Below are 42,944 nucleotides of genomic sequence, written 5' to 3'. Positions count from 1 at the left end.
TTCCAGCAGCGTCTGGGGCACGCAGCCGATCTTCGGCGCAATCGATTCGACTGCCGCCCACAACGACGGGTATTCCCCCCGGTGCTCCTGCACCATCCTCACCGCGCGCTCACGCACCTCCGGCGAGAACTTGTTCGACTTGTTCATGGCTCAATCCTCTCAGATGGATGAGCCTCCTGGAAACCCGGGGCGATTCAGTTTCGGGAGGGACGGGGTTATTCATGCTGGGTGCGAGCGTCCACCTCGACGGAGCGCCCCCATAGCGACAGGGAGAAGCAGATCCGTGGTTTGGCCATCAAGCTGCTGGGGGTCAGTGATGGTGACGGGAGGCGATTCACTGACGACGAGCGCTCCAGCCAGGACTTCACCTTTCTCTCCCAGCGCTCCGTACCAGTTGGGACGCTGGAGCGGTTCGCAGCGATCACGCCGTCTGTCTTGAGATTCAGCACATTGGGTGGCTTGCTATGGCTTTTGCTTCATGGCCGCTTCGACATCATTCTTAAGATCGCGGGCAACGTGAGGCACGACACGAGTCCGCTGGACATCTCCTACTGGAGTTGCTTGGGATATCAATGCGGCGAGGGTCAGGTGGTCAAGTACAAGCTGCAGCCTGCCTCTGGATTCCGCAACCGCCTGCCGGCGACATTGACGGACGATTACCTCAAAGAAAATCTTGCGCAGCATCTCGCCGAACGCCCCGCCACATTCGACTTCCTGGTGCAGTGCTATCGGGATGATAAAAGCACACCCATCGAAGACGCGAGCATCGAGTGGCCTGAGGACGTGAGTCCCTTCGTCAAGGTGGCGACCCTGGAGCTTCCGGTCCAGGCCGTGAACGTGCCTTCACGAGAAGAACTGGCTGAACTGATCTCGTTTTCACCCGGCAACACGCTCATGGCCCACCAACCGGTGGGAGAACTCAATCTGGCGCGGGTGCAGATCTATCGCGAACTGGCCCGCTACCGCCAAGCCCGCAACGGGCAGACGCATGTCGAGCCAAAGTTGGAGGACTTCGACACGATCGACTGACGATGGCGGCCCCGCCGCGGCGCGTGCGCCGTGTTCTGCAGCCATTCGCTGGGGAGCCGGGGCACGGGTAAGCAAGCCGGCGGATCCATCGGGGTCGCCGTCAACCGCCTCACACAACGCGGAACCCCTCTTGCGAAACGCACTTAAGTCAGTAGTATGAATTCAAAGGTCTACACAGAGCAGCCATAACGCAAACGGTGCCGCCATGCCTCATCAGCTTCAGCCACTCCTGTGCTTCCGCACATCCCGGCCGGACAGCAAGGTCGCCTGGACGATAGACATCTCACCGATCGAGCCCGACAGCCTGGTTGAAGCCGCGCAGGCATCGATGCGGTGCCACCGTTTCAATGCCGCGGCCCGGGGCTTTTCAGTACGCGAGTTGGAACATTGGTCGACCCTGCCAGACCACCATGCGCTGTGCGTGCGCGTCACCAACGGCCGCACAGACCACGGCGTGGTCGGCCTGCTGGTGTGCCATGCTGATGAAGAAGACTTCATAGCCGACGCGTTCATGCTTGAAGAGGCGTTCCTGGGCCTGGGTATCGAGTTCGAAATGGTCGACGTGCTGGCCCGGCTGGCGTTCGCGAGCGGGTGCGGCGCGGTCGTTCTGCACCTGACGCATAGCGATAACAACCATCTCGTCCGCGCGTTCTATGCAGGCCTGGGGCAAGCCATGGAAACTCTCTCCAGCGGCGACGAAGAAGTTGCCTTTGCGTCATTGGCCGTCGATGACGTGTTGGCGGCGGCGAAGCGAACTTGGCGCAATAGCGCGCTCACCACGTCTCACGGCCTGGATGCAAGAATGCCGGTCGCACCGCCCCCGCTTTACGCCATCGTGTACACGCCCGCGGCGAGCTTGCACAGGGACAATGCTGCAGGCAGGTAGCCTGCAGGGTGACGCGCTCTGGTCAGTCCTGAGCATCGCTGGACATCAAATCCAGCGCCCGCATGTAGCGCGGCTCCGTCATCAACGCGTCCCACGACGGCGCCGGCCGCGTGGGCAACAAGTCCAGCCGCCGCTGCTCGCTGGCCTCGCTGGAACGCCACTCGCCGCGCGCCTGAGACTCGGACAATCCGTCGAGCAACTCATCGACCGCCGCCCCACTCTCGCTCTCGACGGACTGGTTGCACAGCAGCACCAGGTCGCACCCTGCGTTGAGCGCGGCGAGCGCCGCCTCGGTGTAGCTCACTTCGCGGCCATCGATGAGGCGCGCCCCGGCCATGCTCAGGTCGTCGCTGAAGATCGCGCCCTGGAAGCCGAGCTGTCCGCGCAGGATGTCCTGCAGCCAGCGCGCCGAGAAGCCGGCAGGCCGGGAGTCCACGCGCGGATAGATCACGTGGGCCGGCATGACGCTGGCCAACGCCGTGCTCAGCCAGGCATACGGCGCGGCGTCATCGGCCAGGATGGCGCTCAGCTCGCGCTCGTCCACGGGGATCTCGGTGTGCGAGTCGGCCTTGACGAACCCGTGCCCCGGGAAGTGCTTGCCGCAGTTGGCCATGCCGGCCAGCAGCAGCCCGTGCATGAGGCTTTTGGCGAGCACCGAGACCACGCGCGGGTCGCGATGGAAGGCGCGGTCGCCGATGACGCTGCTTTCGCCGAAGTCGAGGTCGAGCACGGGCGTGAAGCTCAGGTCCACCCCGCAGGCGCGCAGTTCGGCCGCGAGGATGTAGCCGCAGGCGGTGGCCGCCTCCTGTGCCTGCATGGCGCTGCCGCCCTGCCCTCCGTCACGCATCCACAGCTCGCCCAGCGTGCGCATGGGCGGCAGGTGCGTGAAGCCGTGGGTGCGAAACCGCTGCACGCGGCCGCCTTCGTGGTCCACGCAGATCAACAGGTCATCCCTCAGCTCGCGGATCTCCTGGCACAGCAGCGTGAGCTGCTCACGGTCGCGCCAGTTGCGCGCAAACAAAATGAGCCCGCCGCACAGCGGATGCGAGAGGCGCTCGCGGTCGGTGTCAGTGAGGGTGAGGCCGGCGATGTCCAGGATGACGGGCGCGTGATCGGTCATGGGGTGCTGGTTTCTTTCTTCTCGACCACCACGAAGCTGGCGGCGTAATCGGTTTCGTCGGTGACGCTGACGTGGGCGCTCAGGCCGCGGGCCTCGAACCATTCCTTCAAGGGGCCGTGCAGCACGATGACCGGCTGCCCACTGGGCAGGTTGCGCACTTCGCAGCGGCTCCAGGTCATGGGGCTGCGCAGGCCCAGGCCGATCGCCTTGCTGAAGGCCTCCTTGGCCGAGAAACGCGTGGCCAGGAACCGCAGACCGCGCTCGGGCCAGCGGGCACGGCGGGCCTGGAAGGTGGCGAACTCGGCATCAGACAGGATCTTGCGGGCGAAGCGCTCTCCATGCCGCTCCCACGATGCGCGGATGCGGCGCACGTCGCAGATGTCGGTGCCGATGCCGTAGATCATGCGGCGCGCATGGCCTGCGCGATGCAGGCGAGGTAGGCCCGCGTGGTGGCGGCGTAGCCCATCTCCAGCGCGTCGGCGATGAAGGCGTGGCCGATGGAGACCTCTTGCACGCGGGGCACCGCGCGCAAGAAGTCGGCGAGGTTGTCTCGATTGAGATCGTGGCCGGCGTTGATGCCCAGGCCGGCGGCGCGCGCGGCCTCGGCTGCCTTGGCAAATTCTGCGAGCACCGTAACCTGCTGCGGCGTGCCCCAGGCGCGGGCATAGGTCTCGGTGTAGAGCTCGATGCGATCAGCGCCGGCCTCCCGCACAGCGGCCATCATCTTGGGGCGCGGGTCCATGAACAGGCTGACCCGCACGCCCAGCGACCGGCACTCGGCGATGAGCGGCACCAGGCGCTGGGCGTCGGCCGGGAAGTCCCAACCATGGTCGCTGGTGAACTGGCCCTCGCTGTCGGGCACGAAGGTCGCCTGGTGCGGCCGCAGTTCGCGCACGAAGTCCATCAGGTTGTGGAAGGGGTTGCCCTCGATGTTGAACTCGACGCCGCCGGGGCGCTGCGAGACCAGCCGGTGCAAGGCACGCACGTCGTCGGCGCGAATGTGCCGGGCGTCCGGCCGCGGGTGCACCGTGATGCCGTGGGCGCCGGCGTCCAGGCACATCGTGGCCGCGCGCTCGACGCTGGGAACGCCGAGGTGGCGGGTGTTGCGCACCAGGGCCACCTTGTTCAGGTTGACGGAGAGTGCGGTAAGGAAGGTGTTCATAAGGACTGCAGGTCCATCATCAGCTGCCGGGTGCGCAGCGGCGCGCCCCCGCAATGGTAGTGGAGCAGGTTGCGCAGCTGCGGCTTCAAGGCGTTCAACGCGCCCGCCACCTGGCGCAGTACGGCGAAGAACGGCACGGGGTCTCTCAAAGCCGTTTCGAGCGCGATCCAATCGGCTCCCGGCAGGCTGGCGCGCTCGTCGGGTGACGACTGCACCAGCCCCGCTTCCGGCACCAGGCTGTAGGGCTCTTGCGAATCGAGCGGTGCAAGGGCCAAGGTCTGTACGTCGAGCGAGGGCAACAGGCCCAAGTCACGCAGCAGCAGCAGCTCGAAGGCGCGCAGCGCCGGCTGCAGCGCCTCGCCGTGCTCCGAAGCCAAGACCTGAACGGTGGACGCATAGTGGTCGAACAGCGGGGGGTGCGGATCATCCCGCGCCAGCAGGCGCAGCAGCAGTTCGTTGAGGTAGTAGCCCGAGAGCAGCGCATCGCCCACCGGCATGACCTGGCCGCCCACCCACTCGGCATCCTTGAGCGCGCGGATCTCGCCATCACGCCCGAAGGCCAGGCGCAGGGGCTGCAGCGGCAGCAGCACCGGGCGGAAGCTGGAGCTGGGTCGCTTGGCGCCCTTGGCGATCAGCGCGATGCGGCCGTGATGGCGGGTGAAGACTTCAAGGATGAGGCTGGATTCGCTCCAGTCGTAGCGGTGCAGCACATAGCCGGGTTCGTCGGAGATGCGGCGCGTGGCCATCTACTCGTAGCCGAAACTGCGCACCCGTGCGTCGTCATCGGCCCAGCCGGAGCGCACCTTGACCCAGATCTCCAGGAAGACCTTGGCCTGCATGAGCTTCTCCAGCTCTTGGCGGGCTTCGGTGCCGATGCGCTTGAGGCGTTCGCCCTTCTCGCCGATGACCATGGCCTTGTGGCCGTCACGCTCCACGACGATGCTGGCGGCGATGCGCAGCATGCGGCCATGCTTGGGGCTGGGCTCTTCGTCGAACTTGTCGATCACGACCGTGGAGGTGTAGGGCAGCTCGTCGCCGGTCAGGCGAAACAGCTTCTCGCGCACCGTTTCACTGGCCAGGAAGCGCTCGCTGCGATCGGTGAGTTCGTCCTCGGCGTACCACCAGGGCTGCTCGGGCAGGTACTTCTCGACGATGTCGAAGAGGCGCTCGATGTCCTTGGGGTTCTTGGCCGTCATGGGCACGAACTCGGCGAACTCGTGGCGCTGCTGCATGTCGCGCAGCCAGGGCGCGATCTCGGCGCGGCGGTGCACCTGGTCAAGCTTGTTCGCCAGCAGCAGCACCGGCACGCCGGGTTTGAGCAGTGACAGCACCTTGGCATCGGCCAGGGTGAAGCGGCCAGCCTCGACCACGAAGAGCACCACGTCCACGTCGGCCACGGCGCCGACGACCGTCTTGTTCAAAGAGCGGTTGAGCGCGGTGCCGTGGCGGGTCTGGAAGCCGGGGGTGTCGACGAAGACGAATTGCGCGGGCCCGCGGGTGCGGATGCCGGTGATGCGATGGCGCGTGGTCTGGGCCTTGCGCGAGGTGATGCTGATCTTCTGGCCCACCAGCGCATTGAGCAGCGTGGACTTGCCCACGTTGGGCTTGCCGACGATGGCAATGAGGCCGCAGCGCTGGCCAGACGCCGGCGCAAGGGCGCCTTCGTCGCCTGCGGGCGTGCCGGGTTCGGCCTCGGGCGGCTGCTGGGGTTCAGTGGGGTTCATCACGTGGGCTGGGCCTTGAGTTTGAGCAGCATGGCGGCTGCGGCGGCCTGCTCGGCGGCGCGTCGCGAGGCGCCGATGCCGCGCTCCTGCAGCCGCAAGTCTGGCACTTCGCACTCCACCTCGAAAGTCTGTTTGTGCTGGGCACCCAAGGTTCCGGCCACGCGGTACACCGGCAGCTTCATGCGCCGGCCTTGCAGCCACTCCTGCAGCTCCGTCTTGGGGTCCTTGGCGGCGGCCGGCATCTCGGGCTTGATGTCCAGGCCTTTGAACAAGCGCTCGACCAGCGCCTGGGCCGCATCGAAGCCGCCGTCGAGGTAGACGGCGCCGATCACGGCTTCCAGCGCGTCGGCCAGGATGGAGGGCCGGCGGTTTCCGCCCGAGCGGGCCTCCCCCTCCCCCAGGCGCAGCAGCGCGGAGAGGTCCAGGGTCAGCGCGATCTGGTGCAAGCTTTCCTGGCGCACCAGGTTGGCCCGCACGCGGGAAAGGTCACCCTCGGGCAGCTCACCGAGTTGGTCGTAGAGCAGGCGGGAGACGGCGAGGTTGAGCACCGAGTCACCCAGGAATTCCAGGCGCTCGTTGTGCTCGGCGCAGAAGCTGCGGTGCGTGAGGGCACGCAGCAGCAGGGCAGGCTCGGCGAAGCGGTGCTGCAGGCGCTGCTGCAGGCCCAGGATGCTGGCGTCGGGCGCTGCCGATGCGTGCTTCGTCACCTTCACGGGGCCATGCGGGCGCAGAGTCGAATCCGTGCTCAGTTGGATTTGCCGTTGTACTTCAACAGCAGGTAGGCTGGGCCGACCAGGCGAAACTGCCGGTCGTACGCGTAGGCCACTACCAGCTTGCCAGCATCGTTGCGTGTGACCTCCAGGTCTTTGCCGGAGATGGAGCGGATGCCTTCGACGTCGGCGGTGCGATCGAAGATCTGCCGGACCTCGTCGGGGCTGCGTCCGGTCTTGGACTTGTCCACGGCCGCCTGCACGGCGCGGTGCTCGATTTCAGCCGGCCCGACCTGCGCCGCCAGCACGCCCACCAAGGCCAGCACGATGATGAAGACCACCATGCCGAAAAACGTGACACCGCGCTGCCGCTTGAATACCTGACTCATTTCGTCCCCACGTTCTTCATTCGAATCCGCCGATGCGACCCAGGTCGGCAAAGTTCATCCAGATGAAGAAAGCCTTGCCGACGATATTGCGATCCGGAACGAAGCCCCAGTACCGCGAGTCGAGCGAATTATCACGGTTGTCGCCCATGACGAAATAGTGCCCCGGCGGCACCTTGCAGGTGACGCCTTCCACCGTGTAGCGGCAGGCATCCCGCGAGGGGAAATCCTCGGCGCCGGGGATGAAGGCCGGCCGCTGCGGGTCGATCAGAATGCGGAAGTCCTTGCCTCCGAGATGTTCCTCGAACTGCTTGCCATAACGCATGGACTCGCGGTCGAAGAAGTCGGCCACGGGCTGGCGCTCCACCGGCTGCCCGTTGATGAAGAGCCGCTTGTTCAGGTAGGACACCTCGTCGCCGGGCAGCGCGACCACGCGCTTGATGTAGTCGAGGCTGGGCTTGGGCGGGTAGCGGAATACAACGACGTCGCCGCGCTCAGGCGTGCGGCCTTCGGTGATCTTGGTGTTGAAGACCGGCATGCGAAGGCCGTACGTGAATTTGTTCACCAGGATCAGGTCGCCCACCAGCAGCGTGGGGATCATGGAGCCCGACGGAATCTTGAACGGCTCGAAGAGGAACGAGCGCAGCACGAAGACGACCAGGATCACCGGAAACAGGCCGGCGGTCCAGTCGAGCCACCAGGGCTGCATCAGCAGGCGCTCGCGGCCGATCGACACGTCGCCGGCATCGGACGACTGGATGCCCTGGGTCGCCAGGCGCTCGCGGCGTTCCGCGGCCTGCGCTTCCAGGCGCTGCGCGGCACGCCGGCGGCGGGGCAGGAACCACAGGCGCTCGGCGACCCAGTAGCAGCCCGTCACCACGGTGGCCGTGAACAGCAGCAACGCGAAGTTGCCCTCGATGTAACCGAGGTACCACGCACCCGCGTAGGCGACGAATGCCGCGAGGACGGCCGCCGTGAGGGCCGGCATCAGCGAACCCCCGCCGAGTGGCTGCGCAGGGCCGGAAGCGGTAGCGCCAAGGGATCCCTCGGGACGGGGCGTGGTCGGTCGCATGTCATTCCTCCACCTGCAAAATGGCCAGGAAGGCCTCTTGCGGTACTTCGACCGAACCGATCTGCTTCATTCTCTTCTTGCCTGCCTTTTGTTTTTCGAGGAGCTTGCGCTTGCGCGAGATGTCGCCGCCGTAGCATTTTGCCAGCACGTTCTTGCGCAATGCCTTGATGGTCTCGCGGGCGATCACGTTGCTGCCGATGGCCGCCTGGATGGCCACATCGAACATCTGCCGGCTGATGATCTCGCGCATCTTGGCCACCACGGCGCGGCCCCGGTACGGGGCCTGGGTTCGGTGGACGATGATGGACAGCGCATCGACCTTCTCGCCATTGAGCAGGATGTCGACCTTGACCACGTCCGAGGGGCGGTACTCCTTGAACTCGTAGTCCATGGAGGCGTAGCCGCGGCTGACCGACTTGAGCTTGTCGAAGAAGTCCAGGACGATCTCACCAAGCGGCAGTTCGTAGGTGAGCATGACCTGGCGGCCGTGATACGCCATGTTGATCTGCACGCCTCGCTTCTGGTTGGCCAGCGTCATCACCGGGCCCACGTACTCCTGCGGCATGTAGAGGTGCACGGTGACGATGGGTTCGCGCACTTCCTCCAGGCGCCCCTGGTCCGGCATCTTGGCGGGGTTTTCCACCATGACGACCTCGCCGTCACCCTTGACCACCTGGTAGACGACGCTGGGCGCCGTGGTGATCAGGTCTTGGTCGAACTCACGTTCGAGCCGCTCCTGCACGATCTCCATGTGCAGCAGGCCCAGGAAGCCACAGCGGAAACCGAAGCCCAGCGCCTGGCTGACCTCGGGTTCGTAATGCAGCGACGCATCATTGAGCTTGAGTTTTTCCAGGCTGTCGCGCAGCGAGTCGTACTGGTTGGCCTCGGTGGGATACAGGCCGGCGAAGACCTGCGGCTGGATTTCCTTGAAGCCGGGCAGAGGCTCTGTCGCGGTGAACGCGGCCCCACCGCTGCCCGACTTGATCAGGGTGACGGTGTCGCCCACCTTGGCGGCCTGCAACTCCTTGATGCCGGCAATGATGTAGCCGACCTCGCCCGCTTCCAGCGACTCACGCGGCTGGTTGCCCGGCGTGAACACACCGAGGTTGTCGGCGTTGTAGGTGGCGCCGGTGGCCATCAGCTTGATCCGCTCGCCCTTGGCCAAGCGACCATCCACCACCCGCACCAGCATCACCACGCCGACATAGGTGTCGAACCAGCTGTCGATGATCATGGCGCGCAGCGGGCCGTTGGCGTTGCCACGCGGAGCCGGCACCTTGGCGACGATGGCTTCGAGGATTTCGTCGATGCCCAAGCCAGTCTTGGCCGAGCACGGAATGGCGTCGGACGCATCGATGCCGATCACGTCTTCGATCTCGGACTTGGCGTTCTCCGGATCCGACTGCGGCAGGTCCATCTTGTTCAAGACTGGAAGCACCTCCACGCCCAGGTCGAGTGCGGTGTAGCAGTTGGCGACGGTCTGTGCTTCCACGCCCTGGCTCGCATCGACCACGAGCAGCGCGCCTTCGCAGGCGGAGAGCGAACGCGAGACCTCATACGAGAAGTCCACATGCCCCGGGGTGTCGATCAGATTGAGGTTGTAGACCTGGCCATCGCGCGCCTTGTAGGTGAGCGCCGCGGTCTGTGCCTTGATGGTTATCCCACGCTCCTTCTCGAGATCCATCGAGTCGAGGACCTGCTCCTGCATCTCCCGATCCGACAGTCCCCCGCAACGCTGGATCAGGCGGTCCGCGAGGGTGGACTTGCCATGATCGATGTGCGCGATGATCGAAAAGTTTCTGATGTGCTTCATCAACGGGAACGCTTAAGTGGTTGAATTCAAAGGAGCCCGGACAAGAAAAAAGGGCGCGTCGAGTGGCGACGCGCCCTGAACCAACAATCTATGGCAACTGCGATAGTTGGAGCTTCATTGTAGGCAAAAAGCCCGGGCCGTACAGCCACGGCCCAGCGGACCGGACCGAGTTGCAGTGCTGCAACGAGGATTTATTCACAGCTTTTCAACAGGAGCGGATCGGGGTGGCTTGGACAAGGTGTGGGTGAACTGTGGACGAGCTTGCCGGCCCAACTCCCCATCCCGCATCGTGAGGCAGCGAAGCATCCATATGCGAGATCGCGCGTCAAAGTCCGGCTGATTCTATCCAGAAGGCGTGAAGGATCTGCCTTGGTAAGTGCTCGCCAACCTAGCGGCCGGCATGCAGGCGGTTGCAAAAAAAGAGTCGGCAGCGCCATAAAAAGCCCCCAAACCTGAGCAGCGGCAGGGGGCATTGGGCGGCAAGTCCGGTTACTTGGCTGGCCCGGGCCGGATCAGGAGGTAGGTCGCCAGCTCGCCGCGGCGCAGCAAGACCGGGACCGGCTTGCTGCGGTCGAGCTTGGAAACGGCGCTGTCGAACTCGCGGATATTGCTGATCTCGGTGTTGCCGATGGCGACGATGACATCCCCCTCGCGGATGCCCGCACGAGCGGCGGCGTCGGTGGCGGCCTCCACACGCACGCCACCCTTGAGCTTGAGGTCCTTCTTCTGCGCCTCGGTCAGATCGGCCACCGCCAGGCCGATCGACTGCGAGATCGTCGTGCCTTTGGGCCTGGACTCGGCACCATTGGCCGACGCGCGGCGCTGCGCCTGTTCGGGCTCGATCTCGGCCACCTGCACCTGCAGGTCACGCGTGCTGCCACGGCGGAACACCTGCAGGCTCGACCGGGTGCCCGGCTTGGTGTTGCCCACCATGCGGGGCAGGTCCGTGGCTCGCTCGACCTGCTTGCCGTCGAATCGCAGGATGATGTCGCCCGCCTCCAGCCCGGCGCGCTCCGCGGGCGACCCGCTTTCGACGCTGCGGACCAGTGCACCTTGGGCCCGGCCCAGGCCGAGCGATTCGGCGACGTCCTTGCTGACCTGGTCGATCTGCACACCGATGCGACCGCGCGTGACCCGCCCGGTCGTGCGCAACTGGTCGGCCACGCGCATGGCTTCGTCGATGGGAATGGCGAAGGAGATACCCATGAAGCCGCCGGAGCGCGAATAGATCTGGCTGTTGATGCCGACCACCTCACCGCGCATGTTGATCAGCGGCCCCCCCGAGTTGCCGGGGTTGATGGCCACGTCGGTCTGGATGAAGGGCAGGTAGTCGCCCGTGTCCCGCTGCTTGGCGCTGACGATGCCGGCGGTCACGGTGTTGTCCAGCCCGAAGGGTGAGCCGATGGCCAGCACCCACTCGCCCACCTTGAGCTTGTTCGCATCACCCACCCGGACGAACGGCAGGCCGGTGGCGTCGACCTTCAGCACGGCGATGTCGGTGCGCTTGTCGGGTGTGCCGATCACCTTGGCCTTGAACTCGCGCTTGTCCGGCAGCGTGACGAGCACCTCGTCGGCGCCGTCGACCACGTGCGCATTCGTCATCACGAAGCCATCCGCGCTCAGGATGAAGCCCGAACCCACGCCACGGCGTTGCGGTTGCTGGGACTCGTCGCCGGGCGGCCCCTGGCGCGGACCACCGGGCAGCGGTTGGCCGAAAAAGCGACGGAAGAATTCCTGCATCTCCTCGTCGACGCCCGGGGGCAACTGGGCCGCACGCGCGCGTTCCATGGTGCGGATGTTCACGACCGCGGGGCCCACCTGCTCGACCAGCTGGGTCAGGTCGGGCAAGCCTCCACCCTGCGGAGCGGATTGCGCCCAACTCGTCTGCGCCGGCACGACGGCCACGGCCACAGCCAAGGAGACCGCGCCTGTCCAGGCGCGAAGACGCGATGGTTTGAAGTTGTCCAGCAGCATGTTCACCTCTTGTTCCGAAATTCGAACCTGCCCACACGCCAGGGCAGCCGCTCGCGACTGCCGACAGATGGGGCCTTACGGGCGACGCTCAAGGCTTTGGGCGAACGCCCGCAGCGTTTGTTGCGGGACTTCACCGACGGCCGTGATGGACCAGCCAGGAATTCGTCGCGTGAGCGTATGCGTGGCGCCAGCAGCCAGCGCGCCTTCGTGCTGGGCCGAAGGCTCAGGCGCCGGCTCGACAAAAAGAGAGACCGAGGCGAGCCCGTCTGAAAAGACACACTGCATGGCGCCGCTGGCACTGCCCCGGCGATAGCACGCCACGGGCTTGTAACCCGTCACCGCCGGCTTGAGATCCCAGCCTTCGTCGACTGCTGTGGTGCGCACGGCCTGGACCGTTTCCATGCGCCAGCCCGGCGGCGGCTGCATCTGCTTGAGCAAGCGATCGGGCCGCAGCGGCACATCCAGCTGCAGTTCGGAAAACGCGGTCTGCTCCAGCACCGCCCCGTCCGGGGCCAGCGTCTGCCGCTTGAGTACCAGGCCGGTGCGACGCTCGGTCCAGACGCGATGGGCGAAGCGCATGGCATCCCGCGGCGCCAGCAGCACGACATCGGTTTCGAAGCCAGCGATGCGGTCCGTGCCCGCAGGCCGCACCGTGTAGAGCTCCGCCACTGCGGCGGCACCGCCCGAGCGGAAGAGATCCGGAAAGCGGGAGAGCGACTCGTGATACTCGACGCGCACCAGCTTTTGCTCGGGCAGGAAAGTCATGACCCGGTTGTCCCGGCGAACCGACGATCGCGGCGGACCGCTGAGTGCCTCGATGCGCTCGACCTGGCGTTCGTCATCGTCACAGGCATGCCAGATGCGGGCGCTTGACATGGCGCCCGCATTGGAAGACACGACGATGGTGCCGATGTAGTTGTGGCGGCGAGGCGCGGCATGCACGCGGTCCAGCCATTCGGAGAGGCTGCGCTCGGTGGAGGCCGCCGGCTGAGCCTGCGCCTGCGCCAATGCGAAGCTGGCGACGCCGCACAGCCAACCCATCAAGAGACGGCGCCCGAGGCTATAGGCCCTTGCTCCCTGCAGCAGCTTCCGATCCATCGACGTTCAGCGCTTGGGCGGATCGAAGGTGACCTGGCGCACGAAGGCGGCCGGCATCTCGAGCGGGCCGGCGCCACCCATCTGCTGATGCGCGGCCAGCATCTCGTCGAGCTGCGCGTCGCGGATCATCACGAAGTTGTCGCCCGCGGGCGCAGCAGCCAGCTGCGCCGCCGTCGGCGCCATCACCGAGCCCAGGCTTGCCCATCCGATGGACGCGACCGCGGCCACGGAGGCGAAGCCAGCCGCGAGCTTCCAGCGGAAAACCGGGTCGTTGGCCGGCTTCGCCCGAGGCGCCCACGCCAAGGCAGGGCTGACGGAGGCTGCCGCCACCGGAGGTGCCGCTTCCGTTGCGAGGCGCTGCGAGAAGCGCGCCACGAAAGCGCCTGCCGGCCGCGTGGCCGCCAGGTCCGGGGAGCGCAGCACGTCGCCCACGAGGTGGTAGGCGCTCCAGGCCTCGAGCGCCTCGGGATCGGCCGCCAGGGCGTCGATGGCGCGGTCGAGATCGTCCCCGTCCAGTTGGCCATCGGCCAAGGCCGAGACCCATTCACGTGTATTCATGTTGTTCATCGCATCACCTCGTCGGCTACCTACCATCGCTTGCCCGACTGATGGGCCAGCATCGGCTTGACCTTGGCCGAAATCGCCTCACGCGCCCGGAAGATCCGCGATCTCACCGTGCCGATGGGGCAGTTCATCACTTCCGCAATTTCTTCGTAGCTCAAGCCTTCGATCTCGCGCAGCGTGACCGCCTGGCGCAGCTCGTCAGGCAAGGCTTCCATCGCCTGGTTGACGGCGGTGGCGATTTCCTTGGCCGCAAGCACCGTCTCAGGGGTCTCCGGGCTCGTTAGTTCGTTCTCCACGGGGGAAGTTTCATCGTCGTCGTCACCGCCCCGCATGGCGCTCTCGGTCACCAGGGGATCGCGCCGGAGGTCGACCAGCGCCTTCTTGGCCGTGTTGACGGCAATCCGGTACAGCCAGGTGTAGAACTGGGCCTCGCCGCGGAATTGCCCCAGCGCCCGATAGGCTCGGATGAAGGTTTCCTGGGCGATGTCTTCGACGAGGTCGGTGTCGCGCACCATTCGGCCGATCAGGCGCTCGATGCGACGCTGGTACTTGATCACCAGCAGCTCGTAAGCCTTCTGGTCGCCAGCCAGCGTCCGCTCCACCAGCATGAAATCGGTGTCCGCGGAAGGTCGCGCAGCAGAAGGTGGAGCTTTGGTCATGACGTGACAGGCCCTGCCGGAGGCACGGCCTGCTCGGGAGCGCGGAAATATACAGCGCGCCGCAGGGCCTGCCAGCAAGCCGGATCGGCATCTTGCCCGACCCAGAACCAGCCCGTGCTACCCGTCCGGTCGGGTTTACCCAAGCGCAGCAGCAGCACCGACTGCAGGTCGATGACCGCTTCCACGCTGACCGGCCGGCAGCCGGGGCCCGCGCTGCAGGTCCAGCTCGCGCCGTCCCAGTGCAACTGACCAGACGGCGTCCGTCGATGCGACCACAATGCCAAGGCCCCACAGCCCAGCCACAGCACCGCCACGGCGGCGTGCCGCCAACCCGCCGCAGGCCCCAGCCACCACCATCCCGACAGCGAGGCCAGCCCGGCAGTCCAGGCCAGACCGAGCACCAGCGCCCCGAACCTCGAGCGCCCCGCCGGGTAGCTCACCGAGGGGGCGCTGCGCATGTGCCGTGGGTCGCGCTCAGACGCGCTTGAAAACGAGAGTGCCGTTGGTCCCGCCGAAGCCGAAGTTGTTCTTCATGGCGACGTCGATCTTCAAGTCACGCGCCTCGCCGGCGCAGTAGTCGAGATCGCATTCGGGATCCTGCTCGAAGATGTTGATGGTCGGCGGCGACTTCTGGTGGTGGATGGCCAGCACCGTGAAGACCGACTCGATGCCACCGGCCCCGCCGAGCAGGTGGCCGGTCATGGACTTGGTGGAGTTGACGACCGTGCGCCTGGCGTGCTCGCCCAGCGCGAGCTTGAGCGCGTTGGTCTCGTTCACGTCCCCCAGCGGCGTGGAGGTGCCGTGCGCGTTGACGTAATCGACCTCGTCGGGGTTCACGCCCGCATTGCGCAAGGCCTGGACCATGGCGCGACGCGGGCCTTCGACGTCGGGCGCCGTGATGTGATAGGCATCGCCACTCATGCCGAAGCCCGAGACCTCGGCGTAGATGCGCGCGCCCCGGGCACGCGCGTGCTCGTACTCCTCCAGCACCAGCACGCCGGCGCCTTCGCCCAGCACGAACCCGTCGCGGCTCTTGTCCCACGGCCGCGACGCCGTCTTGGGATCGTCATTGCGCGTGGACAGCGCGCGCGCTGCGGCGAAGCCACCCAGCCCCAGGGGCGACACGCAGGATTCGGAGCCGCCGGTGATCATGATGTCGGCGTCGCCGTACTCGATCATGCGGGCCGACACGCCGATGGCATGCAGGCCGGTGGTGCAGGCCGTGACCACCGCGATGTTGGGTCCCTTGAAGCCGAACCGCATGGAGACCTGGCCGGAGATCATGTTGATGATCGACGCCGGCACGAAGAAGGGAGAGATGCGGCGCGGACCCCGGGCGAGCATTTCCGAGTGCACCTGCTCGATCATGGGCAGGCCACCGATACCCGAGCCGATGTTGCAGCCCACGCGGCAGGAAAGCTCCTCGCCCAATGCTTCGCCGGTGGGCAAGCCACTGTCGGCGACGGCCTGCACGGCGGCCGCCACGCCCAGATGGATGAAGCGGTCCATGTGGCGGGCTTCCTTGTCGGAGATGTAGTCCCCGATGTTGAAGCCCTTGACCTCGCCCGCGAAGCGGCAGGAATAGGCGCTGGTGTCGAAGCTGTCGATCAGCTCGATACCGGAATGGCCGGAAAGGAGATGGGACCAGGACTCGGCAACCGTGTTCCCCACGGGGCTGACGCAGCCCAGACCGGTTACGACAACACGGCGACGGGACATCGCTGGTCAGGCCTTCTGGTGAGCCACCGCGTAGTCGATGGCGTTTTGAACGGTGGTGATCTTCTCGGCGTCTTCGTCGGGGATCTCGATGCCGAATTCATCTTCCAGTGCCATCACGAGCTCGACCGTGTCCAGGGAGTCGGCGCCGAGGTCGGCCACGAATGCTTTCTCGTTGGTGACCTGGGACTCTTCCACGCCGAGTTGCTCGGCGATGATCTTCTTGACACGTGCTTCTATATCGCTCATGGGGTTCCCTCAAGGGGTTGTGAATGAATCCGCGATTTTAGCGGGCACGGGGCTTTGCCCTGCCCGCCCACCGCCGGGCGGATGAAACGGCTGGCGTAGCTTTCAGTTCTCCACGATGCTGCGCATCATGCGATCGCGGGCCACCGCAGAACCGGCTTGGCCGGGCCGCTGGTGGCGCCCCTCGAGCGGAGGCGCCGAAGGCGCTTCGGGGTGGACTTTCACTTCAGGCCATGAACATGCCGCCGTTGACGTGCAGCTCCTGTCCCGTGACGTAGCCCGCCTGCGGTGACGCCAGGAAGGCGACCGCGTGGGCGACGTCATCGGGACGTCCGAGATGGCCCAGCGGAATCTGGCTGAGCAGCGCCTCCTGCTGCTGGGGCGGCAGGGCAGCGGTCATGTCGGTGGCGATGAAACCCGGCGCCACGCAATTGACGGTGATGTGGCGGCTGCCGAGCTCACGCGCGAGCGCGCGGGTCATGCCGGCCACGCCGGCCTTGGCGGCCGCGTAGTTGGCCTGCCCGGCATTGCCGGAAGCGCCCACCACCGAGGTGATGCTGATGATGCGGCCGTAGCGCTGCTTCATCATCGTTCGCATGACGGCGCGGCTCATACGGAAGACGGCCTTGAGGTTGGTGTCGAGCACCGCATCCCAGTCCTCGTCCTTCAGCCGCATGGCCAGGGTGTCACGCGTGATGCCGGCGTTGTTCACCAGCACGTGCAGCGCGCCCTTGTCCTTGACGATGCCTTCCACCAGGGCCTCGGCGGCGGCGCCATCGTTCACGTCGAGCCGGGCTCCGCGGCAGTCGGCATGCGATGCGAGCGCCTGGCTGATGCGCTCGGCCCCCTCATCCGTCGTGGCGGTACCGATCACCTGGAGCCCGCGCTGCGCAAGTTCGGCGGCGATGGCAGCGCCGATACCGCGCGAGGCGCCCGTGACCAGGGCGACCTGGCCGGCAAATTCCGGAGTGTTCATTGGAGGCTGCCTTTCAGGTCGGCCAGGGTGGTGGGATCGTGCAGTGCGAGGCCGGTCAAGCTGGGATCGATGCGCTTGCACAGGCCGGCCAGCACCTTGCCGGGCCCGCATTCGACGACGGTGGAGATGCCCAGCGCCTGCACCGCGCGCATGCACTGGACCCAACGCACCGGCCCGAACGCCTGGCGGTAGAGCGCGTCGCGAATGCGATCGGGATTGCTCTGCGCCTCGACGTCGATGTTGTTCAGGACCGGAATGGCCGGTGGCCGGATGGCCGTTGCCGCAAGCTTCTCGCGCAGTCGGTCTGCGGCCGGCTTCATCAGGCTGGAGTGGAACGGGGCCGACACCGGCAGCGGGAGTGCGCGCTTGGCACCCTGGGCCTTGAGCAGCTCGCAGGCCTTGTCCACACCGGCCCGGGTCCCGGCGATCACGGTCTGGGCCGGATCATTGAAGTTCACGGCTTCGACCACCTCGCGGGCATCGGCGGGGAAGGACGCGCCGGCCTCGGCGCAGCCCTGGATCACGCGTTCGGCTTCCATGCCAAGGATGGCCGCCATGGCGCCGGCGCCCACCGGCACGGCCTCCTGCATGGCTTGCGCCCGAAAGCGCACCAGCGGCGCCGCATCGGCGAGGGACAGCGCTCCCGCCGCCACCAAGGCCGAGTATTCGCCGAGCGAGTGGCCAGCCATGACCGCGGGCATGGGACCGCCCTCGGCCTGCCAGGCACGCCACGCCGCCACACCGGCGACCAGCATCGCCGGCTGGGTATTCGCCGTGAGGGCGAGGTCTTCCTTCGGGCCCTCGTGGATCAAGCGAGCGAGGTCCTGCCCCAGCGCATCGGAGGCCTCCTGCAGCACCTGGCGCACAGCCGGATGGTCACCCCAGGCATCGAGCATGCCCACGGACTGCGAACCCTGCCCGGGAAATACGAACGCGAACGGTTTCATGAATGAGTGCCGTACAACAAAAACAACCGAAGAGGCGGCGCGAGCTTTGCGGGTGGCGGACGCCCTGCCCTAGTAATCGAGCAGGACCGCGCCCCAGGTGAAGCCGCCGCCCACACCTTCGAGCATGACGGTGTCGCCCCGCTTCACCTGCCCCCCGCGGACCGCCGCGTCCAGGGCCAGCGGGATCGAGGCGGCCGAGGTGTTGCCGTGCTCATCGACCGTGACGACCACCTTGTCCATGGGCAGTTTCAACTTGCGCGCCGTGCCTTGCATGATCCGTATGTTGGCCTGGTGGGGGATGAGCCAGTCGATGTCCGACTCCTGCCGACCTGCCTTCGCCAAGGTGGTACGCGCGGCCGATTCGAGGACACCCACGGCCAGCTTGAACACGGCCTGCCCGTCCATGCGCAGCAGTGGCGAGCCGGTCGCCACGCCCCCGCTGACACTACCGGGCACGCACAGGATGCCGGCATGCCGGCCATCGGCATGCAGGTCGCTCGCCAGCAGGCCAGGCGTCTCGGACGCCTCGAGCACCACCGCGCCGGCCCCGTCGCCGAAGAGCACGCAGGTCGTTCGGTCGTTGAAGTCGAGGATGCGCGAGAACACCTCGGCGCCGACCACCAGCGCGCGCTGCGCGGTGCCCGCCTTGATCAGGGCGTCGGCGACGGTCAGCGCGTAGACGAAGCCGCTGCACACGGCCTGCACGTCGAAGGCGGGGCAGCCCACGATGCCCAGCTTGTTCTGCAGCAGGCAGGCCGCCGACGGAAACACCATGTCCGGGGTGGAGGTGGCGACGATGATCAGGTCGATGTCGGCGGCGGTGATGCCCGCGGCCTCGATCGCGTGGCGCGCGGCCGGAACGGCCAGGTCGCTGGTAGTCACGTCCGCGGCTGCGAAGTGGCGGGCCCGGATACCGGTGCGCTCGACGATCCACTCGTCCGAGGTCTCGATGCCGCGCGTGGCGAGGTCAGCGGCCAGTTCGGCATTGGTGACGCGGCGCGGGGGCAGGTAGCTGCCGGTTCCGGCGATGCGGGAAAAGCGTGTCATGGAGTGATGTGTTCAGCTCGCTGCCGCTGCTTCGGCCTGGTGGCCACCACCAGCCGCCGGGACCTCTCCCACCAGCAGCGGCCGGGCGTGAGCGATCCGCGTCTGCACCCGTTCCAGCAGTTGATTGCGGGCCGCATCATACGCGCGGTTCAGTGCCTGGCCGAAGGCGAACTCGTCGGCCGAACCATGGCTCTTGAACACCAGCCCGCGCAGCCCCAGCAAGGCCGCTCCGTTATAGCGCCGGTAATCCACGCGACGCTTGAAGGCGGCAAGCACCGGATACGCCAGCACGGCCGCCAACCGCGTCAGCGGCGTGCGCGCGAACTCCTCCTTGAGGAAGCCGCCGATCATGGAAGCCAGCCCTTCGCTCGTCTTCAGCGCGACATTGCCCACGAAGCCGTCGCACACCACGATGTCGGTCGTGCCCTTGAAGATGTCGTTGCCCTCGACATTGCCGTGGAAGTTGAGGTCACCCGCCCGCGCCGCCGCGCGCAGCAGCTCGCCCGCGCGCTTGATCACTTCGCTTCCCTTGATGATCTCCTCGCCGATGTTCAGCAGACCGACCGAGGGCTGCTCCTCGTTGCGCAGGGCCGAGACCAGGGCCGACCCCATCACGGCGAACTGCAACAGGTGGTGCTCGGTGCAGTCCACGTTCGCTCCAAGGTCCAGGACCGTGGTGGCGCCGCCCTTGGCATTGGGCATGGGATAGGCGATCGCGGGGCGGTCAATGCCTTCCACCGTCTTGAGCAGGTAACGGGCCAGGGCCATCAGCGCCCCGGTGTTGCCGGCCGAGACGGCTGCCTGGGCCTGGCCGTCGCGCACCTGCTTCAGGGCCACGCGCATGGACGAATCCTTCTTCCGGCGCAGGGCCACCTCGACCGCATCGTCCATGGTCACCACCTCGGTGGCCGGCACCACGCGAGCCCGGTCATGGACGAACGACTGCAGATCTTCGGCGCGCCCGACCAGGAGCAACTCGGCATCGGGATGCTCGTCGAGGAAGCGGCGGCATGCGGGGAGCGTGACGCGGGGGCCATGGTCGCCCCCCATGCAATCGACAGCCAGGATAGTCGTCATGGACTCGAATGGTAGAGCTAAGCGGATCGATGGCCGACAGCGGCAGAACCGGGCGTCACGCGGCAAACGGCAAGGGCCCGGACCGCGCGAGCGGCACCGGGCCCTTGAGAGTGAATACGAAAGAGGAACGAATCAGGCGTCGTTCTTGGTCTTGAGGACCTTGCGACCACGGTAGTAGCCGTTGGGGCTGATGTGGTGACGCAGATGGGTTTCACCCGTGGTGGGCTCGACGGCGATACCCGGCACCGACAGCGCGTTGTGCGAACGGTGCATGCCCCGCTTGGAAGGCGACTTCTTGTTTTGCTGGACGGCCATGGAGGTCTCCTGGGAGAAAAAGCTCGGCTGTCACGAACAGCCGCGAGATGGGGTGGGAGGGCAACGCGCCGACTGGAATACGGGAGCCCGTACGGATGGCCTGACGCGCAAAAGCCCACGATTATAGCCCACGCCATCAGACCGCCTGGTCTCAGTGCGTACCGGGTCCCTTGAGCTTTCCCAGGATCGCGAACGGGTTCGACCTGGCCGGGACGCCAGCCTCTTCGGTCGCGGCGCCGAACGGCAGCGGCACCGGGCAGACTTCGTGCCTGGGCACCAGCGGGGACGCCATCAAGAGTTCATCCTCGATCAGCGCCAGCAGATCGAAGGCGGGGCTGAGCACGAGCACGTCTTCTTCCGACTGGTCGTCCTCGGCCTGCGCGGTGCTCTCGTCGGCCACGAATCGGAACCACCGGTCGACCGCCACCGGCGTGTCCACTGGCGAGAGGCAGCGCTGGCAGGTCAGGCTCAATGGGGTGGAGGCCTCCAGGTGCAGCCAAACCTGCGGGTTGACGTGCTGCGAGTTTCGCAGCTCACCCCGCGCCCGCCAGGAAACGGGCCGATCCAGCCCGCGGCCTTCGGTCTCCGCCGCGAGCCGCTCACGCTGCCCCACCATTAGCGAGCCCGTGAGCTCCGCGCCCTCTTCAGCGAAGGCTTCGAGGTCCAGGCGTTGAGGGTTGAACTCCTTGGGCATCGCGGCAGTGTAAGAGAATCCCCCGATGCCCGAACCCCGATCCCCGCACCCCGGCCGCCCCATCGTGCTGGGCTCCACATCGCGCTATCGGCGCGAGCTGCTGGCTCGCCTGAACCTGCCGTTCGAAGTGGCCGCGCCCGAGGTGGACGAAACACCGCAGCCGGGCGAGATCCCCGAGGCGCTCGCCCGGCGGCTGGCCCTGCAGAAGGCCCGGGCGGTTGCCGCTCGCTTTCCAGCCGCCGCCGTGATCGGGTCCGACCAGGTGGCGGACCTGGAGGGGCAAGCCCTGGGCAAGCCCGAGACGCACGAGCGGGCGGTCGAGCAACTGCGGCGGATGCGCGGCTGCACGGTGGTGTTCCAGACCGCGGTGGCGGTGGTGTGCCTGGAGACCGGCTTCGAATCACTCGACCTGGCTGCCGTGCGGGTTCGTTTCCGCGACCTCTCCGACCCGGAGATCGAGAGCTACCTGCGAGCCGAGCAGCCCTACGACTGCGCCGGCAGTGCCAAGAGTGAAGGCCTGGGCATCGCCCTGCTCGAGCGCATCGACAACGACGATCCCACGGCGTTGGTGGGCCTGCCCCTGATCCGCACCTGCCGCATGCTGCGCGATGCCGGCGTGAAGCTGCTCGCATGACCGCTGGCCATCCCATCGGGCAGCTGATCCTGGTTCCGACACCGCTGGACTTCGGCTGCGAAGCACAAGCGGAGATCACCGACGTGCTGCCGGCCGCCACCCTCGCAGCGTCCGCGCGCCTGACGCACTGGGTCTGCGAGAACGCCAAGAGTGCGCGCGCGTTCCTCAAGCGCGTGTCGGCCAGCCATCCCCTGGCGCTCCCCCTGCAGGAGCAGCACATCGTCGAGTTGCCCCGCGAGCTGCACAAGAAGGGCGACACCGGCGTCGGCTTCGACGGGCGCGACCTGCTTCGGCCTGCCCTGCAGGGACACGACATCGGCCTGCTCAGCGAAGCCGGCATGCCGGCGGTGGCCGATCCGGGTGCGTCGGTGGTGCGCTGTGCACACGAGCTGGGAGTGGCGGTCGTGCCCCTGGTGGGCCCCTCCTCCTTGCTGCTGGCTTTGGCCGCCAGCGGACTCAACGGCCAGAACTTCGCCTTCGTGGGTTACCTGCCGCAGGACGCGGCGGACCGCCAGCAGCGCCTTCGAGAGCTGGAGGCCCTGGCGCTCCGGTCGGGCCAGACCCAGCTGTTCATCGAAACGCCGTATCGCAACGTGGCCCTGCTGCAGGCACTGTTACGCGCCCTGCAGCCCACGACCCGCCTGTCGATCAGCAGCGGACTCACGCTGGCTGCCGCGCGCACCCGCAGTGCCCCGGTGAAGGCCTGGCGCCAGGCGCCGCCCGAAGCACCGGAGGGGCCGGCCGTCTTCGCCATCGGCCGCTGAGGTCGGGCGGCCAGCTTCGTGGGCTTACCGCAGGGCCGACGTGGCCTGCAGTGCGCGAACCGCCCCTGCGCCGATCGCGGCACCGAAACGCCCCGCCAGGCGCTCGGCCAGGTTCTGGCGGCGGGTGTAGTCCACCACTTCCTCGGCCTTGAGCACCTCGCGGGCGACGTAATCGACGCTGCCCAGCTGGTCGACCAAGCCCATGTCGATCGCCTGGGCGCCGGTCCAGAACAGCCCCGAGAACAGCTCGGGCGATTCCTTCAGGCGCTTGCCACGGCCCGCTTTCACCACGTCGATGAACTGTGCATGCACCTGCTGCAGCATCTGCTCCGCGAAGTCCCGCTCCTGCGGCGTCAGTGGCCGGAACGGATCCAGGAAGCCCTTGTGTTCTCCCGCGGTGATGAGACGCCGCTCGACGCCCAGCTTTTCCATGAGGCCGGTGAAGCCGAACCCATCCATCAGCACGCCGATGCTGCCGACGATGCTGGCCTTGTCCACGTAGATGCGATCGGCCGCGACGGCGATGTAGTAGGCGGCCGAAACGCACGACTCCTCGACCACCGCATACACCGGCTTCTTGTGCTTTTCGCGCAGGCGGTTCAGCTCGTCATTGATGATGCCCGCCTGCACCGGGCTGCCGCCTGGTGAGTTGATCAGCAGCACCACTCCCTGGGCGCCGGCGTCTTCGAACGCGCTGCGCAGCGAGGCCACCACGTTGTCGGCGCTGGTTTCCTCATCCGAAGAGATCGCGCCCTTGATCTCGACCAGGGCCGTGTGCGGCAGCGACTTGGTCGCGCTGCTGGGAGATCCCCGATACAGCAAGGTCCAGACCAGGAACACCAGGAACACCAGCCAGGCCAGGCGCAAGCCGATGCGCCAGCGGCGAGCGGAGCGCTGCTCTGCCAGCGTGGCCAGCATCACCCGCTCGATCGTGCCGCGCTCCCAACCCGACTCGGGGGAAGCGGCGGCGCTCGCGGGGATGGGGCGAGCCGTGGGCTCGTCGGGTGGCAGGGGGTCGCTCATGGAAGACTCAGAACTCGAAAGGTTGGAGGTTGAAAGCAGTATGCCAGCGCACCACGCCGTCCTGCTCGGTCACGCCGATCTTCACCAGCCCACCCCGGCAGGGTCCGCCGGCGCAGGCCCCGGTGTCGGGCCGGTACGCGGCGCCGTGCGAGCCGCACAGCAGCCACTGGCCCGTGTCGTCGAAAAACCGGTTGGGTTGCCAGTCCATCTCCATCGCCACGTGGCTGCAACGATTGAGGTAGGCATGCACCTGTCCCTGCCAGCGGATCGCGAAGGCACGGCAGGTCTGGCCGCCGTAGACCACGTCGAAGGGCACGGCCAGGCCGCCGTCCACGAGATCCACCGAGGCGCACAGGGCAACGAGCGACACGGACAAGGCCTCCTTCAGGCGTTGGCGAGCAGCCAGTCGTGCAGCTCGCGCACCGAGTGCACCACCTGCACGGCGCCCAGCGCATGAAATTCGTCGATCTCGTGCGCGCCCCAGCCCACGCCCACGCTGGCGCAGCCGGCGTTGCGAGCCATCTGCAGGTCATGCGTGGTGTCTCCGATCATCAGCGTGCGCTCCGGGGCAACGCCGAACTCCTCCATCAGCTCGAGCAGCATGCGCGGATGAGGCTTGCCCGCCGTCTCGTCGGCCGTGCGCGAGCCGTCGAACACGCCGTGCAACTCGGCCGTATGCAGGGCCTCGTCCAAGCCGCGGCGCGACTTGCCGGTGGCAACCGCCAGCCAGTGGTGGCGCGCGCGCAGCTCATGGAGCAGCGGCAGCACGCCGGCGAAAAGGCTGAGATCGTTCTGGTGCGCGGCGTAGTGATGGCGATAGCGCGCGCCCAACCGGGGGTAGAGCGCCGGGTCGACGTCGGGCGCGGCATGGGCCAGTGCCTCGGCCAGGCTCATGCCGATCACATAGGCAGCCGCCTGGTCGGTGGGCATGGCCCCGCCGACGTCCACCACGGCTCGCTGGATGCAGCGAACGATGATGGCGGTGGAATCGAACAGGGTGCCATCCCAATCGAAGGCGATCAGGTCAAACGCGCGGGGTCGCATGGACGGACTGGGACTCGACGAAAGACTGAAGCTCGGGCGCGAGGGGCGCGAGCAACTCGATCCGTTCGGCGCTCGCGGGGTGGTCGAACTGTAACCGCCACGCATGCAGGAACATCCGACGCAGACCGTGGCGCTGCAGCGCCTTGTTCAACTCGAAATCGCCGTACTTGTCGTCGCCCAGGATCGGATGCTCCTGCGACGCCAGGTGCACCCGGATCTGGTGGGTGCGGCCGGTCCGGATGGTGACTTCTAGCAGGCTGGCCCGTCCCGGCTGCAGCACCAGCGGCAGCTCGCGCTGTACTTTCACCAGCGTGATGGCCCGCATGCCATCGGGATCGTCGGCGGCCACCACGCGAACCCGGCGCTCGCCGTCGGCCTGCAGGTATTTGTGCAGCGGCAGGTCGATCACCTTGCGCCGTGCCGGCCAGGCGCCGCGCACCAGGGCGAGGTAGGTCTTGCCGGTCTCGCGTTCGCGGAACTGGTCCTGCAGCCGCACCAGCGCCGAGCGGCGTTTGGCCACCAGCAGGATGCCCGAAGTCTCGCGGTCGATGCGGTGCACCAGCTCCAGGAACTTCGCCTGCGGCCGGGCGCGCCGCAGCTGCTCGATCACCCCGAAGCTCACGCCGCTGCCACCGTGCACGGCCACCCCGGCCGGCTTGTCCAGGGCCAGCAGGTGCTCGTCCTCGAACAGCAGCGGGAACTCGCGGGCCGGGGCAGGGCGGTCGGTGTCGATCGATGGACGTTCGGCCACGCGCACGGGAGGCACGCGCACCACGTCGCCGCCGGCGACCCGGGTGTCGGCCGCGGCACGCGCGCGGTTCACCCGCACCTCGCCGCTGCGGATGATCCGGTACACATGGGTCTTGGGCACCCCCTTGAGATGCCGGATGAGGAAGTTGTCCAGCCGTTGCCCGGCGGATTCTTCGTCGACCTGCAGGTGCCGGACCTGCGTGGGTCCGGCCCCTTCGGTGCCCCCTATAATCAGTTTCACTGGCGCACCGCGTAACTGGTTGATTTTTCTCGGAGTTTATTCCACTGACCAGAGCGGCTCGCCAGAGGTCGATGCCCCTGGCGTTGTCCGGCGGGAGAGTCACCAGCCGAATGCTCGTGATGGCCCGCCGCAGCGACAGCGCAGCGAGACTTCGAAGCACCGATACGGAATACAAGCCTGGCAGCCCTGCCGCTTCCAGGCGGATTGAAGCGAGAACACCTGTGTTGATGGCGATGCTGCAAGTGATGTGGCCGAGGCTGCTGAGCCCGGCCAGCGGCGTGCCATCCCCGGCCCCGTCCACGCGCGCCGATACCCCAGGCGCCGCACCGGCGGCCGTTCACCAGGGGCGCCCACCCGGCCGCCAGCTCCTCGCACCCATCCATGCGCCCCGGCCATGCCGACCGACATTGCGCTCGGCCGGCACAGCCACCTAGGCAATTCCCTTCGCTTCGGAGCCGAGCCCGGCATCGTGGATCCAGCGCCCCAGGCGCCGGATCGTTCGGTGTTAGACAACCAAGAGGTGACGCGATGAAGCGTATGCTGATCAATGCCACGCAGGCCGAAGAGCGCCGGCTGGCCATCGTCGACGGACAGAAGCTCCTCGACTACGAAATCGAGATCGAAGGGCGCGAACAGCGCAAGGGCAACATCTACAAGGCCGTGGTGACGCGGGTCGAGCCCAGCCTCGAAGCCTGCTTCGTCGACTACGGGGAAGACCGTCACGGCTTCCTGCCCTTCAAGGAAATCTCCAAGCAGTTCTTCCAGTCGGGCTCGGGCCCGGTCTCGCAGGCCCGCATCAGCGACGTGATCCGCGAAGGCCAGGAACTGCTGGTGCAGGTCGAGAAGGAAGAGCGCGGCAACAAGGGCGCCGCGCTCACCACCTTCATCTCGCTGGCCGGCCGTTACGTCGTGCTCATGCCCAACAACCCGCGCGGCGGCGGCGTGAGCCGGCGCATCGAAGGGGACGACCGGGCCGAGCTCAAGGAGGCGATGGACCAGCTCGAGTATCCCAACGGCATGTCCATCATCGCGCGCACCGCCGGCATCGGCCGCAGCGCACCCGAGCTCCAGTGGGACCTCAACTACCTGCTCAAACTCTGGAACGCCATCGACGGCGCCGCCAAGGGCGGCAAGGGCGCCTTCCTGATCTACCAGGAGTCCTCGCTCGTCATCCGCGCCATCCGTGACTACTTCAACCAGGACGTCGGCGACATCCTGATCGACACGGACGACATCTACGAGCAGGCCCAGCAGTTCATGGCCCACGTGATGCCGGAGCATGCGACCAAGGTCAAGCGCTACCGTGACGACGCGCCGCTGTTCAGCCGGTTCCAGATCGAGCACCAGATCGAGTCCGCCTACGCCCGCGAGGTCAAGCTCCCCTCGGGCGGCGTGGTCGTGATCGACCACACCGAGGCGTTGGTCTCCATCGACGTCAACTCGGCTCGCGCCATCAAGGGCGGCGACATCGAGGAAACCGCCACCCGCACCAACCTGGAGGCCGCCGACGAAGTGGCGCGCCAGATGCGGCTGCGCGACCTGGGTGGGCTGATCGTCATCGACTTCATCGACATGGAGGAGTCGAAGAACCGCCGCGAGGTCGAGAACCGCCTGCGCGACGCGCTGCGCCAGGACCGCGCGCGCGTGCAGTTCGGCACCATCAGCAAGTTCGGCCTCATGGAGATGAGCCGCCAGCGGCTGCGCCCTGCCCTGTCCGAAGGCGCCTCCATTCCGTGCCCCCGCTGCGGTGGCCACGGCCACATCCGCGACACCGAAAGCTCGGCCCTTCAGATCCTGCGGATCATCCAGGAAGAGTCCATGAAGGACAGCACCGCCGCCGTGCACGTGCAGGTGCCGGTCGAAGTCGCCTCGTTCCTGCTCAACGAGAAGCGCACCGAGATCGCCAAGATCGAGCTGAAGCAGCGCATCAGCGTGATCATGATCCCCAACAAGTCGCTGGACACGCCGCACTACAAGCTCGAGCGACTCAAGCACGACGACCCCCGGCTCGACAGCCTCGCGGCCAGCTACCACATGGCCGTCGAGATCGAAGATCCCACCACCGTCACCCGCCGCTCGCAGGAGCGCACCAACCGGCAGGAACCCGTCATCAAGGGCGTGCTGCCCGACGCGCCCGCCCCCATCGCCCCGCCCAAGCCCGAGCCGGTGAAGGCCGCGCCCGCACAACCGGCCGCAGCGCCGATGCGCGCCCGCACCCCCGCGGCTGCGCCGCCGGCCGAGCACGGCTTCATGGGCTGGCTCAAGGCCCTTTTCGGCGTCAACGCGCCGGCGCCCGCGCAGCCCGTCGCACCGGCCGCGCCCGCCGGCTCGGACCGGGCGGAGAAGGCCGAGCGACCTGACCGCGGCGAAGGCCGCGGCCGTGGCCGTGGCCGTGGGCGGGGCGGCGAAGGCCGCGAAGGCCGCACCGGCGAAGGCCGCACCGGCGAGGCTCGCACCACGCCGGCCGGTGAAACGGCCGAGGCGGCCGGCGCACCGCGCGAAGCACGCGAGGGACGCGGACGCGGCGGCCGGGGTGATCGTGAGAGCCGCGAACCGCGCGACGGCCGCGGCCGCGACAACCGTGAGCCGCGCGAAGCACGCGAGCCACGCGAAGGCCGTGAACCGCGCGAGGCCCGTGAAGCTCGCGAAGGCCGTGAACCGCGCGAGGCCCGTGAAGCTCGCGAAGGCCGTGAACCGCGCGAGGCCCGTGAAGCTCGCGAAGGCCGTGAGCCACGCGAGGCCCGTGAACCGCGCGAGGCCCGTGAAGCTCGCGAGGGCCGTGAACCGCGCGATGCCCGTGAACCACGCGAAGGCCGTGAACCACGCGAAGGCCGTGAGCCACGCGAGGCCCGTGAAGCTCGCGAAGGCCGTGAGCCACGCGAGGCCCGTGAACCGCGCGAAGGCCGCGAAGGCCGTGAGCCGCGTGAGGCACGCGAGCTGACCGCTGGCGCCGAAGTTCGTGAACCGCGGCCGCCGCGGCAGCCGCGCGAACCGCGCGAGGCCCGTGAGCCGCGCGAGGACCGCGAGGACCGCGAGGAGCGCGAGAGCCGCGACCCGCGCGAGGACCGCGAAGCCAAGGCCTTGCCCGCCGCAGACGCCCTTGCCTTCTCACCCGAGAACGCGCCGCCGGCGCCCGAGCAAGCCGAAGGCCGTCGCGAGCGTGGTGAAGGTCGGCGCGAGCGGGGCGAAGGCCGTCGGGATCGCAACCGCGAAGCTCGCCCTGCGGAAGCCGTCGAGGCCCAGCCCCTGCCGGCGGACGACAGCACCACCATCACCCACGCGGACATCGAACTGGTCCAGCCCGGGCAGGAAGCCGCGGCCGAACAGGACCTGACCGCCGGCACCACCGCCGATGCCGCCGAGCCCCGGCGCGATCGCCGGTCCCGCGACCGGTATGGCCGTGAGCGCCGCGAGCGTGGGGAACGCGGCGAGCGTCCGCAGCGCGAGGAGAGCGATCAGCCCGTGGCAGCGCCCGGCGAGATCGTGGTCGAGATCGAACCCGCCCGCCCTCGCTACGCCACCGGCTTCGTGTCCGAGGACGACACGGCCCAGGCAGCGGCCACGCCGGCGCCGGTGCAGGACCTGGCAGCCAGCCCCGCGGCGCCGGCAGCCGCACCCACGCAACCGACGGGCACTCAACTACCCAGGGTGCAGGCCTTCGAGCTGCCGATCTCCGAGTTGCAGCAGATCGCCGAAGGCTCCGGCCTGCAGTGGGTGAACTCGGACGCGCAAAAGGTCGCCGCCGTGCAGGCAGCCATTGCGTCCGAACCGCAGCCGCCCCGGGTACCGCGCGAGCGGCCCGCGCCGCTGGTGATCGAAGAAGGTCCGCTGGTGCTGGTCGAGACACGCCGCGACCTGGGCAAGATGCAGCTGCCGTCCGACCCCGGCAACACGCTCTGAGCGAGCGGCCAACCCTCCCGCCCGACGCTCCGCGCCGGGGGGCGGGCCAAAGCAAAAGGACGCCGGAGGGCGTCCTTTTTTCATGGCATCGGGGCTCGAAGCCTCGACGCGAACGGGCGGGCGGGTCCGCCCGCCGCGCGGCTCGGCGTCTACTCGCTCGCGGCCCGCTTCCAGGCCTGCGCCGCGGTCAAGGTGTCCCCACGGTCCTCGGCCAGGGCCGCCAGGGCGCGCCAGGCCTTGCGGTGCATCTGCGCGTCGCGAAGGCCCAAGGCCGCTTGCGTCAACAGCTGCTGGGCCTTGCCCCAGAGCTGGCGCTTCATGCATGCCATGCCCGACAGGTACTGCAGCAGCGGATCGCGAGGATTGGCGCGCTGGGCGGACTCGAAGCGCGCCAGCCAGGCCGCATCGATGGACTCCATGCCCTCTTCGAGCGCGTTCACCAGGCGCAGCTTGATGCCTTCGGGCAAGCTCTCGTAGCCCTCCCACACGGGTAGCAGCCACTGACGCGCCAGCTCGGCTTCGCCACCCATGGCGGTGACCCGCTGCGCCGCATGGATCGCCAACTCGGGCATCTGCCGCTCGGCCGGTTCCAGACGCGACCAGGCGCGCTGCAACTGCGCCATGTCATGTGCCTGGTTCAGCAGGTCGGTGGCCAGGCCGCGGACGATGCTGTGCGCCGCCGCCGGCGAGAACGCCCGGTGCTTGGCCAGCAGCCGTGCCGTCTCCAGGGCCTGTTCGGTCTGCTGCTCCAGGCGGGCGGCCTTGAGCTTCATGCGCAAGGCCAGCGTGCGGCGGGCCGCGCCCTGGGGCAGCTCGGCCAGCCACGCGTTGGCGGCCGGGGCGTCGCGCTCATCCAGGGACCAACGAGCCGCGCGCATCAGCGTTCCCTCGTACATGGCCACCGCGTCACGCGCGCCGGGCTGGTCCAGCGCGGCACGCAGGTGCTGCTCGCGCGCGGCACGATCCTGCAGGGACTGCGAGGCTTCCGCGGCCAGCAGGTGCAACAGCGAACGCAGCGGACCGGCGTGGCCCAGGCGCTCACCCGATGCCTCGAGCGACTCCTCCAGCACCAGCGCCGCCTCGGCCGCCTTGCGCGCGCGCAAGAACCGGCCGGCGGTGAGATGGGCCACGGCGTCCACCAGCATCACGTGCAGCGCTCGCTCCTTCTGCTGGTTGCGCCAGCGCAGGGCCTGGCGCGGCAGGTGGAACAGGGCCGACAAGGCACGCAGCGCGGCATGCAGCAGCACGAAGCCCGCCAGCAACAGCAGCAGCACCAGGTTCAGCGACAGGTCGATGCGCCACGGCGGCCAGAACAAGGTGACCGTGCCCTGGTTGTTGCCGGCGAACAGGGCCAGGCCGACGGCGACGCCGAACAGGGCCAGGAGCCAAAGGGCCGCGCGCATACTAGGCTCCCCCCCGAAGCGGCCTTCGGCCGCCCCCCCCCCAGGGGGGCGCCGCCAGCGGCCCGGCGAAGCCGGTTCCGCGGTGGCCCTCGAACGGCCTACCGCTGCGCGGTGGCTGGGCTGGGCGCTGTGCGTTGCGCGAAGGCCATCCGCAGCGGGGAACCGCTCGCCTACAAGTCGACGCGAAGTCTGCAGCCATGTTCACCGCCCCGCCGCCGTGGCGTCCAGCAGGGCCAGCGTCTCGTCGATGCGCGGCATCTCCACGCTGCGCAGCTGCACCTGCAGCTGCTGCAGGCTGGTCGCCATCGACTGGCTGCGCCGGCCGGCACTGAAGTACCGCTGCACCGATTGCTGCGCGCTGGCCAGGTCGGCGCGAGCCAGGTCGGGCAGGCGTGCCAGCAGCGACAGCCGGGCGTTCAGCAACTTGAGCTTGAGGTTTTCCCGCAGGAAGAAAGCCTGGTCGGGCGACACCAGCGCCGCCTCGGGCGCTTCGATCCGGCTGACCCGCACCAGGGCCCGTGCCTCTTCATGCAGCACGGCCAGCGCGCGCTCCCACCAGGGCGCCTCGCTCGCCGGAGCTTCGCGCCGGGTCTGCATCTGGAAGGCAGGCCCCACGCCATTGGCCACGGGCAGTTCGTCGGCCGCGCGGGCGAGCTCGTCCAGCCGCACCAGCAGCGCCGGCACGTCCGGCACGGTGGCCGCGCTGATGCGTTCGATGTCACGCTGGATGGCCGTGCGCACCCGCGCCAGCCGCGGCTGCGCGGCGCGGGCCAGGCGCTGCTCGGTGGACCGCAGCGCCGCCAGCAACGGCTCGGGGCTGAGGGCCAGCTGCGCCTGCTGCTGGGCCAGCCGCAGGGAAGACTCGATGTCCACCAGCAGGTTCTCGTCGCGCGAGCGCGAGAGGCTTTGCATCAGGTCGTCCAGTTGCGTGCGCTGCTGCGCCACTTCGGCCAGGCGGCTTTCATTGACCGCCTGCCGGGCCGCCGTTGCGCGAGCCAGCTCCTGGGCCTCGCGCGCCAGGGCCCGGGCCTCGATCGCCTGCGCGCCGGAATCCGCGCTCTGGCGGGCCAGCTGCTGTTCGATATGGCCGAGCCGCTGCCACAGCAGCAGGCTGGCGCCGAGAGCCAGCACGACGAGCACCAGCAAGGCATAAAGGACCGGTCGGCTGACCAGCACGCCGGCAGTCTGCGGCTGCAGCGCCGCATCGGTCGCGGCGGCCTGGGGCACGGGGCCGGTGGCGCCGGAAGGGGGAGCAGTCATGGCTGGGATTGTAGAAAGGCGAGCACAGCCTCCACGGTGGGCCGGACCTGCGCCACCTCGCCGAAGCCGGCCAACCGGGCCGCTTGCGCGATACGCGGATGGGTGCACAGGGCGCGCCAGGAGGCGCGGTCCGTGCCGGGCCCTGCGGCCACCAGGTTGGCGACTGCCTCGGAGCTGCTGAAAAGCCACCAGCCGGCGGCGGCATCGCCGGCCCGCGCCAGCTGCTGCGTGTCCAGGGCCGGCGCGCGTCGGCTGTAGCTGGCCACCTCGGTCACAGCGGCCCCGCGCTGGCGCAACTGCTCGACCAGCCACGGGCGGCCACTCGTCTGCCCCTGCGCATCCGCCCCCCGGACCACCAGCACCTGCGCGCCCGGCGCCACTTGGGCACTCACCAGCGGCCACAGGGCTTCGGAGTCGAACTGGGGTGCATCGGCACCCGGCACGTCGATGTGATCGCCGGGCACCCCGGCCGCTCGCAGCGCCGCCGCGGTGCCGGCGCCGGTGGCCCAGGCGCGGGGCCCGGTGGCCGGCCACAGGCCCGGTGCCGGCAGCAGGCCCTGCACCGCGTGCGCGCTCACGAACATCACCGCATCGAATTGCGCCAGGGCGGCACGGCACTGCGCCAGCGCCGCAGGATCGGGCGCGGGTGCGATCTCGATCAGCGGAAAGGCCTGCGCCGCGATGCCGCCGCGACGCAGCGCATCGACCCAGCGCGAGGCCTCCCGCGCCGGTCGGGTGACCCAGACCGAAGGTGCCACCGCGATCAGCGGGCGCCGCCGGCCCGCAATTGGGCCGCCGCCGCCGAACCCAGCGCGACCGCCTGTGCGAGCTCACCCACCTCGCCGCTCACCTGGACCCGCAGCAGCCCGCCGTCGGCCGCCTCGGGGTCACCCCAGGCCGCGTGCAGTTCGAGCTCGTTCGCTTGCTTGAAGCGGGCGAACGCCGCCAGTGGCATCGAGCAGCTGCCGCCCATGGCGCGACTCACCTCGCGCTCGGCGGCGACCGCCAGCCAGGTCGGCTGGTGCGCGAGGTCGGCCAGTGCCCGGGTCACGTCGGCACGTTCGCGCCGCACCTCGATGCCCAGTGCACCCTGCCCCGCGGCCGGCAGCATCTCCTGCGGCTCGAACACCTGGCGGATGCGCCCGGCCAGGCCGAGCCGCTTGAGTCCGGCGGCGGCCAGCACGATGGCTTCGTAGGCGCCGTCGTCGAGCTTGCGCAAGCGGGTGTCGAGGTTGCCGCGCAGCGGCTCGATGCGCAGGTCGGGCCGCAGGGCCTTCAGCAGCACCACGCGGCGCAGGCTGGAGGTGCCCACCACGCTGCCGGCGGGCAGGTCGGCCAGGCGATCGAAGCGGTTGGACACCAGCGCATCGCGCGGGTCCTCGCGTTCGAGCACGCAGGCCAGCTGGAAGCCCTCGGGCAGGTCCATGGGCACGTCCTTGAGCGAATGCACGGCCAGGTCGGCGCGCCCTTCTTCGAGGGCGACTTCCAGCTCCTTGACGAACAGGCCCTTGCCGCCGACCTTGCTCAGGCTGCGGTCCAGGATCTGGTCACCGCGCGTGGTCATGCCCAAGAGCCCGACGGGGTGGCCACGCGCCTGCAGCAGCGATTGCACGTGTCCGGCCTGCCAAAGCGCCAGGCGGCTCTCGCGCGTGGCGATCACGAATTTGCTCAAGTTGGGAACCTCTGCCAGAGGAGAAAAAGCGGGGGAAGCCGGCGATGCTAGCATGCGCCCTGCCGAAAATTTGAGCACCTCCAGGAGCCTGTTTCCATGTCCGCCGTCCTCTCCGCGCCCTCGGCGCCCGACTCGCCCGTGCGCAGGGCTCGCGACAACGAGAAGCCCTTGCGCGAGGACATCCGGCTGCTCGGGCGCATCCTGGGCGACGTGATCCGCGAGCAGGAAGGCCAGGAGGCCTTCGAGCTGGTCGAGCAGATCCGCAAGCTCTCGGTGGCCTTCCGGCGCGACGCCGACCACGAAGCCGACCGCGCGCTCAAGTCGCTGCTCAAGTCGCTGTCGGCCGAACAGGCGGTGCGGGTGATCCGCGCCTTCACCTACTTCAGCCACCTGGCGAACCTGGCCGAGGACCGCCACCACATCCGCCGCCGCGTCATCCACGAGCGGGCCGGTGACTCGCACGAGGGCAGCATCGAGGTGGCCCTGGCGCGACTGCGATGGGCCGGCATCGCACCGCGCGCGGTGGCCGACACGCTCGCGCACAGCTACATCTCGCCGGTGCTCACCGCGCATCCCACCGAGGTGCAGCGCAAGAGCATCCTCGACGCCGAGCGCGGCATCGCCCGGCTGCTCACCGAGCGCGACGAGATCAAGGCGCGGGCCTTGCCCAAGGACGCGCTGGCCCCGCGCGAGCTGGCCGCCAACGACGCGCAGATCCGCGCCCGTGTCACGCAGCTGTGGCAGACCCGCCTGCTTCGCTACAGCAAGCTCACCGTGGCCGACGAAGTGGAGAACGCGCTCTCCTACTACGAGACCACCTTCCTGCGCGAGATCCCGCGCATCTACGCCAACCTCGAGCGCGAACTCGGCCAGTCGGAAGTGGGCACCTTCCTTCGCATGGGCATGTGGATCGGCGGCGACCGCGACGGCAACCCCAACGTCGGCGCCGGCACGCTCGAGTACGCCCTGCGCCGGCAAAGCGAAGTGGCCCTGCGCCACTACCTCACCGAGGTGCACTTCCTGGGCACCGAGCTGTCGCTCTCGGCCATGCTGGTGCCGGTCACGCCGGCCATGCAGGCGCTGGCCGACCGATCCCCCGACCACGACGAACACCGCGTGGACGAGCCCTACCGGCGCGCCCTGGCCTACATGTACGCGCGGCTGGCCGCCACTCTGCGCGAGCTGGGCGGCGGCGAGGCCGCGCGCCATGTGCTGCCGCCGCAAGACCCGTATGCGCGCGCCGAGGACTTCCTGGCCGACCTGCACACCATCCGCGATTCGCTGCTGGCCAGCCACGGCGCGGCGCTCGTGCCGCAACGCCTGGGCCCGCTGATCCGGGCCGCCGAAGTGTTCGGCTTCCACCTGGCCACGATGGACCTGCGGCAGAACTCGGAACAGCACGAGGCCGTGGTCGCCGAACTGCTGGCCACCGCGGGTGTGGAGGCCGGCTACGCGCAATTGCCCGAGGCCGAGCGTCGCGTGCTGCTGGTGCGCCTGCTCGGCGAGGCCCGTCCGCTGCGGGTTCCGGGTGCGCCCTACTCCGACCACGCGCAGCGCGAACTCGCCATCTTCGAGACCGCGCACCGGCTGCGCGGCAAGCTGGGGCCGCAGTCCATCCGCCACTACATCATCAGCCACACCGAGAGCGTGAGCGACCTGCTCGAAGTGCTGCTGCTGCAGAAGGAAACCCGGCTGATGCAGGGCACGCTGCAGGACAGCGGCACCTGCCAGCTGATCGTCGTGCCCCTCTTCGAGACCATCGAAGACCTGCGCAACGCCGCGCCCATCATGCGCGAGTTCTATTCCCTGCCCGGCATTGCGCGGCTGGTGCAGCGCTCGGGCGCCGAGCAGGACATCATGCTGGGCTACAGCGACAGCAACAAGGACGGCGGCATCTTCACCAGCAACTGGGAGCTGTACTGCGCGGGCATCGCGCTGGTCCAGCTGTTCGAGGAGCTGACCCGCAGCCACGGCATTCGCCTGCGCATGTTCCACGGCCGCGGCGGCACGGTCGGCCGGGGCGGCGGCCCCAGCTACCAGGCCATCCTGGCGCAGCCTCAGGGCACCGTGCAGGGGCAGATCCGCCTCACCGAACAGGGCGAGGTGATCGGCTCCAAGTACGCCAATCCCGAGATCGGCCGCCGCAACCTCGAGACGCTGGTCGCCGCCACCCTCGAAGCCACGCTGCTGCAGCCCACCAAGACCGCGCCCGCGGCCTTCCTGGACGCCGCGCGCGAGCTGTCCGAGGCCAGCATGCGCGCCTATCGCGCCCTGGTGTACGACACCCCGGCCTTCACCGACTACTTCTTCGGCGCGACGCCGATCCGCGAGATCGCCGAACTCAACATCGGATCGCGCCCGGCTTCACGCAAGTCGGGCCAGCGCATCGAAGACCTGCGCGCCATCCCCTGGAGCTTCAGCTGGGGCCAGTGCCGCCTCACCCTGCCCGGCTGGTTCGGCTTCGGCTCGGCCGTCCGGGCCTTCACGCGATCCGACGAAGCCGGCCGCGGCGCCCACAAGGAACGCCTGGCCCTGCTGCAGAAGATGTACCGGCAATGGCCGTTCTTTCGCACGCTGCTGTCCAACATGGACATGGTGCTGGCCAAGAGCGATTTGGCCCTGGCCTCGCGCTACAGCGAACTCGTGCCCGACGCGCGCCTGCGCAAGCGCATCACGGCCGCCATCGAGGCCGAGTGGCAGCGCACGGTGGATGCGCTCTACCAGATCACGGGCGACAAGCAGCGGTTGGCGGGCAATCCGGCGCTGCAGCGCTCCATCCGGCACCGCTTCCCGTACATCGATCCGCTGAACCACCTGCAGGTGGAACTGGTGCGGCGGTATCGCGAAGGGCAGGACGACGAGGAAGTGCAGCGCGGCATCCACATGTCGATCAACGGCATCGCGGCGGGCTTGCGCAACACGGGTTGAAACCGGGATGGATCAGGTGGCCATACATCAGCCATCGCACATCCGCCACCACACATCCGCCTCCTGGTGACTTCGATGTCCTACTCCTCACATGCACTTCTGGCGGTGCTCGCTGTCGCCTGCCCCGCCACTGCCGCCGCGCAGAACTGCCGGCACGCCATGACCCAGGGAGAGATGAACGAGTGCGCGGCGCAGGACCATGCGCGCGAAGACGCACGCCTGAACGACACGTACCGCGACCTCGCGTCGAAGCTCAAGCCCGCCCAACGTGACAAGCTGCGCTCCGTGCAGCGGGTATGGCTGTCCTATCGCGACATGAACTGCGACTTCCGGTCGGCCGCGTACCAGGGCGGCACCATCTACCCGCTCGTCAGGTCGATGTGCCTGGCCGAGATGACCAGCCAGCGCACGGAGGACTTGAAGGCTCGGCTGGAAGAGGCGGATCGCTGAGTCCGCCTGGCGCCGCGCCTTCCGCCGGCGGCTCGCTGCTCATGACATAACATTGCGCCCTGGCGCCACGCGCTCGCCCCCCTCAGTTTTTTCGAGAGACATTCCCGTGCCTGACCGTACCCAGATCATCTACACGCTCACCGACGAAGCGCCTTATCTGGCGACGCATTCGTTCCTGCCCATCGTGCGCACCTTCGCGGCGGCGGCGGGTATCGATGTCGTCGAAAGCGACATCTCCGTGGCCCACCGGATCCTCGGCGAGTTTCCCGAGTTCCTGACCGACGGCCAGAAGGTGCCCAACACCCTGGCCGAGCTGGGCAGCAAGACCCTGCAGCCGGACGCCAACATCATCAAGCTGCCCAACATCAGCGCCTCGCAGAACCAGCTGGTCGCTGCCATCCGCGAGCTGCGTTCCAAGGGCCTGATGGTTCCCGAGTACCCCGAAAATCCGCAGACCGACGAGGAAAAGTCCATCCGCCAGCGCTACGCCAAGGTGCTGGGCTCGGCCGTGAACCCGGTGCTGCGCGAGGGCAACTCCGACCGCCGCGCCCCCAAGGCCGTCAAGGAATACGCCCGCAAGAACCCTCACAGCATGGCGCCGTGGAGCCCCGCCTCCCGCACCCATGTCTCGCACATGGTCGGGGGCGACTTCTACGCCAGCGAGAAGTCCATGACGCTGGACAAGGCGCGTGACGTCAAGATGGAGCTAATCACCAAGTCGGGCAAGACGCTGGTGCTCAAGCCCAAGGTGTCGCTGCTCGAAGGCGAGATCATCGACTCGATGTTCATGAGCAAGAAGGCGCTGCTGGCCTTCTACGAGAAGCAGATCCAGGACGCCAAGGACACCGGCGTGATGTTCTCGCTGCACGTCAAGGCCACGATGATGAAGGTGTCGCACCCCATCGTGTTCGGCCACTGCGTGCGCACCTTCTACAGGGATGCCTTCGCCAAGCACGGCAAGCTGTTCGACGAGCTGGGCGTGAACGTCAACAACGGCATGGCGAACCTGTACGACAAGATCGCCACGCTGCCGCAGTCGCAGCAGGACGAGATCAAGCGCGACCTGCACGCCTGCCTGGAGAACCGCCCGGCGCTCGCCATGGTCGACTCGGCCAAGGGGATCACCAACTTCCACTCGCCCAACGACGTCATCGTGGACGCCTCCATGCCGGCCATGATCCGCCAGGGCGGCAAGATGTACGGCGCCGACGGCCGCCTGGCCGAGGTCAAGGCCGTGATCCCCGAGTCCACCTTCGCCCGCATCTACCAGGAGATGATCAACTTCTGCAAGTGGCACGGGGCGTTCGATCCGAAGACCATGGGCACCGTGCCCAACGTCGGCCTCATGGCGCAGCAGGCCGAGGAATACGGCTCGCACGACAAGACCTTCGAGGTGCCCGAAGACGGCGTGGCCAACATCACCGACCTGGCCACCGGCGAGGTGCTGCTGTCGCAGAACGTCGAGCAGGGCGACATCTGGCGCATGTGCCAGGTCAAGGACGCCGCCATCCGCGACTGGGTCAAGCTGGCCGTCACGCGCGCCCGCAACTCGGGCATGACCGCGGTGTTCTGGCTGGACAACTACCGCCCGCACGAGTCGGAGCTGCGCAAGAAGGTCGCCAGGTACCTCAAGGAGCACGACACCACGGGCCTGGACATCCACGTGATGAGCCAGACGCGCGCCATGCGCTACACGCTGGAGCGGGTCGTCCGCGGCAAGGACACCATCAGCGTCACCGGCAACATCCTGCGCGACTACCTCACCGACCTGTTCCCCATCATGGAACTCGGCACCAGCGCCAAGATGCTGTCCATCGTGCCGCTGATGGCCGGCGGCGGCATGTACGAGACGGGCGCGGGCGGCTCCGCTCCCAAGCACGTGCAGCAGCTGGTGGAAGAAAACCACCTGCGCTGGGATTCGCTGGGCGAGTTCCTGGCGCTGGCCGTGAGCCTGGAAGACGCGGGCATCAAGACCGGCAACACCAAGGCCAAGATCATCGCCACCGCGCTGGACGCTGCCACCGGCAAGCTGCTGGACAACAACAAGAACCCGTCCCCGAAGACCGGTCAGCTGGACAACCGCGGCAGCCAGTTCTACCTCACGCTCTACTGGGCGCAGGAGCTGGCGGCCCAGACGCAGGACGCCGAGCTGGCCAGGCGCTTCGCGCCCCTGGCGCAGACGCTCGCGGCCAATGAACAGAAGATCGTCGACGAGCTCAACTCGGTCCAGGGCCAGCCGGTCGACATCGGCGGCTACTACTTCCCCGACCGCGAGAAGGTCGCGTCCGTCATGCGGCCCAGCGCGACCTTGAACAAGGCGCTCGCTGCCCTGCAGGCTTGACGGCGGGGTCGTTCGCCCCGGAAGCCAACCGACCCGCGGGCAACCCGCAGTCCTTCAGCCGGCATCGAGGAGGCGAATGACCCACCCGAAGGCGAACCGAAGCAGCGCAGCGCCGTGGCTCGGGGCTTACCTGCTGGTGGTCACCGCCCCCATGCTGCTGCTGCTGCTCGGCGGCAGCAGCGCCCCGGGGCGCGGCTTCGCCTGGGATTTCTCGATGGCGCTGGGCTACGCGGCGCTGGTGATGTTCGGCGTGCAGTGGGTCCTGACCGCGCGCTTTCGCCGTGCGACGCTGCCGTTCGGCATCGACATCGTCTACTACTTCCACCGCTATCTCGCGGTCTGCGCGCTGGCCATCGTGGCCGTGCACGTCGGCCTGCTGTTCCTGGAGGTTCCGCAGGCGCTCGGGTCGGCCGATCCGCGCCGGGCGCCCGCGCACATGACGGCCGGCCGTGCGGCGCTGGTGCTGCTGGCCACGGTGGCCGTGCTGGCGCTGGCACGCCGACGCCTTGCGCTGGAGTACGACCGCTGGCGCATGACGCACTGGGCGCTCTCCGTCACGGCGATGGTGCTCGCGCTGTGGCATGTGTTCGCCGCCGGGCATTACCTGGACCTGCCCTGGAAGCGCGGGCTGTGGGTGCTGTTCGCCGCGGCGTGGTTGGCCATCGTGCTGCTGGTGCGCCTGCTGCGTCCCTGGCGACTGTCGCGCCAGCCATGGCGCGTGGCCCAGGTGCGGCCCGAGCACGGGCGCGTGTCCACGCTGGTGCTCGAACCCGCGGCTGGACACCGCCTGCGGTTCGCCCCCGGCCAATTCGCCTGGCTCACCTTGCGGCACTCGCCGTGGTCCATGCACGAGCACCCTTTCTCGATCGCCTCCAGCGCCACGCGCGACGACCGCATCGAGTTGTCCATCAAGGAACTGGGCGACTTCAGCCGCACGATCAAGGACATGAAGCCCGGAGAAACCGCCTGGCTCGACGGCCCTTACGGCACCTTCAGCATCGACCACCATTCGGACTCGTCGGGCTTCGTCTTCATCGCCGGGGGCATCGGCATTGCGCCGGTGATGTCGATGCTTCGCACCCTGGCCGACCGCGGCGACCGCCGCCCGCTGCTGCTGGTCTACGGCAACCGCGCCTGGGATCGCGTGGCCTTCCGCGAGGAGCTGGATCAGTTGCAGCAGCGGCTGGACCTGCGCGTGGTGCATGTGCTGAGCGAGCCGCCCGCTGGCTGGACCGGCGAGCACGGCCTGATCACCCAGGACCTGCTGGCCCGGCCGTTGAATTCCTTGCAGGCTGAGCGTGGCGATCGTGAATACTTCGTCTGCGGACCGACAGCGATGACGCAGTCGGTCGAAGCCGCCCTCGCGGCGCTGGGCGTCGATGCCCGCCGCGTGCACTCGGAACTCTTCGAATGGGTGTGACCGACATGAACCGACAGTCCCGTGCCCGCTGGCTGGCCGGCCTCACCGCAGGTGTCGTGGTGAGCCTGGCGGCCGTCTTCGCTTTCGCTCGCAACCCCGGCGGTGCGGCGCAGCCGGCCGCGACAGCGCCGGCCCCCGATGCCCGCGTGGCCGCGGGGCGCGCGGCCTTCGAACGGCTGAACTGCATGAACTGCCATTCGGTGGCCGGCAAGGGCAACCCGGCCAATCCGCTGGACGGCGTCGGCGCCCGGCTCGACGCCCAGGGCCTGCGCGACTGGACGCTCGGCCAGGGAGCCGCGGCCGAGAAGCTGTCGGCGGGCGCCAGGCGGCAGAAGGCGCCCACGGCCAACGATCCGGAACTGCCGGCCTTGCTCGCCTACCTGGCGAGCTTGAAGTAAGCCCGCGGGGCCCTTGCGGAATACGCTTCGGGCTCATCTCCTCGGCCGTTTCGCGCGCGGGACAATCCGCTGGTTCTTGCGGAGGTTCCCATGACTTCCAGGCTCGACACCGCCTTCACCGGCTCGGTGGCCCAGTTCTACGAGCGCTACATGGTGCCGCTCATCTTCGAGCCCTATGCGGTCGACCTGGCCGCGCGCGTGGCACGGTCGTCACCGGCGCGCGTGCTGGAGTTGGCGGCCGGCACCGGCGTGGTGACCCGCCAACTCGCCGTCACGCTCGATGCCGCGTCGGAGATCGTCGCCACCGACCTCAACCCGGCAATGATCGAGGAGGCCGCGAGAATCGGCACGCGGCGGCCCGTGCGATGGCACATCGCCGACGCCATGCAACTGCCGTTCGAGACCGCGTCCTTCGATGCGGTGGCATGCCAGTTCGGCGTCATGTTCTTCCCCGACAAGCCGCGGGCGTTCGCCGAGGCGCGCCGCATGCTTCGCACGGGTGGCCTCTTCGCCTTCAACACCTGGGGACCTCTTTCGGTCAACGAATTCGCCGACGCGGTGACGCACGCGCTCGCCGCGGTGTTCCCCGACGATCCTCCGCGCTTCCTGGCGCGCACACCCCACGGCTACCACGACGCATCGGTCATGGCGCAGCACCTCGCCGCGGCCGGTTTTCGCGCCGGGCCCGGCATCGACACCGTGGCGTTCACCAGCCGGGCTGTCTCGCCCCGGGTGGCGGCGCTTGCCTATTGCGAGGGCACGCCACTGCGCGGCGAGATCGAGGCGCGCGACCCGCACGGCCTCGAGCGTGCCACCCGCGCCGCCGAGGCGGAGCTGGCCCGGCGCTTCGGCAATGGCGCGATCGAAGGACGGATCGAAGCGCTCGTGGTGACGGTGGCCGCATAGCCGCGCAGAACAGGCACGTGCGGAAGGAGCGACCGGGTCGTCGCTGGGGCCGGCGCACCGGGCTGAAGCACGCACGCCTCGTCGGGCGGCGACCACGCGATCCCTGCATGAGCACGGCTGGTGCAGCAAGGGCATCGATCGCATCCCGGCCCTGCCCGGATCGACCGCAGCGTCGATGCACGACCTTATGCTGCGTGCGTGACCACCATCCCAGCGCCCATGCAGGCGGTCGAGCAGCTGTTCGAGCCGTTCACCTCGCCCGACTGGATCTACGAGCTGAAGTTCGACGGCTACAGATGCCTGGCCGGCATCGAGGCGACGAGCCATGAGCCGCTCGTCCAGCAGATGCGGCAGCCCGGGCAGCGCGTGCGCCTGGTGACCAAGGCGGGCAACGACTGCACCGCCTGGTTTCCCGAGATCACGCGCGACCTGGAGCTGCTCCCGGAGGGGCCGCATGTGATCGACGGCGAAGCCTGTGTCCTGCGGCCCGACGGGACGAGCGATTTCAATCTGCTGCAGGCGCGTGCCAGGCGCCGCAGGCGCGACCCGGGCGCACCGCCCGTCGTGCTGTGCTGCTTCGACCTGCTGCTCTGCA

42 protein-coding genes and 1 pseudogene (1 of these 43 only partly in view) are annotated in these 42,944 nt (G+C 68.3%); 12 read left to right on the top strand and 31 right to left on the bottom strand.

What is annotated here, in order from left to right:
• A pseudogene (locus JI739_RS22585) lies at positions 1 to 147 on the bottom strand (IS3 family transposase); the annotation flags it as partial.
• 141 nt (positions 148 to 288) lie between these two features.
• On the opposite strand from JI739_RS22585, the gene JI739_RS22580 reads away from it, so the two are divergent.
• The gene (locus JI739_RS22580) at positions 289 to 1,029 is read left to right on the top strand and encodes a catalase family protein (RefSeq protein ID WP_201686272.1); all 741 of its coding nucleotides are present in this window, start codon (positions 289 to 291) and stop codon (positions 1,027 to 1,029) included.
• A 205-nt stretch (positions 1,030 to 1,234) separates the two neighbouring features.
• Positions 1,235 to 1,915: a GNAT family N-acetyltransferase gene (locus tag JI739_RS22575; protein WP_201686271.1), complete on the top strand. Its 681-nt coding sequence runs from the start codon at positions 1,235 to 1,237 to the stop codon at positions 1,913 to 1,915.
• Positions 1,916 to 1,937: 22 nt separating this feature from the next.
• On the opposite strand, the gene nagZ is transcribed toward JI739_RS22575, so the two are convergent.
• The 22 genes from nagZ to JI739_RS22465 form a co-directional block, all read right to left on the bottom strand.
• Entirely contained in the window at positions 1,938 to 3,035 is a 1,098-nt protein-coding gene (gene nagZ, locus JI739_RS22570; protein WP_201686270.1) for a beta-N-acetylhexosaminidase, read from the bottom strand.
• Positions 3,032 to 3,439 (bottom strand): holo-ACP synthase, encoded by a 408-nt coding sequence (gene acpS, locus JI739_RS22565; RefSeq protein ID WP_201686269.1) that lies wholly within the window; start codon positions 3,437 to 3,439, stop codon positions 3,032 to 3,034. The genes nagZ and acpS overlap by 4 nt, the downstream gene beginning before the upstream one ends.
• Positions 3,436 to 4,197 carry a pyridoxine 5'-phosphate synthase gene (locus JI739_RS22560; RefSeq protein ID WP_201686268.1) on the bottom strand — a complete coding sequence of 254 codons (762 nt, stop codon included), beginning with the start codon at positions 4,195 to 4,197 and terminating at the stop codon, positions 3,436 to 3,438. The genes acpS and JI739_RS22560 overlap by 4 nt, the downstream gene beginning before the upstream one ends.
• Positions 4,194 to 4,943, bottom strand: a complete 750-nt coding sequence (gene recO / locus JI739_RS22555; RefSeq protein WP_201686267.1) for a DNA repair protein RecO — start codon at positions 4,941 to 4,943, stop codon at positions 4,194 to 4,196. Before recO ends, JI739_RS22560 begins: the two co-directional genes overlap by 4 nt.
• Positions 4,944 to 5,921 carry a GTPase Era gene (gene era / locus JI739_RS22550; protein ID WP_201686266.1) on the bottom strand — a complete coding sequence of 326 codons (978 nt, stop codon included), beginning with the start codon at positions 5,919 to 5,921 and terminating at the stop codon, positions 4,944 to 4,946.
• Positions 5,921 to 6,634 carry a ribonuclease III gene (gene rnc, locus JI739_RS22545; RefSeq protein ID WP_354003785.1) on the bottom strand — a complete coding sequence of 238 codons (714 nt, stop codon included), beginning with the start codon at positions 6,632 to 6,634 and terminating at the stop codon, positions 5,921 to 5,923. Before rnc ends, era begins: the two co-directional genes overlap by 1 nt.
• A gap of 32 nt (positions 6,635 to 6,666) precedes the next feature.
• A complete protein-coding gene (locus JI739_RS22540) occupies positions 6,667 to 7,020 on the bottom strand; it encodes a DUF4845 domain-containing protein (protein ID WP_201686265.1) in 354 nt (117 codons plus the stop codon).
• 16 nt (positions 7,021 to 7,036) lie between these two features.
• Entirely contained in the window at positions 7,037 to 8,005 is a 969-nt protein-coding gene (gene lepB, locus JI739_RS22535; protein WP_201686264.1) for a signal peptidase I, read from the bottom strand.
• Between the two features lie 85 nt (positions 8,006 to 8,090).
• Positions 8,091 to 9,902 carry a translation elongation factor 4 gene (gene lepA, locus JI739_RS22530; protein WP_201686263.1) on the bottom strand — a complete coding sequence of 604 codons (1,812 nt, stop codon included), beginning with the start codon at positions 9,900 to 9,902 and terminating at the stop codon, positions 8,091 to 8,093.
• A 489-nt stretch (positions 9,903 to 10,391) separates the two neighbouring features.
• Positions 10,392 to 11,876 carry a DegQ family serine endoprotease gene (locus JI739_RS22525; RefSeq protein WP_201686262.1) on the bottom strand — a complete coding sequence of 495 codons (1,485 nt, stop codon included), beginning with the start codon at positions 11,874 to 11,876 and terminating at the stop codon, positions 10,392 to 10,394.
• Between the two features lie 75 nt (positions 11,877 to 11,951).
• Positions 11,952 to 12,974 (bottom strand): MucB/RseB C-terminal domain-containing protein, encoded by a 1,023-nt coding sequence (locus JI739_RS22520; protein ID WP_201686261.1) that lies wholly within the window; start codon positions 12,972 to 12,974, stop codon positions 11,952 to 11,954.
• Between the two features lie 6 nt (positions 12,975 to 12,980).
• Complete coding sequence (locus JI739_RS22515) at positions 12,981 to 13,532, bottom strand: sigma-E factor negative regulatory protein (RefSeq protein WP_354003784.1); 552 nt, start codon at positions 13,530 to 13,532, stop codon at positions 12,981 to 12,983.
• Between the two features lie 29 nt (positions 13,533 to 13,561).
• Positions 13,562 to 14,197 carry an RNA polymerase sigma factor RpoE gene (gene rpoE / locus JI739_RS22510; RefSeq protein ID WP_201686259.1) on the bottom strand — a complete coding sequence of 212 codons (636 nt, stop codon included), beginning with the start codon at positions 14,195 to 14,197 and terminating at the stop codon, positions 13,562 to 13,564.
• Entirely contained in the window at positions 14,194 to 14,655 is a 462-nt protein-coding gene (locus JI739_RS22505; protein WP_201686258.1) for a hypothetical protein, read from the bottom strand. Before JI739_RS22505 ends, rpoE begins: the two co-directional genes overlap by 4 nt.
• A 16-nt stretch (positions 14,656 to 14,671) precedes the next feature.
• Positions 14,672 to 15,916, bottom strand: coding sequence for a beta-ketoacyl-ACP synthase II (fabF, locus tag JI739_RS22500; RefSeq protein ID WP_201686257.1), 1,245 nt, complete (start codon positions 15,914 to 15,916; stop codon positions 14,672 to 14,674).
• Between the two features lie 6 nt (positions 15,917 to 15,922).
• On the bottom strand, positions 15,923 to 16,162 hold the full coding sequence (acpP, locus tag JI739_RS22495; protein ID WP_123299754.1) for an acyl carrier protein: 240 nt from the start codon (positions 16,160 to 16,162) through the stop codon (positions 15,923 to 15,925).
• A 223-nt stretch (positions 16,163 to 16,385) separates the two neighbouring features.
• Positions 16,386 to 17,135, bottom strand: coding sequence for a 3-oxoacyl-ACP reductase FabG (gene fabG, locus JI739_RS22490; RefSeq protein WP_201686256.1), 750 nt, complete (start codon positions 17,133 to 17,135; stop codon positions 16,386 to 16,388).
• Positions 17,132 to 18,082, bottom strand: coding sequence for an ACP S-malonyltransferase (fabD, locus tag JI739_RS22485; protein WP_201686255.1), 951 nt, complete (start codon positions 18,080 to 18,082; stop codon positions 17,132 to 17,134). Before fabD ends, fabG begins: the two co-directional genes overlap by 4 nt.
• A gap of 69 nt (positions 18,083 to 18,151) precedes the next feature.
• The gene (locus JI739_RS22480; protein WP_201686254.1) at positions 18,152 to 19,129 is read right to left on the bottom strand and encodes a beta-ketoacyl-ACP synthase III; all 978 of its coding nucleotides are present in this window, start codon (positions 19,127 to 19,129) and stop codon (positions 18,152 to 18,154) included.
• 12 nt (positions 19,130 to 19,141) lie between these two features.
• A complete protein-coding gene (gene plsX / locus JI739_RS22475; protein ID WP_201686253.1) occupies positions 19,142 to 20,206 on the bottom strand; it encodes a phosphate acyltransferase PlsX in 1,065 nt (354 codons plus the stop codon).
• 132 nt (positions 20,207 to 20,338) lie between these two features.
• Positions 20,339 to 20,521, bottom strand: coding sequence for a 50S ribosomal protein L32 (rpmF, locus tag JI739_RS22470; RefSeq protein ID WP_201686252.1), 183 nt, complete (start codon positions 20,519 to 20,521; stop codon positions 20,339 to 20,341).
• Between the two features lie 151 nt (positions 20,522 to 20,672).
• Positions 20,673 to 21,215, bottom strand: a complete 543-nt coding sequence (locus JI739_RS22465; RefSeq protein ID WP_201686251.1) for a YceD family protein — start codon at positions 21,213 to 21,215, stop codon at positions 20,673 to 20,675.
• A 25-nt stretch (positions 21,216 to 21,240) separates the two neighbouring features.
• On the opposite strand from JI739_RS22465, the gene JI739_RS22460 reads away from it, so the two are divergent.
• Positions 21,241 to 21,849 carry a Maf family nucleotide pyrophosphatase gene (locus JI739_RS22460; RefSeq protein WP_201686250.1) on the top strand — a complete coding sequence of 203 codons (609 nt, stop codon included), beginning with the start codon at positions 21,241 to 21,243 and terminating at the stop codon, positions 21,847 to 21,849.
• Positions 21,846 to 22,613: an SAM-dependent methyltransferase gene (locus JI739_RS22455; protein ID WP_201686249.1), complete on the top strand. Its 768-nt coding sequence runs from the start codon at positions 21,846 to 21,848 to the stop codon at positions 22,611 to 22,613. The genes JI739_RS22460 and JI739_RS22455 overlap by 4 nt, the downstream gene beginning before the upstream one ends.
• Before the next feature lie 24 nt (positions 22,614 to 22,637).
• On the opposite strand, the gene sppA is transcribed toward JI739_RS22455, so the two are convergent.
• Genes sppA through JI739_RS22435 form a run of 4 tightly spaced genes read right to left on the bottom strand, consistent with a single transcriptional unit; the run spans position 22,638 to position 25,671 of the window.
• Positions 22,638 to 23,636 carry a signal peptide peptidase SppA gene (sppA, locus tag JI739_RS22450; RefSeq protein WP_236589980.1) on the bottom strand — a complete coding sequence of 333 codons (999 nt, stop codon included), beginning with the start codon at positions 23,634 to 23,636 and terminating at the stop codon, positions 22,638 to 22,640.
• Positions 23,637 to 23,643: 7 nt separating this feature from the next.
• Positions 23,644 to 24,006, bottom strand: coding sequence for a Rieske (2Fe-2S) protein (locus tag JI739_RS22445; RefSeq protein ID WP_354003783.1), 363 nt, complete (start codon positions 24,004 to 24,006; stop codon positions 23,644 to 23,646).
• Positions 24,007 to 24,020: 14 nt separating this feature from the next.
• Complete coding sequence (locus JI739_RS22440) at positions 24,021 to 24,680, bottom strand: HAD family hydrolase (protein WP_201686248.1); 660 nt, start codon at positions 24,678 to 24,680, stop codon at positions 24,021 to 24,023.
• Entirely contained in the window at positions 24,661 to 25,671 is a 1,011-nt protein-coding gene (locus JI739_RS22435; RefSeq protein WP_201686247.1) for an RluA family pseudouridine synthase, read from the bottom strand. The genes JI739_RS22440 and JI739_RS22435 overlap by 20 nt, the downstream gene beginning before the upstream one ends.
• 528 nt (positions 25,672 to 26,199) lie before the next feature.
• On the opposite strand from JI739_RS22435, the gene JI739_RS22430 reads away from it, so the two are divergent.
• Positions 26,200 to 29,571 carry an Rne/Rng family ribonuclease gene (locus JI739_RS22430; protein WP_201686246.1) on the top strand — a complete coding sequence of 1,124 codons (3,372 nt, stop codon included), beginning with the start codon at positions 26,200 to 26,202 and terminating at the stop codon, positions 29,569 to 29,571.
• A gap of 149 nt (positions 29,572 to 29,720) precedes the next feature.
• Here JI739_RS22430 and JI739_RS22425 read toward each other — a convergent pair whose 3' ends face one another.
• From JI739_RS22425 to hemC, 4 genes are all read right to left on the bottom strand, one after another.
• Positions 29,721 to 30,974, bottom strand: coding sequence for a heme biosynthesis HemY N-terminal domain-containing protein (locus JI739_RS22425; protein WP_201686245.1), 1,254 nt, complete (start codon positions 30,972 to 30,974; stop codon positions 29,721 to 29,723).
• 201 nt (positions 30,975 to 31,175) lie between these two features.
• Positions 31,176 to 32,234, bottom strand: coding sequence for a uroporphyrinogen-III C-methyltransferase (locus tag JI739_RS22420; RefSeq protein WP_201686244.1), 1,059 nt, complete (start codon positions 32,232 to 32,234; stop codon positions 31,176 to 31,178).
• Positions 32,231 to 32,992, bottom strand: coding sequence for a uroporphyrinogen-III synthase (locus tag JI739_RS22415; RefSeq protein WP_435531636.1), 762 nt, complete (start codon positions 32,990 to 32,992; stop codon positions 32,231 to 32,233). Before JI739_RS22415 ends, JI739_RS22420 begins: the two co-directional genes overlap by 4 nt.
• A gap of 5 nt (positions 32,993 to 32,997) precedes the next feature.
• Complete coding sequence (hemC, locus tag JI739_RS22410; RefSeq protein ID WP_201686243.1) at positions 32,998 to 33,960, bottom strand: hydroxymethylbilane synthase; 963 nt, start codon at positions 33,958 to 33,960, stop codon at positions 32,998 to 33,000.
• Between the two features lie 42 nt (positions 33,961 to 34,002).
• Between hemC and ppc the strand changes: the two genes are divergently transcribed.
• The 7 genes from ppc to JI739_RS22375 form a co-directional block, all read left to right on the top strand.
• A complete protein-coding gene (ppc, locus tag JI739_RS22405; RefSeq protein WP_201686242.1) occupies positions 34,003 to 36,834 on the top strand; it encodes a phosphoenolpyruvate carboxylase in 2,832 nt (943 codons plus the stop codon).
• Between the two features lie 75 nt (positions 36,835 to 36,909).
• Positions 36,910 to 37,284, top strand: a complete 375-nt coding sequence (locus JI739_RS22400; RefSeq protein WP_201686241.1) for a lysozyme inhibitor LprI family protein — start codon at positions 36,910 to 36,912, stop codon at positions 37,282 to 37,284.
• A 106-nt stretch (positions 37,285 to 37,390) separates the two neighbouring features.
• Positions 37,391 to 39,625 carry an NADP-dependent isocitrate dehydrogenase gene (locus JI739_RS22395; RefSeq protein ID WP_201686240.1) on the top strand — a complete coding sequence of 745 codons (2,235 nt, stop codon included), beginning with the start codon at positions 37,391 to 37,393 and terminating at the stop codon, positions 39,623 to 39,625.
• 76 nt (positions 39,626 to 39,701) lie between these two features.
• Positions 39,702 to 41,045 (top strand): ferredoxin reductase family protein, encoded by a 1,344-nt coding sequence (locus JI739_RS22390; protein ID WP_201686239.1) that lies wholly within the window; start codon positions 39,702 to 39,704, stop codon positions 41,043 to 41,045.
• A gap of 5 nt (positions 41,046 to 41,050) precedes the next feature.
• Positions 41,051 to 41,443: a c-type cytochrome gene (locus JI739_RS22385; protein ID WP_201686238.1), complete on the top strand. Its 393-nt coding sequence runs from the start codon at positions 41,051 to 41,053 to the stop codon at positions 41,441 to 41,443.
• A gap of 90 nt (positions 41,444 to 41,533) precedes the next feature.
• On the top strand, positions 41,534 to 42,349 hold the full coding sequence (locus JI739_RS22380; RefSeq protein ID WP_201686237.1) for a class I SAM-dependent methyltransferase: 816 nt from the start codon (positions 41,534 to 41,536) through the stop codon (positions 42,347 to 42,349).
• 198 nt (positions 42,350 to 42,547) lie between these two features.
• Positions 42,548 to 42,944, top strand: partial view of an ATP-dependent DNA ligase gene (locus JI739_RS22375; protein ID WP_201686236.1) — the 5' portion only. 293 nt of this gene lie beyond the right edge of the window; only the first 397 of its 690 coding nucleotides appear in the window; the start codon lies at positions 42,548 to 42,550; its stop codon lies off the right edge, out of view.

The sequence above is a fragment of the Ramlibacter aurantiacus genome (assembly GCF_016722895.1).
GTDB lineage: Bacteria > Pseudomonadota > Gammaproteobacteria > Burkholderiales > Burkholderiaceae_C > Ramlibacter > Ramlibacter aurantiacus.
This window is presented reverse-complemented; position numbering and strand designations above follow the sequence as displayed.

Coding starts and splice junctions, on each gene's coding strand:
- JI739_RS22575 (WP_201686271.1), top strand. CDS start 1,235: ATGCCTCATCAGCTTCAGCCACTCCTGTGCTTCCGCACATCCCGGCCG.
- nagZ (WP_201686270.1), bottom strand. CDS start 3,035: ATGACCGATCACGCGCCCGTCATCCTGGACATCGCCGGCCTCACCCTC.
- acpS (WP_201686269.1), bottom strand. CDS start 3,439: ATGATCTACGGCATCGGCACCGACATCTGCGACGTGCGCCGCATCCGC.
- JI739_RS22560 (WP_201686268.1), bottom strand. CDS start 4,197: ATGAACACCTTCCTTACCGCACTCTCCGTCAACCTGAACAAGGTGGCC.
- recO (WP_201686267.1), bottom strand. CDS start 4,943: ATGGCCACGCGCCGCATCTCCGACGAACCCGGCTATGTGCTGCACCGC.
- era (WP_201686266.1), bottom strand. CDS start 5,921: ATGAACCCCACTGAACCCCAGCAGCCGCCCGAGGCCGAACCCGGCACG.
- JI739_RS22540 (WP_201686265.1), bottom strand. CDS start 7,020: ATGAGTCAGGTATTCAAGCGGCAGCGCGGTGTCACGTTTTTCGGCATG.
- lepB (WP_201686264.1), bottom strand. CDS start 8,005: ATGCCGGCCCTCACGGCGGCCGTCCTCGCGGCATTCGTCGCCTACGCG.
- lepA (WP_201686263.1), bottom strand. CDS start 9,902: ATGAAGCACATCAGAAACTTTTCGATCATCGCGCACATCGATCATGGC.
- JI739_RS22525 (WP_201686262.1), bottom strand. CDS start 11,876: ATGCTGCTGGACAACTTCAAACCATCGCGTCTTCGCGCCTGGACAGGC.
- JI739_RS22520 (WP_201686261.1), bottom strand. CDS start 12,974: ATGGATCGGAAGCTGCTGCAGGGAGCAAGGGCCTATAGCCTCGGGCGC.
- JI739_RS22515 (WP_354003784.1), bottom strand. CDS start 13,532: ATGAATACACGTGAATGGGTCTCGGCCTTGGCCGATGGCCAACTGGAC.
- rpoE (WP_201686259.1), bottom strand. CDS start 14,197: ATGACCAAAGCTCCACCTTCTGCTGCGCGACCTTCCGCGGACACCGAT.
- JI739_RS22505 (WP_201686258.1), bottom strand. CDS start 14,655: ATGCGCAGCGCCCCCTCGGTGAGCTACCCGGCGGGGCGCTCGAGGTTC.
- fabF (WP_201686257.1), bottom strand. CDS start 15,916: ATGTCCCGTCGCCGTGTTGTCGTAACCGGTCTGGGCTGCGTCAGCCCC.
- acpP (WP_123299754.1), bottom strand. CDS start 16,162: ATGAGCGATATAGAAGCACGTGTCAAGAAGATCATCGCCGAGCAACTC.
- fabG (WP_201686256.1), bottom strand. CDS start 17,135: ATGAACACTCCGGAATTTGCCGGCCAGGTCGCCCTGGTCACGGGCGCC.
- fabD (WP_201686255.1), bottom strand. CDS start 18,082: ATGAAACCGTTCGCGTTCGTATTTCCCGGGCAGGGTTCGCAGTCCGTG.
- JI739_RS22480 (WP_201686254.1), bottom strand. CDS start 19,129: ATGACACGCTTTTCCCGCATCGCCGGAACCGGCAGCTACCTGCCCCCG.
- plsX (WP_201686253.1), bottom strand. CDS start 20,206: ATGACGACTATCCTGGCTGTCGATTGCATGGGGGGCGACCATGGCCCC.
- rpmF (WP_201686252.1), bottom strand. CDS start 20,521: ATGGCCGTCCAGCAAAACAAGAAGTCGCCTTCCAAGCGGGGCATGCAC.
- JI739_RS22465 (WP_201686251.1), bottom strand. CDS start 21,215: ATGCCCAAGGAGTTCAACCCTCAACGCCTGGACCTCGAAGCCTTCGCT.
- JI739_RS22460 (WP_201686250.1), top strand. CDS start 21,241: ATGCCCGAACCCCGATCCCCGCACCCCGGCCGCCCCATCGTGCTGGGC.
- JI739_RS22455 (WP_201686249.1), top strand. CDS start 21,846: ATGACCGCTGGCCATCCCATCGGGCAGCTGATCCTGGTTCCGACACCG.
- sppA (WP_236589980.1), bottom strand. CDS start 23,636: ATGAGCGACCCCCTGCCACCCGACGAGCCCACGGCTCGCCCCATCCCC.
- JI739_RS22440 (WP_201686248.1), bottom strand. CDS start 24,680: ATGCGACCCCGCGCGTTTGACCTGATCGCCTTCGATTGGGATGGCACC.
- JI739_RS22430 (WP_201686246.1), top strand. CDS start 26,200: ATGAAGCGTATGCTGATCAATGCCACGCAGGCCGAAGAGCGCCGGCTG.
- JI739_RS22425 (WP_201686245.1), bottom strand. CDS start 30,974: ATGCGCGCGGCCCTTTGGCTCCTGGCCCTGTTCGGCGTCGCCGTCGGC.
- JI739_RS22420 (WP_201686244.1), bottom strand. CDS start 32,234: ATGACTGCTCCCCCTTCCGGCGCCACCGGCCCCGTGCCCCAGGCCGCC.
- hemC (WP_201686243.1), bottom strand. CDS start 33,960: ATGCTAGCATCGCCGGCTTCCCCCGCTTTTTCTCCTCTGGCAGAGGTT.
- ppc (WP_201686242.1), top strand. CDS start 34,003: ATGTCCGCCGTCCTCTCCGCGCCCTCGGCGCCCGACTCGCCCGTGCGC.
- JI739_RS22400 (WP_201686241.1), top strand. CDS start 36,910: ATGTCCTACTCCTCACATGCACTTCTGGCGGTGCTCGCTGTCGCCTGC.
- JI739_RS22390 (WP_201686239.1), top strand. CDS start 39,702: ATGACCCACCCGAAGGCGAACCGAAGCAGCGCAGCGCCGTGGCTCGGG.
- JI739_RS22385 (WP_201686238.1), top strand. CDS start 41,051: ATGAACCGACAGTCCCGTGCCCGCTGGCTGGCCGGCCTCACCGCAGGT.
- JI739_RS22380 (WP_201686237.1), top strand. CDS start 41,534: ATGACTTCCAGGCTCGACACCGCCTTCACCGGCTCGGTGGCCCAGTTC.